The following is a 57,413-nucleotide window of genomic DNA, read 5'->3' on the forward strand; positions in this document are numbered from 1 at the left end:
ATAGGAATCACCTATTCTTCCATTATAAAGGATTTTTTTGTCTAGAAACCATATTAATTTTGAACATTCATAGTATTATGAATGGTTTGAATAAAATAGTGAAACGCTAGTATTACCGGATTAGCGAACATCAAATGAAAGTGTACCCAAGTGATGATCAAAGGTGGCAACATAATGGCCTTTGCTCAGTTTCTTTGGCAGGCAGAATGTACCTGTTGATACAGTCATGCCTTTTGTCAGTTTCTTACCTTCCTGCGCTAATTTCTGAACAAGCCACTGTAATGCGTTGAGCGGATTACCAAGTACCTCGGAAGAAACTCCTGAAGTCAACGCTTCCCCGTCACGCGTCACTTGCGCATGCACGTCTGCCATCTCTTCAATCGTCGGTTTATCAGCCGGTTGGCCAACGACAACTCTGCCGCAGACCGCGCTGTCGGAAATCACCAGTTCAAGAGGCAATGAAGGAAACCAGTCTTTGAACCGAGAATCCGGAACCTCGACACCCGGCGCGACTTCTGTTTTCGAAAGCAAATCCTGCAAATCATCTTCCGGCAGCAAATCGTCGGTCACAGTAAATTCCAATTCCAGTTCCAACAGCGGCTCATTCATTTCAGAATAGTTGATGATCGCGCCGTCCTTTAGTAGCTTTGAGGCAACAATCTGTCCGTATAACGGCGAGTCCGAATGAAAAAGATCTTGTGTTTGCTTGCTCGTTAAACTTATCTTGTACCCCTTCACCGGTTCCCCTTTTGCGCGATTGAAAGCATGTTGTACGTCGTACGCGTCGACTAAATTCAGAGCCTTAAAGTCGGCTTCTTTCCAGGAAATCGGTTGATTGTCGCGATACGCGGCATACAGCTTTTCTGACAATTTGTCCTTTGTAAACATCATCCTTAAATGCCTTCTTTTCTATATATTTGAAAGATTCAATAATTATTATAGTACAGCTGTCCTGACTGTCAATTGAAAAACGCTCACACATTGCCTGTTCTGTCAGAAAGTTAATATTAAATTTATACAGAGCTTATTTAAAAACAAAATACACCCCCGAAGATAAGAAATTCTCTTTCTCATCTCGGGGGTGTATGGTCTAGTCTATTATTAAATGTTCAATCCGTAAAAGCAAATCTGTTATGCGCGCATCTGTTCTTTTTCTTCCTCAGATGCCAATCTGATTGTCTGTTGGTGTTCCTCAGACGCTGCAATTCGAGCAAGCTGATCATGATGATAGCCAACAACAAGGTTCTTGCCATCGGTAAGAATTGGTCTTTTTAATAACTTCGGTTCATCAGCGAGGAGCTTCAACGCACTGCTTAGCGGTAAAGATTCAATATCGATCGAAAGCTTCTTGAATTCTCTGCTGCGTTTTGCCAGCAATTCCTCGACACCGGATTTAGACAGCTTCAAAATTTCCATTAACTCGCTAGTATTCGGATGATCACGGAATAAATGTCTTTCCTCGTAACGAATCTCATGACGGGTGAGCCAGCCTTTTGTTTTTCGGCAGGACGTGCAGCTTGGATACGTATAAAATACGAGTTTTGCCATTTCTTCTCATCCTCTCACTGGTTTGTTCTTTTTATACCCGCAAAAAGAAGAAAAAAAACACGATTTAAGGAAAAAATTTATAAATTCAAGCGAAAATTCTCAGTATTTGTCGGTTAATGAATATAGTCCATCGGATTGACAGCGCCATTGTGCGGCGGTGCTGTCCAGTAACCCTGATAAATTTCAAAATGAAGATGTGTCCCAAAAGCTTCTCCGGTTGCACCCATCGTCCCGATTTGCTGACCTTGACTGACGGATTGACCTGTCTGAACTGAATAAGCGGACATATGCGCATAGACTGTCGTATAAATCTGTCCACGAATCATGTGTGAAATCATCACGCAATTGCCATAGCTTGTCGATTGATAAGCGCGGAAAACAATGCCACTTGCCGCCGCTACAATCGGAGTACCGGCACTGTTTGCAATATCGATTCCCGGATGAAATTCATGATCAAATGTACGATAGCCGAAACCAGAAGAAATCGACCCAGCAGCTGGTTTTATAAAATCAGTTTGAGCTGTCTCTTTATTAGCTGGTACTGGTGATGCGGCTTCTGCACGTGACGGAGCAGTTGAGCCCGATGATAGATTTTGAACTTTTTCTGTTGCTTGACTTCCACCAGACTGATTTGTTGGCTTATCCGTTGAAATAGTTGCACTGCTTGTTGCCGCATGTTTATCTATTGAGGAAGACGGTTTAGGGGCTTTGCGTTCCGCCATGGCCAGCTGTTCTTTTACGACAGCTTCCTGAGCTTTAAGAATGCCTGCTTGCTCCTGTTTGCTCATCAGAACATCTTCAAGTTCATTTTCATGTTTTTTCAATTGTCCAATCACAAGTTGCTGTTGTTTCTTTTCTTCTTCCAACGTGTTCTTCAGTGATTGCAAATTGGCTAAGTTCTGTTCAGTCGCAGTCACTGTCTGACGTATTTCTTGTTTTTTCTGATTAACAAGTGCCTGATCACGTTTTTCGGCATTAATCATTTGGACATCCTGGTTTGCAATTGCCCGCAAAGCGAGCAGACGGCTGATAAAATTTTCAAAGCTTCGAGAACCCATCAACACGTCCAAATAGGTCGATGATCCGCCATTTATGTATACTGCCCGAATGCGTTGTTTTAACAATTGTTTTCTATAATTCAGCCGCTCGGTCACTTGTCGGAGTTCGATTTTCGAGTCTTGCAGATCCGAACGGTTTTGTGTTAATGCTTCTGATGTATTGGTAATTTGCAAATTGGTTATTCCTATTTTCTTCTGTGATTTCTCTAAAGACTTGAGAAGTCCCGCTTTTTTTTGCCTATTTTCCTTCAACGCTGCGGTCGATGATGTTTGTTGTTGCTGATTTTCTGACTGACTCTGACGGATCTGCTGCAATTTATTATTTAGCGCAGCCTTTGAAACGGCGAATACCGGAACCGTCTCGAGAGGAAATATAAGCAGGCTACACAAAACAGCAGAAACGATCCATTTTAAACTTTTTTTCACCCTGGCACGAACTCCTCTCCTCCGCTGCACCTTCCGCACAGTTCTTTAGTCGCATATTCCGACATAATCTATCAAACTCCGACTCTATCACTATTATAGCAAGTTATCATTTTTCATATCGGTTCTTTTGATAATTTTCTGTAATTATTTTTGTTTCGTAATTGATGCTCAAATTATTGCATGCATTTCTCTGTTCTTCCCGCAGGCGCCAGCAGACCTCCGCTGCATTTTTCGCGCAAATCCTTATACATTCTCACCTTCGCACAAAAAAATCGTCAAAAGTGACGATTTGATTATTTGCTATCAGTTTTTTAGCTCTGTTTCATTAATTTTGCTTCTCTAATTGACACTCGTCCTGCTCTATCCACAGGATGAGTGTCCTATGAAACTAGGTTTATCTCGAAGTAAACAAACGACAATGAAATTCATCCCTGCCGATGCCGCTAAAATTCCTGTCGCGTTTGACCATCCTCCGGATCAATAACCGAGTTTCCGATTGACTATATTTTGCAAATGCTGTCCTTCTTTAAAGCGCTGCAAATTGTCCGCGAGCAAACTCAATTGTTTCTCTGCTTTTTCTGGACTCAGCCCGAGCGAATGCGAGGTGATCAACACATTCTCGCAATCCCAAAGCGGATGGTCCGCAGGCAGTGGCTCCGGAACCGTCACATCCAGTCCCGCCCCGCTCAATTGTCCGCTTTGCAAAGCGACAATCAGATCATCTTGCACAACAGATTGCCCGCGACCGGCATTGATAAAAACTGCCCCTTTTTTGCATTGAGAGAAAAATTTACGATCAAAGAAATTTTCCGTTTCTTCAGTGAGTGGCAGGACGTTAACAACAAAATCACTTTGTGAAACAGCCTCGCTAATTGCATCGACAGTGAAGATTTCATGCACATAAGGCGGACAGGCGCTTTTTGTTCGTTTCACACCAAGAACCTGCGCACCGAATGCTGCAAGACGTATCGCGGTTGCCTTGCCGATATTTCCTAGCCCGACGATCGTGACTGTCGATCCCTCAATTTGTCGTGGAACGTCTAGACAGCGCCATTGATGCTTCGCAGTCTGTCTGGCGTATTCAGGGATTCGGCGCGTTAATGCAAGCATCAACGCGAGAATATGTTCCGCACCAGCCGTATTATAAACACCTGTGGCGTTGGTGATGACGACATCGCTCGAAATTTCTGGATTGTTCGCAAAATGATTGGCTCCGGCACTTGGTAATTGCAGCCAGCACAATCCATGCATTTGCCGCAAAGTTTTTGAATCAGGCCATCCGACAAATACCTCAGCCTGTTCAAGCATTTCTTGGGGACAATCATTTAATGGATAAAACTGATAGTCATTCTTAAACTGTTCTTTAAGTTGCATCCACTTCTCATTCGGGAGCGAGAAATCCGCTCTAAATCCAAATATTACTGTTTTCATTGACCGAGACCGCCTTTCTAAAGTCTATTCCTTTTCCCTACATCTTGTTTCAGTATAATACAGCTATTGTATTTTTCGTAGGAATAGCATTCTATTAAAAAAGGATGTCTGAAAAGTCTTACGACCTTGAGGCATCCCTGTGAACTGTCTTCCTATCAATTTTTTATCGATTCATTTAAACTTCTTCAATCTTCCAGCGTTGACAAATCACCAACAGGAAGATTGAGTTCCCACGCTTTCAAAACTCGCCGCATGATCTTTCCGCTCCGTGTTTTCGGTAATTTTTCCTTAAAATCTATCTGTCTCGGCGCTGCATGCGCCGCAAGGCCGTTTTTCACGAATTGATAAATCTCGTGTTTCAATGCCTCTGTTGCTTCAAATCCTTCACGAAGCGATATGAACGCTTTAATAATTTTACCGCGAATTGGATCGGAAATCCCAATGACACCTGCTTCTGACACAGCTGGATGCTCCACTAATTTGCTCTCCACTTCAAATGGACCAATGCGCTCGCCACTCGTCATGATCACGTCATCGACTCGCCCTTGGAACCAAAAATAACCGTCTTCGTCCATATATGCCGAATCTCCAGATACATACCAGTCATTCAACGTAAAATAGGCGTTATATTTTTCCGGATTATTCCAAATGGCACGCATCATTGATGGCCACCCTTTTTTTATTGCTAAGTTTCCCATTGTGTTTGGCGGCAGTTCCTGTCCGTCGTCATCGACAATTGCTGCTGTGATTCCTGGCAGCGGTTTACCCATCGATCCTGCCTTAATTTCCATCGTAGGTATATTGCAAATCATCTGCGCCCCGGTTTCGGTCATCCACCAAGTATCGTGAATCCGCTTCTGAAAGACTTCCCATCCCCATTTAATAACTTCTGGATTTAACGGTTCGCCAACACTTAATACATGGCGCAATGTCGACAAGTTATACTTTGCAGGCAGTGCATTTCCGGCACTCAGCAGCATTCGAAATGCGGTCGGCGCACTGTACCAAATGGTCACTTTATTCTTCTCAATCGTTTGATACCAATCTTCAGCGCTGAACCGGCCGCCGCGTACAACGATTGTCACCCCGTTCAGCCAAGGCGCAAACACGCCGTAGGAAGTACCGGTAACCCAGCCTGGATCCGCCGTGCACCAATAGATATCATCCTCTTGAAAATCAAGCACCCAGCGGCCCGTTTGAGCATGTTGAATCATCGCTTGATGGACATGAAGCACGCCTTTTGGTTTTCCAGTTGAACCAGAAGTATAATGCAAAATCATTCCGTCTTCCCGTGCCATCCACTCAATTGGGAAATCGGCATTTGCTTCTTGCATCGCCTGCTTATAATCAATATAAAAGCCGTTCGTACCAACCGTGTCGCCGATCAGAATAATATGTTTCAGGTGAGGCAGTTCGTCAACCGGTACACGGCTGAGAAGCTCAGGTGTCGTGCATAAAACCTTCGCCTCACTATCGGACAACCGATCGCGAACCGCGTCTTCCATAAACGCTTCAAAGAGCGGGCCGACAATCGCACCAGCCTTGATAGCGCCTAGGAATAGAATATACAGTTCTGGAGTGCGCGGCATAAATATAAACACCCGATCACCTTTGACAACCTCGGCCTGGTTCCTTAATAAATGAGCGGCTTTTCCCGATAAATGCATTAAATCGGCAAAACTATACTGTTCATCACGCGTCGCGTCCGAATAACGCAACGCAATTTTATTGCCCTTTCCCTCTGCAACATGACGATCAATCATCTCATATGCTGCGTTGATTTTGCCGGTTTGAAACCAGCTAAATCCTGTCTCTGCCTGCTTCCAATCAAAGTCTGAGCGCGTTTTTGCATAATCTTCAAGGACATGGGTTCCGTGATCGGCCGGTAAACGAAAACTTTTCAGCATAGGTAAACCTCCAGTCGATAAAATGTCACAGAATTGTCAATTTAAGCGCTTTCATTATTATAATATCTATGTATGGAATTGACAAACGTTATGTACTGATTGCCACGGGCGGACCCAAGATTTGATTATATTTCAGTGCAAAATGCTTCATTGACAGAAAAAGGGATAGCTCATTACCCATTTAACGGCTTTGAGGCATCCCTTATCATCTATCTTATTATTTAAAACTTTTCGGAAAAAAATAATTTTTTCTCTTAATTTTTCTGTTTTTCAGAATCGGCAGCGAGTGGAAACCAGCCTGTTGGCTGTGTGATGATTTTCCATAGCCGTTCGGGAACAACCAGGTTCTGCCGCGCCTCTTCGTCGACTGGCAACGTGACGCGAATTGTATCCAGACGATCCGCTTTAACTTTTTGCGTCCAATCCGGATCAATGATCGCTTCTCTGCCAATCGCGATTACATCCGCCCCATCACTAAGACCATTCACAGCTTGCTGCGGCTGCTGAATCCCACCTGCGGCAAGCAGCGGCACGCGATGGTTGATATGCTCTGACAGCAAATGAACATTGGATGCATCGCTTGCTTCATGGCCGTAAGGGAGCGTTGTGATATCCGTTTGCGACACATGCAGATAATCTACCCCAATGTTTATTAATCCGTCAATCAAATAAAATGAATCTTTTAAAGAATAGCCAACATATCGGTGCATTTCTTCTGGGGAAAAGCGGTAACCAACGATAAAAGTGGGGTCCGCATACTTTTGGACCACTCGCCGGACTTCTTCAAGAACAGCAAAAGGAAAACGCAATCGTTTGTCCAGGCTGCCGCCCCAATCATCTTGACGCCTGTTAAAATGAGCGGATACAAACTGCTGAATCAAATAGTGGTTGGCGCCGTGAATTTCCACGCCGTCAAAGCCTGCACGTATCGCCTGACGCGTAGCCACACCGTATTCTTTGATAATCACGCCGATTTCCTCTTCCGTTAAGGCTGCTGGCATATGCTCCGGATTGGAAAAAGAGGGAACAGCACTGGCGCTGACGGTTCGCCCATAAAGGGTTAATTGCGGTAACGCCTCACTTCCACCATGGTGGATTTGTAAAATGGCCCTGCTCCCTTGTGCCTTCATTGCTGATGCCATTTTTTTCAAGCGAGGCAATACGGTATCATTATAGGCAGTAAATTGATGGTCAAATGTCAGTCCCGTCGGAGAGACGGCAATACATGCGGAAATAAAAAGTCCCGCGAAGCTGCTCCGTCGTTTGTAATACGCCAGTTCTTGATCAGACACGGTGCCGTTATCATTCGCTGACCACGTTGTCATTGGTGCAATCGCGATTCGGTTATCAAGTATGACGCCGTTCGGTAATTCAATAGGATCAAACAAAGAATCATAGTTTACCATCCACATTCCTTCTTTCTTTTCGCCAATAGAAAACGTGCTTCTTCCTACAGTATAGTAGTTTGACACGTCGATGAATAATAAAAGCGCCCGTCAGACCATTCAAAGATCGATAACGAGTTCAATCGGGCAGTGATCGGAGCCCATGACTTCATGACGAATAGCCGCTTTTACAATGGCAGCGTTCAAGCGTTTTGAAAGAACAAAATAGTCAATACGCCAGCCGATATTCCGTTCTCGGGCATTTAAGCGATAAGACCACCACGTATACGCACCTTCAGACTGAGGATGCAGGGAGCGGAAACTATCAGCAAAACCCGCTGAAAGTAATTCAGAAAAGTCATGACGTTCCTCAACCGTAAATCCAGAATTTTTCTCGTTATTTTTTGGATAACGCAAATCAATGGCTTGATGGGCCACATTCAAATCGCCACAAAAAATGACTGGCTTTTCTAAATCCAACGATTTTATATAGCGTGTAAAAGCGCTCCCCCAGCCGAGACGAAAATCAAGCCGGGCGAGGTCTCTTTGAGAATTCGGCGTGTAACAGGTCACAAGAAAATAATCGGGGTACTCCAGAGTAATCAAACGACCCTCCTGATCATATTCTTCAATGCCCATGCCATACTTTACGTTTTCAGGCTTTCTTTTTACAAAAATAGCTGTACCTGAATAACCCTTTCTCACCGCGTGATTCCAATATTGAAAATAATCAGGTGTATCAAAAGCAATTTGATCGGCTTGGAGTTTGGTCTCCTGAATCATGAAGGCATCAAGCTCTTGCTGCAGCATCCATTGATAAACATCCATTTTCCGCTGTAAGGCACGGAATCCATTGACATTCCACGATACGAGTTTCAAAACCGATCCACCTCTCGCCAATTCTTTCTTTATCTATGTTTAGAAAAACTAGGTTTCGCAAAGTATTTTTGTGACAATTTTTTTCGGCTACTCGCTTGCTGCGGGCGCTCGTGCAGATCTGCCACGCTTTACAGATACAATCATATCACTTCTTTACTGTCAAAAAAGCAGGCATGATGGACTTAATGCCTCACCATACCTGCCCGTTTTTCAAGCTCGAACGACTTATTTTTCACTAAATTGTTCCGCGTAGCTGTTCAAAAGCTCATACTTTGAATCCCATACTTTCTGCGATAAGTCGACATAATAGTTATGCGGATTTTCAAAACGAAGAACTTCTTCCCATTGGCGTTCCAGCTGACGTTTGCCGAAATCGCGTATCTCCAGAACTTTAGGACTTTTATAACATAATCGTCCGTTTTCAAATATTTGACGACGGAGAGGTTCAACTTTATAGCGCTTGAGCGTTTTCTTCTTCCAGGTGAAAACTGGATCAAAAAGCGTCAGTGGACGGCTTGTATCAATCGTTTCATCAAAATTACAAATTAAATCAGCGATTGCTTTATCGGCATCTTGTTCGTATACGCGGTAAATTTTCTTGAATCCCGGATTGGTGATCTTCTCCTGATTCTCGCTGATTTTAATCCGCGGAACAACCTGTCCATCCTTCTCAACAGCAACCAGTTTATACACGCCGCCGAAAACGGGTTCAGATTTGGCGGTTATCAACCGCTCGCCAACGCCGAAAGCATTGATTTGCGCGCCTTCTGCCAAAACATCTTTGATAATATGTTCGTCTAAGGCATTTGAAATGACGATTGACGTATTCGGGAAGCCTGCTTCATCCAAAGCTTGACGAACGCGCCGCGTTAAGTACGTGATATCGCCAGAATCAATACGGATACCTAATGGCTCATGTCCCCGCTCACGTAATTCTTTGAAAACCTTGATTGCGTTAGGAAGGCCGGATTTGAGCACGTTATATGTATCAATCAATACGAGACAATTATCCGGATAAGCTCTTGCCCAAGCTCTGAATGCTTCCAATTCGCTGTCAAAGAGCTGTACCCAACTGTGTGCCATTGTTCCGGAGACTGGGATATCGAACATCATTCCTGCCAATGTGTTTGCAGTTGCCGCACAACCGCCGATGATTGCAGCCCGAGCGCCGTAAATCGCTCCGTCATAGCCTTGCGCACGTCGCGAACCGAATTCCATCACCGGGCGCTTCCCTGCCACACGGCAGATCCTGCTCGCTTTTGTCGCAATCAGCGTCTGGTGATTGATTGTGACAAGGATCATCGTCTCCAGAAGTTGTGCCTGGATCGCCGGACCACGCACTGTAACCAGTGGCTCGTTTGGAAAAACAGGATAGCCTTCTGGAATAGCCCAAACATCACAGGAAAACGTAAAATCAGATAAATAGTTGAGAAACCTATCTGAGAACGTATTCAAGGAGCGAAGGTAGTCGATATCATCTGGAGTAAAACCTAGGTTCTCCAAATATTCAATCAGCTGATCAACGCCGGCCATCACGCAGTAACCACCACCGTCTGGCACACGCCTGAAATACATATCAAAATAGACAATCTGATCCCCAACACCTTCTTCAAGGTAGCTGTTTCCCATTGTGAGTTCATAGAAATCAACGAGCATCGTCAGATCTCTTTCGTTTCTCACATCAAATCTTGATTCCATTCACGCTTCCTCCAATTGACAATCGATAACGAGCAATTGATTCAAAAATGAGTATACTCTAGCTTATATAACTTGTAAACTTTACATTCCGGCGAACAAATGCCATGCATTTGGATGACTTGAAATGAATAATCCATTGATCGATCGTTCTAATTTATTCCCTCTAAATTAACCGCAACAAACCAGATTATGAATACTCTTGGCGTCCTGACACTTATTCTGTTTGAGTTGATTATATCATGCGCCAAACCATGCGTCTCTATCATGTGCTACTTAAGATTCGCACGATTCTGTAAAAAGTTCCCCTTCCCAAAATCTATCGTTTTTATTTACCATTTCATATATAATATAAGTTCAAGAAACAAATGCGGTTTGGAGTCGTATGAAGCCATGAAAAAAATTCTTGTGCTTGCAACAGGCGGAACAATTGCTTCGACTGCACAGGCGAACGGTCTTGCACCTGGATTGAGCTTAGCGCAACTATCCGGCTACTTTAATCATTTTAATCATAATATGTTGATTGATTTTCGCGTGCTGATGAATAAAGACAGCACCAATATGCAACCAGAAGACTGGTTGACGATTGCAACGGAAATCAGAAATAACCAATTGAAGTATGACAGTTTTATTATCACCCACGGAACAGATACAATGGGTTTTACAGCAGCGGGACTCTCATATCTACTTCACGATATTGATAAAACGATTGTCATCACTGGCTCTCAAGTTCCTGTCAGTTTTCATAAAACGGATGCTAAGAAAAATATTCGTGATGCGCTGACATTCGCTCAGAAAGCAGGTCTTCCTGGCGTCTTCGTTGTTTTCGACGGTGTCGCTATTATAGGGACACGCGCGGTTAAAATGCGAACCAAAAGCTATGATGCCTTTAAAAGCATAAATTATCCCTATATAGCAACAATTCATGAGGATACGCTCACGCTTTCCCAACCATTCCAGAGAGAGGTCCCCTCTTTTTTGAAGACGAGCATGGCAATATGCCCGGATGTGTTTTTGATGCGTATTTTCCCCGGACTCTCGCCGATGTTTTTCGATTTTCTCAAAGGACATACCCGCGGCGTGATTATTGAAAGCTTTGGCAATGGCGGTCTGCCGTTTGAAAAGAGAGATTTGGTGACAAAAATACGTGAATTGACTGCGCACGGTGTGCCGGTTATTATCACAACCCAATGCCTTGAAGAAGGGCAAAATATGGATATTTACGAGGTCGGTAAACGAGCCGCTGAAGCTGGGGGAATTACTGCCGGAGACATGAACACAGAAGCTATAGTTGCCAAACTAATGTGGATTCTAGGACAAACAAACAAGCTCAACGAAATTAAGCGATTGATTCAAACACCTATCGCTCATGACCTAACCTATATTTAATGTACAAACCATTTCGAGCAGCGACAAAATGGCGCGTTCGCAAACAACCTTTTTACTCAGTATCGAATTTCCCTGGGTATTGGTCAATTGTTACTCAGCTTTTCCCAATACAAAGCAGATCGATTGATGAGCGGCTGCAATACATCTGGCAACTGCCTTATCAAAGTATTAGCCACTTTTTTGACCTGTCCCTTTTCAAATACATGAAGCGGTTCAGGTAGCTCGTCTTCGTCAAGCAGGTAATGCCTTCCATCCGGCAATGCCAGCAGATCAAGAATCAAATCTTGATACGAAATCAGTTGTTCCCCGATTTGCGTGTGTTTGGAGAAATTGATATAGGAGCCGATATATTCCCCGTTTTTTGTCCGCCATTGATAAACATTGTATGGGCAATCCGTCCAGAAAAACGCGAATGTAGTGCTTCCAGCAGGTATTGTTAATAATTCCTTCTGGCCAAAATAGAGTGAGCGGTTAGCATCTATTCGATAACTGACTGCAGCCTGAACTGTATTCGCTTCAAGTAGCAGACACGGATACTCCTTAATACGCCCATCATAATACACTTTTTTTTCCACGATCGTACGGCCAAATGACTGATCCAATCCGCTTGACATGGTCACAACTCCTGACGTAAAAATTATCCCTTAATTGTACCAGAAGATGGAAAAATCAGCTGAATCGTTGTACCAACATTTTCTTTACTGAATAGTTTAACGGTGCCGTGAAAAGTTTCGACAATTCGTTTACTGACACTGAAACCAAGTCCGGTTCCATTCTCTTTTGTTGTGAAAAACAGGTTACCAATCTTTGAGAGAAATTCTTTTGGAACACCTACACCCTGATCTGTAAATGTCACAGACAACTGTCTACCAGGCAACTGTTTACAGACAATCGTCAGTATTCCTCCCTTGGGCATCGCCTCGATCGCATTTTTAATATAATTAATAAAAGCTTGTTTCATCTGACTCCGATCACAGTCAACAAAGAAGATTTCTGTAGGCGCATCAAAAACAATACGGACATTAGCGATGCGTGCCTGAGGTTCGAGAAAAAGGATTACTTCATTTAGCAAACTAATGAGGTTTTCTGCTTTTTGTGTGCTGAATTTAGGTTCGGAGAAGGAAAGCAATTCTCGGAGAATTCTCACCACTCGGTCAATTTCTGAATTAATGACCGCAAAATAACCGCTATTTGTTTGATCTTCCCGTTCAAGCAGCTGTGCAAAACCCTTAATCGACGTGATTGGCTGAAGAAGCTCACGCGCAATCCCTTCTGCCAAATCACCGGCTGTCGAGAGCTGCTCCGTCTTCAGAAAAGCCGCGATCGCGTTGTTTTTCTCTGTTGTATCTCGAAGGATTACTGCTCGACCGTTTATCCGTCGGTACATATTCATAAGAGGAAAACTGGTCAGTGTGACGTCAACAAGTCGAGCATCCCTTTTTCTCAATCGTTGCGTTTGATAAGCTTGTACCGACTGACCAATTAGTGTAAAACTCCGATCCCGACGTATTTCAAATCGTCGTTCTTCCGGTATACATGGCAACTTCGAGTACGGAAGCCCAAGCAATTCGTCCTTCGGCCAATGCAGTAAACGGGTATAGGCGTCATTCACCAAAATGACCTTATCTTCTTCATCAAGAATTTTAATGGGATCCACATAATTATTAATTAACGATTCAAGATTGCGTCTGGTGAGATTTAGTTTTTTTTCAATGCGCTGATTTGATTTATCAATAATAAAATAGGGTTTCTGTTCAGGTATCCGATATAGATTTGAGCGGACAAAATCGTTATCGTTCATAAAAAAATTAAAGATTTTCTTGAGGCGATTCTGATGTAACGCTGTTATACTTTTCCCTGGAAAAGCATAAACCGACCACCCATAACTCATCATCAGTCGACTGAAATCCTCTTTCAAGGTTAATTTTGCCAGATTATTAACGCGTTCAGAATCTTCAGTCGCACATGAGATCCATAACCTGAACTCTGTTTGCTCCGTAAATAGTTCATCTATCAAATGGTAATACAAATTAAGGATTTTACGATCGTTCATTTCCTGAATCAGGTCATCTGATTCGATGAATTCAAACTGTTTCAGCTTATCAGCGTCTATTTTACCTTCAATAGCGGCTAACATTGTTTTATAATGCGCTCGTGTATCGAAGAGTACAAACTTGTACTGTGCATCAAGACTTATCGTGACTGCATCGACTAGCTGATCCAAATAGTTTTTTTCTTCGTCATAAACATAAAGGATTCGCGCATGTATCAGATTGGGATCCAATTGATTTAATTGGGAAAGTTCTCGTCTCATAATTGACCTCGCTATCCAGGAGCTGGCAGCAAGCAGCTTCAATCTTGTGTTACAATGCCTGCCATTTGCGGCAAATGGATTTCTACAGTTGTACCTCGAGTGACTTTGCTTGAAATAGCGACTGTCCCTTGGTGACTTTTTACAATTTCATTGCTTACCATCATGCCAAGGCCTGTGCCTTGTTCCTTGGTCGTGAAGAACGGTGTCCCGATATGTTCTAATATATTTTTAGACATGCCTTTCCCCTGATCCGAGAAAACAATAATGGCTTCGCCTGGTCGACTTTTCACGTGAATGCGCACTTTTCCATCTTTCGGCATAGCTTCAATGGCATTTTTAATAAAGTTAACACAGACCTGCTTGAGTTGATTTTTATCGCAAAATATGAAGAGCGGTCTCTTATCGAATGTTGTAATCAAGTCGACTTGGGCTAAACTCGCCTGCGGATGAAGCAAAGTCACCGCGTCCTCAATGATTTCGATCAAGTTATTCCTGCAAAAGCGAGTGGCTTTAGGTTTGGCAAGCAGAAGTAACTCATTGAGAATGGACTCAATCCGCCTGATCTCTGCCGCCATTATCGGCAAATAGTCATTATCCTCTTTCTTTTCGAGCCGTGCGAGCTGCAGAAACCCTTTGATGGCGGTTATCGGATTTCGTATCTCATGAGCGAGACCGGCAGCCATCTCGCCGTAGAGCGAAAGTTTCTCGGCCTGAAAATGCAGGAGTTGTGCCTGTTTTGTTGCGGTAATATCCTGAACGGTCATGACCCGTCCATTGTATTCACCGTTCTCATCGACAAGCGGATAGCCGGTGATAGAAACATTAATTAAGCGACCAAATTTTGTTTTCCGAATCGATTCATAGGCTGTAATTTGATTCTGTAATTTAATCCTATCTCGATCACGCCCGACCTCGAACGCACGTTTCGGGTCTATTTCAGGCAATTTATCTGCAGGCAACCCGACAACATCTCTTTCTGTCCAACCAAGCAGATTGGAAAATGCCTGGTTAATAAAGAGCGACTGGTCATTTTTGTCTAATATCATGATCGGGTCGATATTCTGTCCAATAAAGGATTCAAGACGCTCGCGTGTGGCTTGTAATTGCAAACGTGTTTTTTTCTCACTTTGCTGAACGGATAACTGTTTAAACGGTGTGAGATTCTTGTCAATTAGATTTGACAGAACAATTGTGTCATCAGTCATAAAATATTCATGGCATTTTCTCAATACATTTTCTGTCTGTGCTGAAATTTTATTTCCATCAAAAGCAGCAACAAACATAAATTGGAGCTTCATCAGAAAGGATTTTGAAAAATGCTGAATCCTCTCCGGTACTGACTCCGTCGTATCTGCACGAATCCATAGACGCAGCGGATGATACCTGTTCTGATAATCATGAAGACCTACTCCAATTGAACTTAAGAGCGATTCATCCGTCTGCTCGTTCTGAAAATATGAAACAAGACAAGCATTGCTTGCAAAATGTACGGTTGTTAGTTGCTGCGGTGTTTTTTTTCGGGAAAGATGCTGCAAGGCAGTGTCAAAGAGGCACGCATCATCGATGAGTAGAACGTGTTCCTCCTGCTCAATCGCGGATTCGATAAAAGTAAGAACATTTTTTAAATAACAGTCCCTTTTATCATACACATAGATGATTTGCGCAGATTCCGCTATAGGGATTCTATCTGTTATCAAAGCGGTTCGCACTGCCATTTTATGCCCTCATTTAAAATAGAATAATTTTCTAATTTTGTATATCTTCATTATAGTTGATAAGTTTCTAATTTAGTAGAAAAAAGTCTAGAAAATCTACCATATCTCTATTAAAATTGACAAACTGCGACAATATTCATTGCATTTTGTTTACACTTTGTCTTTATTAAGTGAAAGAGATCTGATCGTCACACGCCACAGCTACTCGCTTGCCGCGAACGCATCACGACTCTCCCCGAACAAACAAATAGTTGACGATCCGTTCGGCATGCTATTTTCACAAGACACCGGCAAACTGCTCAACATATTTCGAAAAAAGTCATATTCTTTACTTATTAGAAAGAGGCGGATTCATGCCGCTTATCCGCATGAATCCGCCTCTTCTATTTCTTCTATCCAGTAATTCTTCCCACTTCACACAAGGAACCCGCATGTAAATAAACAGGTACCCACTTTTTCATCACGGATGTTCAAAACACGACAATTAATAAACAATAACGGGTTCATTCTGTTCCAATAGTTGATAAACATTCACCATGGCACTCGGCGGTGTATTGACGCAGCCCCCTGAGCCTTGCGTCAGATAAGCGTTTTTCGCCCAATTATGACGCCACGGCGCGTCATGGAAGCCACAGCCGCTAAGCGTAAACGGCGCCCAGTATTTGACTTTCACTTTATAATGCGGATTACCGGCTTCACTGCCTTCCAAGACGGACGGCGATTGTTTGTATTCAATATACCAAACACCCTTTGGCGTATCTTCATGCGTGTCATGGCGACCGGTGACGACTTGAGTGGTCAGAACCATCTTGCCGTTTTTATACAGCCAAATCCGTTGTTCGCTAATCGAGACTTCTGCATAGGTACTGCCAATGCCATTATTGCCCCGCACTTTGTAACCGACACCGTATGTGCTGAATCCGACGCCGTATACATTATAGGCTTTGATCGTTTTCTTTCCATCAACCAGCGCTTTCGCAATCCGATTTGCCTCAGCTGGAACATGCAATGCCCAACCAAACGACTGTCCTTTGACAGAAATGACCGACCCTGTATGCGTTTTGAACGCGTATTTTTTATTTAAGGTTGACGTTTTCTGATTAATCAATGCCAGCTTTTTCTTAATTTCGCCCGTATCCACTGTAATTTTCATCGTTTTTGAAACCGATGCATTTTTAATCAGGTTCGCAGCCTGCATGGAATAACTATTATCCTGCAATTGATAGTCTGTCGTTCGTCGAAGTAGTGCCCGGAGTTTCTGTTTTTCATTTGAAACCGTGTGGCTGTCCGCCTGAATCGGCTGAAGTCGAATCGCGTCCAAATCGATTTTTTTGTCGTATTGGCGACGATCGTAGGCTTTCAACATTTTCGTAATATCATATTGTTCGCCGTTCTTACTTTTACTGACTGTAATTTTTCCATTTGATAAAATTGCTTTCGCATCAATCGGCGCCTTCAGTTTCTTATTCATTTGATGCAGCTTAACCGCCACTTCTTTTTTCAGCACGCGATTGCGATAGTCATCTGCTTTTTCGGGAATCAAAGAATAATTTGCGGCCTTTGCGGATGGCAACAACGTAAATTGACTCTTCAATACTTTTTTTACAGCGCTCAAATCGTTGTTTGTGAAATTGGATTGCGTGTCCTTCCCCTTGATAATCCGTCGACCGTTAAGATAGACATCATTTTTCAATGTCATTGACTTGAAGTGCTTTAACGCCTGTTCTGCTGTCAATCCGCCAACCTTCACACCGTTAATTGTAAAATTCCGATTAAAGTGTGTGGACTGATAATAAATGAATCCGGCTGTCACAGCGAGTAAGACACCCATAAAACTTGTTAGAATAATCCAGTATAATTTTCGAATAACCGCTCACCTCTAGACTTTATAAGCTGACCGAACGCATTAAATAACTGAGTGATAGAATAGCAGGATTTTCAGCTCTTGATATTATTAATACCTTAAATGAAATGGAAATGTTTCTCAAGCCATTTTGCTCGGCTCGGCACGACTGAATATTTATATGCGCGCTTCCTCTGCTTATGAGCAGAGAAAGAACAAAGATGCCCGCGTCACGGATTCAGCCTTTCTACTACCCGCATCAATCACATAATTCATAAGTCTTTAACAATCATACCACTATCGTTTCCCTTGAAGTTAAAAAATTTAATCTAAATTTAATATTATTTTATAAGCTTTTTGTGCTAGAATTAATGTTTTTTAAATCCACCAATTTCTGACTTTTCTAATTAAAAGACATTCATCCAAAGCCATTTACTAACAAAGATCAATGCGATTCTATAAAAAAAAGGACTTTTCACGATTTGTCCACGAAAGTCATTTCATTTATAAAAGACTTATCAGCAATACATTTGCGAAAAAAAGGAGATGACGTGACGAAGAAGTCCATCCGATAAGCTGCTTTATAATAGTGAAAAAACAAGGAGGGAAATATGATGTGTCAATTTTTTCAAAAGTTAATAAGGGGTTGCGATCGTGGTTTCACTTTGATCGAAATGATGATTGTCCTAATGATTATCTCCATTCTCCTGCTTATTGCCGTACCCAATATGATTAAATCGCAAAGCGTCGTTCGCGGAAAGAGCACAGACGCAACGGTGAAACTGGTTCAAAGCCAGGTTGGTGCCTATCAGATGGATCACAATGGCACGCTACCTAGTTCATTGGAAGATTTGGTCACTGATGGTTACGTAGATAGTATCAAGAGTCCGGATGGAGGAACACTTCAGATGGACGCTGAAGGAACTGTTAGCGCACCATAAAAAATATCCGTATTACTAATTACTCCAAATGACTGTTTGTGAGCAAGGAGGTTTATTTGATGCGTTTTTCACGAAGCAAATTGATGGCTGCGCAAGGTTTTACATTGATAGAAATGATTATCGTCCTGTCAATTGCCTGTATTATCGCGCCTCTTTCTTTCATGACACTTTCCCATACTTCTGATGAAGAGAAAATGAAGCAATTTATTGAGGAAGTCGCGGACACAATACGTGATGCTCAAATGGATGCGATTAGCAAATCAACCATGGTAAAAATTTTATTCGATACGTCCAATCATTACTATTCAATCACAGAAGCAAATGATGTACAAAAAAAGCCGATGGATCCACGCATACAATTTCATGGGAACATCAACAACCAATATATTATGATTACAAGAGACGGTGCCTTTTCAAATCCCGGCACTTACTCATTCCAATGTGGCAGTATTTGGTATTACCTTGTGTTACAAATTGGTCAAGGAAGGTTTTATTTTGAAAAATCCTCCGTATAAACTTCGCACTATCCAATCACGAATGCGCAAAATCCTATTATCAATCGATAATCGTCGTGGCTTTTTCCTCTCTGAAGCTGTTTTTTCAGTGGCGATACTCACACTGATGCTGCTTGCCACAGTACCATTACTTTTCCGTATCAACCATCAAACAATTGTGTTCCATCAAAAAGTTGAAGCAATCAGCCTACTGCGTATGCAGCTGTTGCGATGGAAAACAGATGATCAGCCTTTTCCAGATATGAAAGTCAATACACCCTTTCAGCTCACATGGGAAGTAAATGACACGAATCGCGCTGTCCTCTCCATTAATTGGCGCAGTTTCGAAAAAAGTTATGTCGTCAGAAGCGAGGCGAGGCGATGAAGCACCCCGAAGGTTTTACTTTACTTTCGATGATGCTAGCACTTTGCCTCATGTCCGTCTCGCTTCTTCTTGTCGTTTCTCTAAGTAAAGTTCTTGTCAGCCGATCCATCCATCCTGAAAATACAGCAAAAGACTGCTTTCTGTTTTTTTCCCAGACGGGTAGCGAAATTCATAGTGCTGAATCAGTCAGCGCCTCTGCTTCTGGAAAACAGCTGACCGTTAAAAAGGATGGAAATAATATCACCTATAAATGGCTCAGCAATCATCGCGTGATTCGCCAAGTGAACGGTCTTGGTTACGAAATTGTATTGATGCATGTTTCTAATATTCTTTTTCAGACACATAACAATGAGCTATGGATCGAGGTGACTGATGATCAAACAAACAATTATTACTGGGAAGACGAAAGTTATCTGCAGATTAATTGAACCGTGTGCACGTTCTGAAAATGGATTTATTTTGCCGATAACGATGATGATTAGTTGTCTTTTTCTTCTTTTCATCCTCCACGCGATAGTGATGCTCGACAATCAGCAGCGATTCTATCACGCATACGAAGACAAAGTTCAATTGACTACACTCCGAGAGAATGTATTAACGCAGGTCAATCAGAAGATACAGGAGCAAAGTTTAGACGCTCATGGTCACTTTGATGATGTAGGGGGAACAGCAGACTACTCATGCACCGCAAACAATGGGCTACTTCATGTGACACTCTCTCTTCATTCCGGTCGGGCACAAGAAACAGATGAAATGGATTACCTGGAGGCGAACGGGCAACCGAGCAACTGGGTCGAAAGAACAAGTCCATAAACACCAAAATAGAAGATGCGATGTATGGTTTACGAGCAATCTGGAAATGAATGAAATAAAAGTGAAAGGCGGTTCGAAGATGAAATCAGAGGACTATGTCAGGTATTTGACCGAACAATTTGTCCGCTATCTCGAGACACCGCGTGAAGAACGGAAGAAAGCCAGACTGGAACATAAAGAAGATCGCCCGCCAATACGCGCGCAGCTTTTCGGTCAAATTCCTGATGCAATTGAAAGCTATGCCGCACAAATCAAGAAAAAAATTAAAAAACGAAGCCATTAATCGACCATCGCTCCGGCCACGTACGAGCGCCCGTTATGGCGCGCAGAGAAAAAGCTGGGGAAAGCAGTCCCAGCTTTTTTTGACAATACGTTCACAAGCTAAGCTGATTACTTAATCGCTCGATAAATTCGGTAAGAGAGCACATCTTGGTATGTCTGCATCGTCATCAGATGTGCCAACCAAATATCAATCGCGTCCCGATCCAACGCACCATCTATTTGAAAGGCAGGGCCGACTGGCGCGACTGCTTCTGTCTCAAATTCTTTATCCGTAAAGGCTTCTACGGTTGAAAAACCGGCTTTTTTCAAAAGAGTCAACCAGTCCTGTTCTGTATAGAGACCTGAAACCCCATATAAATCGCAGATAAATCGAGCGTCCTCTTCTGGAAGCACATGCTCTATGGTCATCTCAATCGCGATTAATTTTCCACCTGTACGTAAGACTCGGTAATATTCGGGTATCGATTGAGCGATTTGAGTAAATGCCGTTACCGATTCAGAGATGACCCAATCAAACGATTCCATCTCAAAAGGAATTTTCTCAGCAGAGCCCTGCAGCACAGTAAAACTCGCTTTGGCATTTTTCGCTCGCTCGGATGCCTGCTTCACCATCTTCGGATGGAAATCAAGGCCTGTGACTTGTGTGCTTGTGTTCTCGGCTAAATAACATGCTGTGGCACCCGTTCCGCAACCAACATCCAGTACACGTTCTCCTGGCTCCAAATGTGACGCGGCAATCACTTTTTCCGTTAAATCGTGACCGCCTGGGTGGGCATTGTCTATTGATAATTTAGCCAGAAAGTCAATGTATCGCTGATTCACTGCTTCACGCCCCTTCTGTCTGCACATCTTTCAGCATATGACAACAAGGGACATTCGGTGCTGGTTTACCCGCCTACTATATATGGGTTATTTTCTGCTTCCTCGCCAATGGTCGTCATCTGACCATGGCCAGGACAGACAATCGTCTCACGATCAAGGGTCATTAAATTTTTCTCAATACTATCGAGCAGCACCTCTGTGTCACCACCGTAGCTGTCTGATCGACCAATGTTTCCCTTAAAAAGTGTATCGCCGCTGAAAACAACTTTTTCATCTGCAAAATAATAGGAAACACCGCCAGGCGAATGACCAGGCGTTTCAAAGACGTGAATGTGAAACGGACCAAGCGTGAGTGTTTGTGGCGCAGACAGCAGTTTATCCGCTGGATGGGCTTTGATATCCGCGACAAACGAAAAGAAGGATGATCCATTCTTTTTCGGATTACTGAGCCAGTCAGCTTCCCGCTCATGCAGATAGACAGGGATGTTCCAATGGTTTCTTGATTTCTCCAAAGCACCGATGTGATCAAAATGCGCGTGCGTCAATAACAATGCAATCGGTGTTATTGCTTGTTCATTCACTGCTCGCTGAATGACTTCGAATGCCTCACCTGGATCAATAATCAATGCTTGATGCGTCTGTTCCTCCCAAATCAGATAACAGTTTTCATGTAATGGACCGACCCGACGAACCAGCCATTTCAAAAAAATCCCGCCTTTCTATGTGCCATTAACTTGGTTTAGCCAAGTCTTTTTTTAACCATTGCGCTCCGGCTCTCGCTTGCCGCGGGCGCCGCGCGTCTCCTCAAACAGGCAAAAGTCTGCGGGATCTCACTTGGCTCGCTTTTCCCGCAAGGCGCCAGAGCGCCTTCGCTGCACTTTTCGCACGAATTTTTTTATCTTGTGAAAAAGGGATCGCCGTGACGCGCGATCCCTCCAAATGCGAGTAGCAAAGAGTTAGCCGTTCTTGATTTTTGTTTTCGCTAGCCAGGCACCGCCAATCACACCAGCATCGTTGCCTAGTTTCGCAATATCAATGGTACATGCCTGATAAATCCGAGGTAATGAATAAAGCTGGAAGTATTTTGTCAGTGGTTTAAGCAACGTATCACCCGCATGAGAGACACCGCCACCAATTACAATCATCTCTGGATTGATTACCATGGAGATAGCACCAAGCGCATAGCCAAGATAATAGGCCGCTTTTTCAGTCACTGCCTCCGAAAGCGGATCTTTTTGCGCGGAACAATTAAAGACATCCTCCGCAGTAATATCACCTTTCCGATCAAATATCTCTCTTAAAGTGCTTTCTGAATCATTATAATCCAGAGCATCAAGAGCCATTCTGCGGATCCCGGTCGCTGATGAAACCGTTTCAAGACAACCCTTTTTGCCACAATTGCATGGATCGCCATCCTTCGGCACAACGGTGATGTGGCCAATTTCCCCAGCCATGCCACTCACACCGTGAATAATGTCGCCATCAACAATGATCCCGCCGCCAACACCTGTACCAAGCGTCACGCAGATCAGATTCTTCGCCCCTTGACCAGCGCCCAGCCACATTTCGCCTAAAGCTGCCATATTCGCGTCATTCTCAATGATAACCGGAAGCCCAATCGCCTGTTCAAGCGCTTCTTTCAATGGATAATTTTCCCAGCCAATATTAACCGCCTGATAAACGAATCCAGTGTCCATATCAATAAAACCTGGTGCACCCATTCCAATTCCACGAATGTCCGCGTGATTCAAATTGATCTGCTCAATTTTCTTTAAAACACTTGCGCTGATGTCTGCCGCAATGTGGCTGCCATTATCTATGGTATTGGTCGCAATTGCCCATTTATCAAGCATTTTACCGGTATCATCGATAATTGCCATTTTTATTGTTGTCCCACCTAAATCGACACCGATGTTAATTTTATCTCCCATCATCCATCGCCTGCTTTCTACTTCACTCTGTCTCTATTTTCACCTAAAAAAAATGATTTGCCAATAAAAAAAGGCGAATTCATCTAAAAAAAATAATGAAAATCATCCTATTGGCATACCTTTGAGAGACAAGTCTGTTTTGGGGGCAGAATACGATGAAACAGCGACAAGCTGTATCTTCAATAATCCTTTTCTTTTTTCTTTTCTCTGTTCTTCTCGTGTCATACCATCTGACCGGTGATCATCCGGCAATCACTTATTTCCCGGAAAACGAACCCATCGTGTTTAAAGATTACGGGACAACTTTACAATTAACAGATGGCGGAACAAGCCTTGATTGGTTTATTCACAGCTCCTTATATCAAACCGCCTATTTGATGCAAAATTTTTCCTTACTCTACAAAAACAACAGACTGATCGAAATCAACAATCAATGGAAAAAAGACACAAACAGAATTGCAGACCGAAGAAGCGTACACGCTAATTTTGGGTACTATCAAAGTGTGACCGTTCATCAGGCTGAGGTGCACCGAGGGGAGACGATAAGCGGCAAAGAAGTTAGTTCTTATGCACAACTGTTCGTCGCATCTTTAAATGGAAGACGAGCGGGCTTTCAACAAGGTCGAACTGAAGCGGAAAAACAAATAGAGCGAAAGATAGTGACAACCTATAATCGCCAACAAAAGGAGCTTCTCATGCGTGCAGCCAAACAATATGGCTTTCAACCCGAGGCATATAAAATAATAAGTTTGGCAGATCTCGCGAGTACAGCACCAAAAACACTCTTTCCTTCCAGGCCGGATACTGCAAGTCGGATCACCGGACAATTATGGGAGGGCATTTATAAAATAATTTTAAGTGGCTTTCAAATGGGTGAGAATCAGTATGAACCAGTCATCGGTAGTTCGCTGCCCCTTCTTTTAATCGGAAAGGACCATATGCTGGTCCTAACTGAATCGGCAGGTGGCCGTATTGTTCTATTGAAGCAGCTTTTTTGAATAATTACTGGCTATTCATCGATCTCGGCATCAAGTCTATCCATTCGCTCGATGAGCCATTTTCCGCCAATCAGCATCAACGCGATCTCCAAAAGTGCCCAACGACGTCTAAAGAGATAGACAAGAAGCATCATAAAAATCAATAAAGGCCATTGACTAATCCGACGCAACTGCGCCACTTCCTTTCTTTATCCGTTAAAGATGAATTAAGTATAAGAAAAACTCAGGATTCGCCCTTGTTCACAGGACTTGACTAAGCCCTGTTTAATGTTCCTTAGTCTGCACGTTCACCTTTGTTTCCATACGCATGCCCCGCAAATCCTCCCGTATCAATTCTGTCTTTTTCGGTCAAAAGCACCTGCACTTTCTTGTCATGCGCCTCTGCTGGTATCTGGTCGATGAACTGATCGGATAACAGTAAAGACAGGGTTGGCCCTTGATAAATAGACAGCAAACGATCATAATATCCGCCGCCGTAACCAATTCTAAATCCCCTTCGATCAAAAACAACACCGGGGACAATCACAAGTTCTAAATCAGCTGGATCAATCCGCCCGGTTTTCGAAACATCCGGCTCCATCAATCCTAGATGCCCGGGCTTCAGGCTGCTGAATGAATCAATCGGACAGAACATTAACGTTTTTGTTTTCGGTTCACATTGAGGCACCGCAACTTTTTTCCCTGATGCCCATGCTGATTCAATCAGCGACCGTGTTTCAACCTCGCGTGCCATCGAAATCGTTACCGCAACAACTCGCGCGCTTTGCCAAAGCGGATCCATGATTAATCGTGCGCTGATCTGCGCGCATTTCTTCTTGAATTGCGTCTCTTCAATTGTGCGCAAATAGTGCAGCATATTCTGACGTAATTCGGCTTTTTGTTCGCGCATCCACTCATCCCCTTTTCAAGTAGCAATGTTTTTTTAATGCATCAAGCAGGCGAGCGAAACCCTTCCAGCCCTTATTCTGCACTAATTTTGCTTCGGTCGCTCGTTTGCCGCTTGCGGACCGCAAACCTCAGACAAGCGAGAATTTGCGGGGTCTCTCCTGGCTCGTTTTTCCCGCAAGGCGCCAACGCACGTCACTGCATTTTTGTGCGAGAAACTTTATGCTTTCTTATCGCTTAAGAAAAAAAAATAAAGCTGAGGAATGCTTGATTCAGTCATTCCCCAACTTTATCTTTCTTTATATTGCCACAATCGAAGCACATAAGTGCAAAGACTTATTTTGTTTCGCGGTATGTGACGTACCTTCTCAGTTTCGGGCTGTACTTCTTTAATTCAAGACGTTCCGGATTCTTTTGCTTGTTCTTTGTCGTAATATAGTCACGATCGCCAGTTTCCGTATTTTCAAGAATAACTTTTACGCGCATCATTATCCCTCCAATGCATTAATTTCCAAACAGTCAGTTAAACATACACTTTATATTAACAAATATGTGCACATGCTTCAACCCCTTTTGATGATCATCCAAGAAGAATGATGAGGAAGAAATTGTTAGTTTGATTACAAACTTCTTTCTTTTTCTACATAATTCTTCCGCAAGCAGAAAAGTTATGTTATAAATGATTTGTGCAGGCTGTTTTTGCGCAAGAATCATGCTTTCCCGGAAACCTCCCTGCACAAAATGAGACGATTAATGTGTCATGGCAAATCGTGATAATTAGGGGGGAAAAAATGATGGGTCTTGTCATATTAATTCTAATCATCGTCGGGCTAGTTGCGCTGATCCTGTCTTATACAAAACAGGACAGTATCAAACAGATCGAGAGCCAATTGGAAGAAAACTCCATAACGATGATGCAAGAATTGTATAAAGTGAAGAAAAAAATCCGTGTTCTCGAAGAGGAAATGATGATCGGAGACCGGGATAAATTTAAAGGGTGAGATGAATTTGACGAAAAACGGACTACGCGGATTCGCTGCTGGAATTTTGGTTGCCACTGCCGTTTTCGCTTTCTTCTACTTTCTGATCTTCAATGGCTCCGAACAACCAGCTAAAAAGGTTGTCCATCAAAAACCGCTAACTGAGGCTGCTGTCACCCAGTATCTGACCAGCCATCATCGTAAGGCTATTGATATTGATGCGTATAATCAATGGCAGGCGCAGAACAAGCTGTCCAAGCAGCCTGCTTCAAAGACTCAGAATGCAAAAGCAGAAAAAAAATCGAAACCGGCAACAAAAACGACGACCTACCACTTACATATTAAAAGCGGCATGACTCCTGGCGATATATCCAGCGAATTGGTTAGCGCGAAAATATTGAAAGGTAGTCAAAAAACAAAATTTGATTCCTATTTACACAAGAATCATTTAGAAAAATACGTCCAGCTTGGCACATTCAAGGTATCGAGCGATATGGATATTCAGAAATTAGCACAAGTCATCACCAAGAATCACAGTAATTAAAGAATCGGGAGGCAATACGCCTTCCGATTTTTTTTTGCTTGAATTTATTGGAAAGGAAAGAAAAGCGTGCGAAGCGCATTTCGTACATAATAGACTGAACCGTTTTTTGCCCACTTTTTTTCACAAAAAAATGTAGAAAAGGATGCCTCAAAACGAGGCATCCTTTTCTACTTGATAAATCAATTCTTGCTTGTGTAATGATAAAGCTTGTCATACGCCTGATAAATACTAAGAGCAATCTGATGGTTTTGATGCCCTGTTTCAACCCGTGGGACAATGTCAACAACAACAATCTGTGGATTATCGTAAGGCGCGTAAGAAATCAGCGTTTCGTTATAGAGATTCAAGTTATTCGGATCAATCTGCGCCGTGCCTGTTTTAGCAGCGATTTTGTATTTCACATTGCTGCCATGGCCCAAATCATAACCCGTTGATAATCTGTTCGAACCATGAGTCACTAAGTATAATCCTTTTTGAACCCGTTTAATTTCTTGCTGCGTATTCTCCACCGTATTCAGGATATGTGTTTTTTGCGTATAAATTGTTCGCCCGAGCGTTTCCGGATTGTTGCTCGGCGCATGAATCGACTGAAGCAGATGTGCCTGAACCCGATAACCACCGTTCGCGATTGTTGACATATACTGCGCCATCTCAAGCGGTGTGTACGTGTCAAACTGCCCGATGGCAAATTGCTGAATCAGACCGGAATTCGTTGGCATCCCGCCGTTATAGCCTGTTCCTTCGCTTGGAAGATCGATTCCGGTTTTCACGCCGAGACCCACCTGCGCATAACCGTTTCTCATCTCATGAATCGCCTTGATAAAGCGCGGACTATTTGGCGAAGGAAAGGAGCCAATATATTCCCCACCAGCAGGAGTCAAGGTAATACCAGCCATATTAGAAACAATTTTCGCCATAAAGACGTTCGAAGAGAACTGAAGCGCCTGTTCAGGAGTCAGACTCCCCAAACCGCCAACTTCCCAGGATTGGAAATATTTAGCTTTTTGTCCAGAACCTGTCGGCAATTTAATTCGCATATCACGGAACTGTGCAGGCATCGCATGATAGCGGTAGCCTGTCAATTCGGTTGCACCTTTGACCGCAGATCCCATCGCAAACTGTGAATTGACCGCTTCACTCGCCGCGTCAATAAACTTACCATTTTGATAAATTTTGCCGCCAATGGCCAGAATCGCTCCTGTCTTGGGATTCATGACAACAGCATAAGCACTGTTATTCTGTCCATTTCCGGCCATCGACCGAGCAGAGAGAATATTGGCTTCCAATATTTTATCAACCTGTTGCTGAAGTCTTTCGTCAATTGTCAGCTGAATATCATCACCACGTTGGCCATCTTTGACTCTGGGATTGCCGACAGGAATACCCTTCTTAGTCTGGTAAAGCAATTTCATCGGTACCCCGCGCAGATAAGATTCGTAGACATCTTCAACATTGCTTGTTCCAACAAGCGCATTGCGGCTATAACCTTTTGCTAAGTAATTATTAATCTCATCAGCAGGGATCTCACCGACTTTGCCAACATAAAATGGCTTATTCTTAATATATTTGCGTGAAGACACATCCGCAGTCTGTATCGCGCCATTAAACTCGTTCAAATGATCAACAACATCGACATATTCTTTGTCGTTGACGTGGAGTCCACGCTTGATGATGTGTGGATTCAGATTGGATGCCTGATTGAATTGATGCATGATTGCCATAATCTGCTTATCATTTCTTGAAAATGCGTGAAGCGCACTGTCCGGCACGCGACTAAGCAGCAGCTTGTATTCAGCTGCCTGCTTGTTTTGCAAATTTGTTTGTTCTTTTTTCGTCAAAAAATTGTTATAGGCTGCAGTCAACGTCTTAAAATGACTAAGCACATAGTATTCTCGTTCATCACGATTTGAAATTTGACCCAAGGACTGTTTGTCCATTGTTATCAAATCAGCGAGTTGACGGGCAATTTTTAAGTTCTTCGCACCGTCAAGACTCGCGTTGCGAATATAAACAACCGCGAGTTCCGCATTATTATCCGCAAGCGTGGTGCCGTTGACGTCAACAATTTTCCCACGCGCCGAATCAATACTGGCTGTTTGATAATTATTGGCACGCATGACTTTTTTGTAATGCGCTCCGTTTACGATCTGCACGTAGCCTAGCCGCATGATTAAGCCGGCAAAAGCGAGAAAAACAACAAGAAAAAGTATATTCAGCCGTAATGGAAGATTAGTCTTCGCTGCTTTATTTTTCACTGGTTCTTTGCCCAACTGCATTCCTCCCTGATGATGGCAGACAAGTATTCACCTTGTATTTATTCGTATCTGCCGGAACTTTAAGCAGGTTGTTATCCGAATTTATTCATGAATCGAGTTGCCTTATTTATTTTACAGTTGCCCAAAGTTCCTGTCAAAAAGCTTTTTACACTCACGTTTCAAACGGAATGACTTAAGAAAAGATAAGAAAACACCCGGAAGTGCTTCATTGAGCGACTCCCGGGTGCTTAGTTATAGGTATTGCTTATGTATACCAGCGGAGGAAGAGGGATTCGAACCCCCGCGAGCCGTGAAGCCCCTGTCGGTTTTCAAGACCGATCCCTTCAGCCAAACTTGGGTATTCCTCCATTAAATGGTGGACCCTGTAGGACTCGAACCTACGACCGGACGGTTATGGGCCGTCTGCTCTAACCAACTGAGCTAAGGGTCCAACGGGCGGTTAGTGGGGATCGAACCCACGCATGCCGGAACCACAATCCGGTGTGTTAACCACTTCACCATAACCGCCATTGGGTTATATAAGAACAAAAAAATAGCGGCGGGGGGGATCGAACCCTCGACCTTACGGGTATGAACCGTACGCTCTAGCCAGCTGAGCTACACCGCCATGGCTCCACAGGTAGGGTTCGAACCTACGACCGATCGGTTAACAGCCGATTGCTCTGCCGCTGAGCTACTGTGGAATAATTCAGAACAAGAATTAATTTATCACAACTTGATGAAGCTTGTCAACCACTTTTTTCAAGCTGTCTTACTGTCTTAACGACAAGAAATAATATATCATAACTGTAAAATTTGGGCAATAGTTTTTTTAAACTTTTTACATTTACTTTTCTTTGTGTATCGTCTTCGTTGTCATTTTTTCCCTGGGTTAGATTTTTAATATTAGGCTATCCTTATTTATAAGCCATTTTGTTTCGGCTGCTCGCTTGCCACAGCAAAAGGCCGTTACTCGGCTTTTTGCTCTTCCTTATCAATAACAATCCGTGTTCCGTCCACTGATACAACGCGTACCGGGCATTTACTGTCCAAAAACAAGCCATCAGTCACAGCACTGTAATTGTGCCCGTCAATTTTAACCGTGCCTACAGGATGAAATGGTGTGACCGTGAATCCTGTTTTACCAACCAATCGTTGATAATCCGAATTAATTGAATTATACCCCTTCTCGCTTGTCAATTGCTCGTGCAAAGTTAGTTTTTCGAGATATTCTCTTTTGGGTAGAAAACGGCGAAAGAAAAGTGATCCCAACGTTCCGATAACAAAAGCGATGCCGACGAGCATGCCATAGAGCAATGATGGCGCTGGCAATGCGCAGCCAAGTATCATCAGCACAAATCCGATCACGCCAATAATACCCGTTGTGAACAATTTGCCGTCAATGATAATTAAAAGCAAACCACCGATGAGTAACCCAACAATCCAAGGAGATGCCTGATCGGTTAGAAAATAATTAAAATAAAGGATAAATAAGCCGCAGCCCATCAGACCTGAGAGTCCCTTTGCTTTGAAAAGCAACTCAGCAAAAAGCAGACAAGAGGCAAGCAGAACAACCACAAAACCGCCCGCGGGATAGGATAAAAAAGACATCAGGTCAGTCGCCTCCCAATGGTCAATGAATGTGATAAAATTCGCAACACTTTAATTAAACCATACGCAGTAGCATCTTGGAAGTTTCCCTCTAAAAAATAATTATAAATAATCGGAATAAATTACCTTTGGCGTGCATATAGATGAAAGCGGGGACATTTCATCTATTCGATGCTTTTTTTTGCACATATACCTATACCGTTTAAATTATCCTAGTATTCCATTCAGGAGATGTAATCTATAATGAGGAAAAAGCACTTTTTTATCGCGATTGCAATCGTTGCCTGCTGGACAACCTATTCCGATCTGAATTCAGGATCACTGCCCGCATCAGCAACCAACCAAGCATCGATTCAAGTTACTGGGACTGAACATGCAGCCATTCCCCACAAACGGATCAAGGTCAATCCTGGTGACACCTTGCTTTCAATCAGTGAACGGCTTAATAAGGACGAGCCCTCAATCGAGCAACTGCTTAAAGATTTCGCTCTGCTTAACCCTTCTGCGGATCCGAATCACCTAGAGATTGGCAAGGACTATGCTTTTCCCCTCTATTACAAGTCAGAGGGAAAGTAATTTCGCGTGATTCATCTCAATCTCAAGAGTACTCCATGCAACATCTTTCGCTCGTTCATGGTATACTTGGGATGTTTGAATGTCTTATAGAGCATGCAGATCGATCGGAAAAAGGAGCGAATGGTTCGTGTCTGGAATTACGCACCGTACAAAAACAAGAAAAGTTAGGGTTGGCAATCTGACCATCGGTGGATCCAACCAAGTCATTATACAGAGTATGACAACCACAAAGACCCGTGATGTTGCGGAAACTGTGGCCCAAATCAAACGACTTGAAGAAGCTGGCTGTCAAATGGTTCGCGTCGCTTGTCCAACAATGGAGGACGCTCTGGCGATTCCAGAAATTAAGAAAAGAATTTCGATTCCGCTTGTCGTCGATATCCATTTCAATTATAAATTAGCCCTGAAGGCGATCGAAGGCGGTGCGGATAAAATCCGCATTAATCCCGGCAATATCGGCAAGCGTGAAAATGTTGAGGCAGTGGTTAAAGCCGCAAAAGAGAAACATGTGCCCATTCGAATCGGTGTCAACGCAGGATCATTGGAGAAACATATTCTAGATAAATATGGTTACCCGACCGCGGATGGCATGGTCGAAAGTGCCCTCCACCATATTAAGATTCTTGAGGATTTGGATTTTCACGATATTATCGTTTCTCTGAAAGCGTCAAATATTAATCTTGCTGTTGAAGCTTACGAAAAAGCAGCCGCGGCATTCGATTATCCGCTCCATCTTGGGATCACCGAATCTGGAACCCTGTTTTCAGGGAGTGTTAAAAGTGCTGCTGGATTGGGTATTTTGCTTCATGAGGGGATCGGCAATACGATCCGTATCTCCCTTTCTGCCGATCCAGTTGAAGAGATCAAGGTCTGCCGCGAATTGCTGAAAACATTCGGCCTCGCGAATGCAGCAACCCTGATTTCCTGTCCGACATGTGGCCGGATCCAGATTAACCTGATAAAAATTGCAAATGAAGTGGAACAATACATTTCTAAAATCAATGTTCCGATTAAGGTCTCTGTACTCGGCTGCGCCGTCAATGGACCCGGTGAGGCACGGGAAGCGGATATTGGCATTGCAGGCGGTCGTGGCGAAGGTCTGCTATTCAAACACGGTGAAGTCATTCGAAAAGTTCCTGAAGATCGCATGGTCGAGGAGCTGAAAATCGAGATCGACAAAATCGTTGCTGAGTATAAAGTAAACGAGGAAAAGCAAAAAGTAGAGAACTGAAAGGAAAGATACAAAAAACGGACAAGAGCTTGGCACTTGTCCGTTTTTTGTATCTTTAGATTGTATAAGATTTAAAAGGAATGAAGCAGAAAGACTAAGCTTTCGCCATCGTTCAGAGATTTTGGGCGCCCAAGAGTTTTTCTAATTATTCGTTTACCCAAGTCGTAATCTGATCTACAGTTTTGCGGTCAGGTATGGTTGTTTTTTGATTGGGATCAGGATAGCCGATATAAATAAATCCTAAAATCAGCGACCGGTCCGATTCACCAAATTCACTTTTCATTTCCGCTGTATAGGTTGGTGCGCCAGTTCGCCACATAGCACCGAGTCCGAGGCTATGTGCTGCCAGCAGCATATTTTCCACAGCAGCTGCCGTTGCTGCTATTTCTTCAATTTCGAACGCTTTCGGATTATCCGACGGCTCTACCGTAACAACGATAACAACCGGTGCGCGCTTCGCTTTTGCAATGCCGCTGGCTAACACGTCATTCAGCATTGTTTCGCTGGCGTCTTTTAACTTTTGTTGATTCAGTCTGCCGAGTACGTTGCCGAGTCGATTTCGTCCTTCACCTGTTAGAACAGTAAAACGCCACGGTTCCGTGTTCATATGATTTGGTGCTTTTCGAGCAGCATCGAGAATTTTCTCAATAAGTGCACGATCCGGTTCTTTGTCCAGCACTTTGCGGATTGAACGCCTTGTTTGAATTGCGTCTATGGTTTCCATGAGACATATGCTCCCTTATTTATCTTTTCCATTTGATTGTAACATATGTCACTGATAATTAACGACAGTTATGCTTCGTGCTCTTTTTAAATTCGAACGAGCCAAGTCCTTTTTTTTAAAAATTACGCTTCGGCCGTTCGTTTGCCACGGGCAGGATGGGAACCTTCTCAAGCTAGTTTATCTGGGGATTGCCTCGAATTCCTCGCAGATTTACGCTTTACGCAAAAGGAAAGACGTCTTTTGACAGACGTCTTTCCTTCGCTTGCTACACGAAAAGTGGAGACAATAATTGAATGAGCATGGCAACAAGACCGATGCCTATCGCCCATCCCCCCAGTGTCCGGGCCCCTTGTCTTAGCGCAAGGAAGCCGATAATGATACCGGCAATTCCCAAAACAATTGGGAGAAAAAACAACGCCGCAACAGAGAGAACAAGTGCTAGCCAACCAATTCCTTTACCGTGCGCTCTTTCCCTGTTTTCAGAACGTTGCGGATAGTCATGATCAATGACCCTTCCCCGTGCCTCCCGATTATATTGATCGGCGCTCAATTCCCTTGCGTATTCCTCATTATGAAAAGCTTGTTGCTTGTCATATAATGAGTCATCTTCAAAATGATCCTTGTCAACCACAGCGACCCCTCGCTTTCTTTTTAGGATCGCTTATAGTTTGACTCAAGTGATTGCATTTCAATAATGCACATTATGGAAATTGTCACAAAAGCGTCAGCGCTTCGTCTCAAACGGAAGCGTAAAGCTCACTGTTGTGCCTTGTCCAGGAATGCTGCTCAGACAAAATGAGCCATTGTGATCCGAAATGATTTTTTTACATACAGATAGACCAATTCCTGTCCCTTTTGCTTTCGTTGTGTAAAACAAGTCGCCTAAATGTTTCAGCACTTCTGTGTCAATGCCGCAACCGCTGTCTGTCAGTGAAAAGCGATAGCTACCGTCTTCAACGGTACCGCGAAGAAAGATTTTCTTTTTGTTTCCATTTTGATTTTCGAGTGCTTCTAAGGCATTTCGCAGCAAATTAATAATAACTTGTTTCATTTTATCAATATCTACACGGCACGTATGGGCAGAATAAGCAATATCATAATCAAAGTCAATTGCATTTAGCGCGCATTCCGAACTGAGATAGGCGATCAATTCGTGAGCGAGCCTATCAGGGAGCAGGCTCTTCATCTGCGCTTTCTCATTCGCATAAGATAAAAAATTTTCCAAAATTGCATACATTCGATCAATTTCAGATACAATAGCAGTGTGATATTTATCAAATTCCTGAGTAAGCGTTGACAATTGAACAAAGCCCTTAATCACAGTCAGCGGGTTTCTCAGTTCATGGACAACTTCTGCCGTTATTCGCGACAAAAAACGCGGGTGGTAGCCGACCATATGAACCTTTCCTTTTTTATACAGGCCGTTGAAAAGCATACCTGCCCCCGAGGTATCTAGCCGATCACGCAATACGATCGTACGAACATCACTGCACGCGACAATTTTTTCTAGAAATTCAGCAGCATCATTGACGGATGATCCCAAGAAAAAATTCAAGAAGGACTTTCCATAACGTTTAACCATGACATCCCCATTCCTGTTGCTGTTCAAAATAATGCCCTTGGGTGTCATTGTGAAACGCATCTCCAGTGACAATTTATTCTCGAAAATGTCCTCATTAATTTCGGATAGAAATGTGTCATGATATATTATGGCAATCACTCCTCTTTCATTTTCGCCTGGTAAAATACGTCGAATACGCCAATAATCGTCCAAACTAAGAACAATTTCTATTATACTGTAAAGTTAATGATTGATATAGACAGAACACTTGACTTTCGTTAGACAAATTCCGACTTAAGTTTATTTTCTGTCTATTTCAGAGTGAAAAGTTCTTTTTTAACAATCCCCTCATACAATAATTCTCGTATGGATTTTGATCGAAAACGGAGTGTGAAGCAATCTTGAATCCCTTTATTCAGCAGATTGTCAATCAGCGAGTGAATCAAGTGACTGCCGCCGAACTCTATGAACAGGCCAAACAATTAAATCTTCCCTTGCAACTTGAGCAAGCGGAACGGCTTGCCGAACAGGTGCATGGAAAAAATATTGACCTGTTTCATCCCGAAGGGCAAAACGAGATGATCGCGATACTCAGCAGTGAAGTAGGCGCAGAAACAGCCCATGCTTTATTTCAGCGCTTCAAAGATATTATTGATAAGTTTCAGTAATTGATGTGCATGTTTCGTTTATTGATAGAGGATGATCGATTTTTTCATGCCCGCTTTTCCAAAAGGTTCATCCGCATCAGAATGAAACATAATTAAAACCGGCATAGAAGCCATTTGCGACCTCTTTGCCGGTTTTTTTTTATGATTGATGCATGATGTCTTCGAGCAGATTGGGGTTGTCTGTCTGCTCGCGGAACATGGCAATCTCAAATTTATAGGGTGGCTTCTTATTTTTCTTGTCCTCACCGACATATGGCGTTTCAAGAATTTTTGGCACGGTTTCAAACGACGGATAATGAACGATAGCATTTAAAGCGTCAAAGCCAATTGTCCCGCAACCAATATTGGCATGGCGATCCTTTCGCGCTCCTTGAGCGTTTTTGCTGTCGTTAATGTGTAGGACTTTCAGTCGATCAAGACCAATGATATGGTCAAAGTTATCCATAACACCATCAAAGTCATGAACAATATCGTAACCAGCATCATTTGTATGACACGTATCGAAGCAAATAGAGAGCTTATCGTTTCTTTTAACACCATCAATAATGGCAGCTAATTGTTCGAATTGATAGCCACATTCGCTCCCTTTTCCCGCCATTGTCTCAAGAGCGATTTGTACCGTGTCTGATTCATCAAGCACTTCATTGAGACCCTCGATGATCTTCGCCAATCCCTGATCCATCCCTGCGCCGACATGACTTCCAGGGTGCAAGACAATTTGCCTAGCGCCGATCGCCTGCGCGCGATCCATTTCCTTGCGTAGAAAATCAACGGCAAGCGCGAACGTTTCAGGTTTCACTGTATTCGCCAGGTTGATGATATAGGGTGCGTGAACCACGACTTCCTCAATTTGATGAGCATCCATATAGGCCTTTCCGGCATCAATATTCAATTTATCGATGGGTTTGCGAACGGTATTCTGCGGCGCGCCCGTATAAATCATCATCACTGAAGATTCGTAGGATACTGCTTCTTCTGCTGCGCCAAGCAGCATTTTCGCGCCTGACATATGGACATGCGATCCGATTTTCAGCATTTCGTTCTCTCCTTCGCTGCTGTTCTTTCTAAACTATGCGTTTGTCACAGTTTCTCTATTTTATCATAAACTAAGTAGCAGCGAATAACACGAAAGAAGGGACTCCTCATGCAGCACAATTGGCACGAAACACCGCAGCCCCGTCCCTATTATCAGCCGAGAACGCCTTCTGCCTATTCCAGACAACGGAGGCCAGGCTACCCTCCGTTATTTCCGAGCGCGCTGCCGCCAACGCCTCCTGCTCGATTACCTGTTATGCAGACAAATGAGACGCGCGGAGGAATGGGTTCCGTTCTTTCTTCTCTGGTTGGGCAAGCAGGAGCTTCTGGCGGCGGCATAGCCTCATCAGGACTGAATTTTACGAGTATGTTGGTAAATGCCCAAAAAGCGATTCAAACCGCGCAAACGGTGTTACCGATGATTCAGCAATTCGGCCCGCTTGTTAAAAATGCGCCATCACTGCTAAATAGCCTGAAGGGTTTCCAAGAAACAGCGGAAACGAAAAAGAAAGATGATGAAACGAATTTGAAAGGCGAGGAATTGAACGAGGAAAAGAAACAAGACATGGATAATGGCGATAATTCCGCTGTAGCTCAAACGGAAATTCCTGATAAGTCATCAAGAACAGTCACCAGTGGTACGCATCGTTCAGACAGTGACGAACACAAGCAAAAATTGGTTGTTTCAGAGCCGAAGGCTGAAGAAAAAGACGTACCTGCAAATCAAAAGAAAAAATTGAGCGTTCACCATGACGCTGAAGCAGCACCAGTGACCCGGCCTTCCATGCCTCGTTTATATATTTGATACAAATAAACCTGAATTGTTTTATATGCCCCTCTCCTATATAATTAACAATGATTTATGCTTAATTACAGAGAAAACCATCAAACAGGGATAGAGGTGTGCCACTTATGGAAGTTTTCAAAGTCTCTCCACGCGGTTATTGTTATGGTGTGGTTGACGCACTTGTCATAGCCAGAAAAGCGGCAATGAATCCTGATTTGCCACGTCCGATATATATTCTTGGCATGATTGTCCACAATCTTCATGTCACGGAAGCTTTCAAGGAAGATGGCATCATCACATTAGATGCCAAAGGCAAGACGCGAATTGATTTGCTCAAAGAAATTGATCATGGAACGGTTATTTTCACCGCGCACGGTGTTTCCCCTGAGGTTTGGCGAATCGCCAAGAAAAAAGGGCTTACAGCCATTGATGCAACCTGCCCGGATGTAACCAAAACGCATCAGTTGATTGAAGAGAAAGCCAGTCAAGGCTATCATGTTATCTACATTGGAAAAAAAGGACACCCCGAACCAGAAGGCGCAATTGGTGTTTCACCCGACAATGTGCATTTGGTTGAGACTGAGGCAGACGTCGACCTTCTGCAACTTAATGCCGAAAAAATTATTGTAACCAATCAGACTACAATGAGCCAATGGGATGTCCAAGATGTGATGACCCATATCAAGCAAAAATATCCGAAAGCAGAGTTCTGCAATGAAATCTGTCTGGCTACCCAGACACGTCAAGAAGCCGTTGCGGAGCAGGCTAAAGAAGCCGACCTGCTGATCGTTGTTGGCGACCCGCGCAGCAACAATTCGAATCGACTCGCACAAGTATCCGAAGAAATCGCACACACACCGGCACATCGGATTGCCGATCTTTCTGAATTGCAGCTTAGCTGGCTTGAGCATGTAAAGAGGGTCGCCGTCACTGCCGGTGCTTCCACACCAACTCAGCTCACAAAAGAAGTCATCCTGTTTCTCGATCAATATGATCCAAATGATCCAGAGACTTGGTCCACTGAAAGCAAAGTAGCGAAAAATAAGAATATCCTTCCGAAGGTAAAAATGACGTATAATCGCTAAAGAATACGAAAAGGGATGCCTCAACGCCGATTGGATTCGGCTCAGAGACATCCCTTTTTTGTATCGACCCTTTCCATCTCGTGGCCTTCTAATACTCCATCAGGTTTGCTCTCCTACCTAGCGCTTACACGATGAAATGAAAAGGATTTGTCGGTGCTTCGGATTGTATGACTTCTGTACGACAGCCTTCCTCTGCGATTACAGATTGTAAAAAATGTTGAACACCGGTTTTCATCACCGATTCAATGTGATGACCGGCATCTATCAACTTCAAGCCGCAAAGCAAGGCGTCGTGCGCCGTATGGTAATAAATATCTCCTGTTATCAATACATCCGCGCCGTGAAAGCGGGCAAACGGTATCAAACTATTACCATCGCCTCCAGAGACTGCGACCGTCTGCACTTTTCCATTCATATCACCCGTCGCCCGTAATCCGTCGATACCAAGGCGATCTTTAACCATTCGGCAATAATCGCTGAATGCGATTGGTTCTGGCAGCCGGCCGATACGGCCGAGTCCGTACGCCTTTCCTTCATTCTGCAACGGATAAACATCATACGCTGGTTCCTCATAAGGGTGCACCTTGAGCATTTTACGAATGACGGATTTCAGCAAATGCTCGGGTACAATTGTTTCAATCTTGATTTCCGCCGTTTTCTCAAGACGTCCTTCTGCACCAATAAAAGGATGCGCACCCTGTTGCGGCTGAAAGGCCCCTTCCCCATCGCTGGAAAAACTGCATTGTTTATAGCGACCAATTGTGCCCGCTCCAGCAGCACCAAGCACGCCTCGAACACTATCCGCATGGTTTTCAGGCACAAATACCGCTAATTTATAGAGTGGTTCGCGATACGTCTCCTTCAGGATTGTTACGTCTTCCAACTCGAGCTTTGCTGCTAACATATCATTGACACCGCCATCGGCAATATCTAGATTGGTATGCGCCGCGTAAACTGAAATCCCATTTTTAATACATTTCGTCACAATTTTTCCTTGCCCTTCATCTGCACGTACCTGCGCAAGCGGGTGGAATATAACCGGATGATGGGCCACGATCAAATCTACTTTTTTTGAGATGGCCTCGTCAGCGACATTCTCAAGCACATCTAGAGTGACCATCACCCGCTTCACGGGCTGACTCAAACTGCCAATCAGCAGGCCAATTTTATCTTTGGGGAACGCTAATTTCTTTGGCGCAAATTCTTCTTCAAAACGGTTAATCAGCTGCTGACCGGTTATCCAATCTTTCACAACTGTTCACTCCCTTGTTTCTACTTGTTCGCTGAATCCAAGTGATGACTCAATCAGGCGGATTTGATGGAGACAATCCCGGCTTCGTTCACGAATCATCTCTGAATCCGCAGTTTGTTGGAGTGCTGCCAGTATTTCATTTAATTTTTTCTTACGCCTCAACCACTTTTTTCGAAAGGTCGCACTCTTTTGCTTCCGCAGTACTGGCCCCATTAACAAGTCGGATTCATCACAATCTTGCGCACGTGCGTCGCCTATCTTAATCGCCCGGATGATTTCATAAAAATGGGGAGCCTCTTCAACGATCGCTTCATCATCGATTTCCCAGCCATTCGTAAGAAGCCATGATCGGACATGAGATTCGCGAATATTCGGCTGAAGGATCAATATTGTCCCGTGTGCGAGTTTGCTTCGTCCACGCGTCAAAATATCCGTAATCAATTCACCGCCCATTCCGGCGAGTACTATCGCGTTTGCCTCCCCAGGCTGAAGGACATCCAGTCCATTACCGAGACGGACATCGACTTGTGCTTCAAGGCCATACGCGCGTACATTTTCAATCGATTGTGTATAAGGGCCTTCCCGCACCTCACCAGCAATCGCAGATGGAACGAGCTTATCGCTGACCGCACGACAAGGCAGATGGGCGTGATCGGATCCGATATCTGCTAAACGTGCCCCCTTCGGAATAAAAGAAAGTACGGTTTGTAATCTCTTGGTTAAGTGAATCGTTTGCATTTTTTTGACCCTCAAAAGATTAATTTTTATTTAATCATAACAAATTAAAGGCCAGACTTAAATGTCTGACACATTCGATTCCGTTGAAAGCCGAATGTGTCCTTTGTTGATATCGCTTACAAATTTCAGTACAATAGAACTGTTGGGACGTAGTGAATAAGGGCTTCCCCAAAAAAGTGAATTTGCAAATCGATTGAAAAGTCAGTAAAATATAAATATGCACCGGATAAACCGGCCTGTTGAAAGAATTGACAATGCCAGTTTTGGTTGATGATCTCGCGCGGACGCGTCTTAAGATAAATTTTTGGAAAGCCAATTGAGTTGTAGCAAATACGTGGTCACTCACTTGGCTGAAAAGCCGCGTGTCACTTCAGACAAGTCGGAATTCGCGGGACTTCACTTGTTTTGCTTTCCCGTAGGCGCCAGATTTTACGCACAAAGTCAACTATTTTCTTGTAAAAAAAAACCCGCCCAGTCATGAGCGAGTCCTGTCGATTAATCTAAGAAATCTTTCAGCTGTTTGCTTCTGCTCGGATGACGTAATTTACGAAGCGCCTTTGCTTCAATCTGCCGAATACGCTCGCGTGTCACACCGAAAACCTTGCCTACTTCTTCCAAAGTTCTTGTTCTGCCGTCGTCCAGTCCGAAACGCAGGCGCAATACGTTTTCTTCCCTATCCGTCAAAGTATCCAGAACATCTTCAAGCTGTTCTTTCAACAATTCATATGCAGCGGCATCGGAAGGTGCTTTGGCATCCTGATCTTCGATAAAATCGCCTAAATGCGAATCGTCCTCTTCGCCAATCGGCGTTTCTAGGGATACAGGTTCCTGAGCGATTTTCAGAATCTCGCGCACTTTTTCAGGGGAAAGCTCCATTTCTTTGCCGATTTCTTCTGGTGTTGGTTCACGCCCTAAATCCTGCAGCTGCTGACGCTGCACACGAATGAGTTTATTGATCGTCTCAACCATGTGCACCGGTATACGTATGGTTCGTGCTTGATCGGCGATTGCTCGAGTAATTGCCTGACGAATCCACCATGTCGCATAGGTACTGAATTTAAAGCCTTTTGTATAATCGAATTTCTCGACAGCTTTTATCAAGCCCATATTGCCTTCCTGGATTAGATCAAGAAAGAGCATGCCACGACCTACATAGCGTTTGGCAATGCTGACAACGAGTCGAAGATTCGCTTCAGCCAGTCGTCTTTTTGCTTCTTCGTCACCATTATTAATGCGCTTGGCCAGATTGATTTCTTCATCTGCGGAAAGCAAATCCACACGGCCGATTTCTTTTAAATACATTCGAACCGGATCGTTAATTTTAACACCCGGCGGAACGCTCAAATCATTCAAATCGAATTCTTCTTCTTTGACTTTATCGCCGGAATCCGGACCTTCCGATTCGTCCGTTACGTCAATGCCTTGGTCAGCCAGCATTTCGTAGAACTCATCCATCTGTTCGGGTTCCTGATCAAATGGTGCCAGATGCGCCGAAATTTCCTGATAGGTCAGAGAACCCCGTTTTTTGCCGATTTCCAAAAGTTGTTCTTTTTCCTGATCTACAGTCAATTCTGGCTCTGTCTTACTTGCTTTGCCAGCCATCTGACCTCCTCCTTCCGAATAAACACGTTCTTCATTGCCTTATTTACCTAATGCTTTCTTCATCTCGATAATTTCGGATAAGAGCATGGCCGAGAGTTCAAAACGGCCGCTTTCTTCGGCCTGCTTTCTTTCTCTTTCCTTTTCCTCAATCATCAAAACCTCTGAATGCTTTAATACTTGAGAAACGCAGTCCCCAATTTCCTGTTCATCAATTTGAGGACTCACCGGCATCAGACTGATCTGTGCCGCGATTCTCTGAAGAGAAATATCTTCTAATCCTTGAATAAACAGACCCTCATCCGGCTCATGACCTTCTTCGTAAAACGCATAAAGGAACGCTGCCAAAGCCTGATGCACATCTACTGAGAAATTGCCACCAATTGCTTCCTGAACGCGGGCCGTGACCTCTCTGCTTCGCATCATTTGTGCGAGCAACATTCGCTCTGCCATTTCAAATGCAGGAGGTAACTGTTTTTTCTGTGCGATCTGCACCGCTTCCCGCTGCTGCTTACGCTCACTTTTGCGTTGCAGCTGTTTCTGCAATTGTTTCGCCTGTACTTTAAGCGCATCAAGTGAGATCGAAAATTCATCCGCCAGAAGCCGTAAATAATGGTCGCGCGCAACGGCCTGCTTGAGCATGCTCACTTCTCTCAATACATCTTCGATATAGAGCAGCCGATCTCCTTCATCACTTAAATTTCTCTTTCTGCGAAAATAATCCATCTTGAACGACATTAAGGTTTGGCTGGCCCCTATTACATCACTTTTAAACTGTTCACCGCCAAATTTAATCATGTAGTCATCGGGGTCTAATCCCTCAGGCATCCTGGCAATCCGTATAAGATTGCTGCCGCCCGAGAGCATGCCTGCCGCTCGAAAAGCCGCTTCAATGCCGGCGCTATCAGAATCATAGCAAACAACAATGGTTTCCGCCGATCGTTTTAGTATCGAAGCCTGTTTCTCTGTCAAGGATGTGCCCATTGAAGCAACACTCCATGTGATCCCGAATTGGTGGGCACGAATGACGTCCACATAACCTTCAAGTAAAACAACCTGATTTCTCTTACGGATTTCCGGACGGGCAAGATGATAGCCGTAAAGAATATCGCCTTTATGGAAAATCGGTGATTCCGGCGTATTCAGATACTTTGGTTTTTCATCACCTAAAGTTCTTCCTGCAAAAGCAATGGCCTTACCACGTAGATTAAAAATAGGAAATATAATTCGGTTCCGGTATTTGTCAAAATATTTTTGATCGAAACCGCGAGATGCAACCAATCCCAACTTCGCCATTTGACTCAGATCAACGTGACGCCTTTGCAAAAGCGAAGAAGCAGCATTCCAGCTATTTACGGCATATCCGATTTGAAACCGTTCAATGATTTCCTGGCTGAATGCGCGTTTCTCCAAATAGGCCATGCCAACTGAGCCATACTTTGCAGTGGTCAATAAATAATGGTAAAATTTCGTTAACAGTTCAAAAGCCGCTAGATGTTTCTTGTTCTGATCGGACGGGGCAGAGCGACCTGACGCAGTAGATGAAAAATGACCCAAATCAATTTTGGCTCGATCCGCAAGCCGATCAGCCGCTTCGGCAAAAGACATGCCCTCGATCTCCATAAGAAATGTGAAAATATTTCCGCCTGCTCCACAACCAAAACAGTGATAAAGCTGTTTTTCAGGATTGACAGAAAAGGATGGCGACTTTTCACTGTGAAACGGGCACAGTCCGACAAATTCCTTTCCCTGCTTACTCAATTGGACATAATCACCAATAACATCGACAATATCCAGTGATTTTCGAATTTCTTCAATTTTTTGCTGCTGCACCTGCAAAATGTCATGCACCACCAACATTACTTCTTATTTATATCCTAATGATCCAAATGGCATAACAATTTTGTCAATGCTGCAGAAAATTTTTTCCGTTCCTCATCTGTGAATGGTTTCGGCCCCTTTAATTTTTTTCCTGCTGCCAAGGATTTGTAGGACAAATAGCGCCGATGCAGAATTTCTGATATGTCACGTTCATAAATGATGCTGCCTCGATTGGTTAGAACAAAGACGCCTCGTCCGGTAAGCAAACCGGCAAGACCCATATCTTGTGTAATCACGAAATCCCCGGGAATGGCATGATTCACAATATAAAGATCGGCTTCCTCCTTTTTTTGATCAACAAAAACCCAATCTGCCTCGCGATCGGCTGAGTAGCTCGCATAGGAAGCGACAAATACAAGCCGAAATTCAGATCTGCCCGCGATCTCCATGATTTCTTCCTTTACAGGACATGCATCCGCATCGACATATATCGTGTTTTTTTTCATCAATATATAGGATTCTCTATCTAGGCCAAAAATCCTTCTGTAGAATTAATTTTTCTTATGAAAAATTACACACGAGCCGAAGCCATCAATGAAACTTTTACAAAATATTATTATAGACTAATAGGTTTCGTGCATGCAAATACTTTTCATCAAAATTCTCTTCATTTTCAACACATTTCGACATTTATCTACATCAATCATGTGTTAAGCAGTTTAATGATTTCATTCGCTGTTTCCTCAACCGCTTTAAACGAGACATCGATAACACGGCAACCGACGCGATCAACCAACTGATTAAAATACGATAATTCACCATCAACGCGCTTTAGATTTGCGTAATTGGCTCCACCACTCAATCCCAATTGTGCCAATCGCTCCCCTCGTATCGAGACCAATCGATCCGTGTCGATTTTCAGACCAATAATCTTCTTTGGATTGATGCGAAAGAGTTCTTCAGGCGGATCCACTTCGGGAACGACAGGTACATTGGCTACCTTGTATTTTTTCACCGCCAGGAACTGAGATAAAGGCGTTTTCGAAGTCCGGGAAACCCCAAGTAGCACAATATCCGCCCACATTATGCCGCGTGGATCCTTGCAGTCATCATAGCGAACGGCAAACTCAATGGCTTCCATTTTTTTGAAGTAATCTTTATCGAGCAAATGTGTTAAGCCGGGTTTTCCCATTGGCTTTTTGGCAAAAAATTGACTCAGACCGTCAACCATTTTACTCATTAAATCAATATGAGGGATACCAACAGCAATGGCCTTTTTCTTGAAATAATTACTTAATTCAGGCATAACGAGTGTAAAAACAACAAACGCTTTATTTTTTACAGCCAAATTGATAATTTCATCCACTTTTTCCTGCTCCCGAACAAACGAAAACTGTTCCACTTCCGTATCCGTCTCGCCAAACTGACTGGCAGCAGCCCACACCACTGATTCTGCCGTTTCACCAAGTGAATCCGACACAATATAAATCAAATGATTGTCCATAAAAGTGTCTCCCATCTGTTCTTTTCTTTTAGCCCTATTTTAAGATTCATCGGGTATCCCTTCAACAAGTTCAACAAAAGCTTTCGTGATATTCGTTTTCGTCATTCGTCCGACAACCTCAAGTCCATCCGCTGCATCCCGCACAACAGGCATCGAATCGATTTCTCGCGCCATTAGCATTTCTGCGACCTCGATGACCATATCATCACTCCGGCAATAAGTTATCGGCATACGCGACATGATCATGCCAACCGGCACTTGATTCATATCCTGGGTTCCAATCGCGGTTCGTAGCAAATCTTTACGCGAAACAACACCAACTAAATGATTTTTTTCATCGATAACAAATAGCGAACCGACATCTTCCAAGAACATATCACAAACAGCCTCATAGGCGGATGCGGATTCTTTAATAACCGCAGGAAACGATAAGTAATCGCGAACCTTCATTTTTTGTATCTGTTCTGCGAATAAGGAATCGAGCGTCTGCCCCGTGTAAAAATAACCCACTCGAGGCCGTGCGTCCAAAAAACCGGCCATCGTTAAAATTGCCAAGTCCGGCCGGAGCGTCGCCCGAGTGACATTCAATTTCTCAGCAATCTGCTCGCCAGTAATCGGTGCCGCTGCTTTGACAATTTCAATTATTTTTTCCTGTCTTGCATTCAGCTCCATTCCATTCCCCTCTTTCTATCAGGATGTCTTGAGAAAAACTTGGCATAGCCTAGTCCTATTTCAACAATTGCGCTTCGGTTGCTCGCTTTTCCCGCAAGGCGCCAGCGACCTCGCTGCATTTTTGTGCGAAAAACTTTCTTTCTTATCTCTGTAGAAAACAGGCTGCGCCTGATCCTTATTTGCAACAAATCTGCTTTGGCTGTCCACTTGCCGCATGGGCTAAGGCACATTTGTACAGAATATTTAATTGGTTTATTCATCTTAAACTTCTGCTTCAGCCATTTAAAGTCTACATGCCACCTATTTTTTGTCTGGCGTGCGAAAATGATCCATCTGTTCGATAAATCGTCTCGCACGCAATTTAATACCCGCATTCTGTTCATAACAAGCATTAATAATTTGTTCAATCGCGTGTATCGTCTCTTTTTTCAAATCGACATTGCCGATTCGATCCAGCGGTATTTGTTTGAAAAGAAGAAGCAGCCGTGCGATTGTCTGGCTAATAGGCAACGCATGTGGATCTTTCGCTGCACAGGATGCGCAGAGAAGCCCGCCTCCAGATACGGAAAAAGAAAACGGTGCTGATCGGCCACCGCAGTGAATACACCTGTCTAAACGTGGATCAATACCTGCCATCGGTAACATTTTGACCGAAAAAAGTGCTGCCAGGAAAGCAGGATCAATACCTCTTTCCATATCGAGCAGACAACCGCGAAGTAATTGATAGATTTGGCTTGATGGTTGTCCGTCAGCGCAAAGGCGTTCCGTCAATTCAACAATTAGCGCCGCATAGCCCATCTTATCGATATCGGTACGAATCGAAGTGAACGCGTTTAATGATTCCGCTTGGTAGAACGTACCGAGGCCTCTACCCTTATTAAAAAGGCAGAGGCCGTAAAAAAGCACATGACTGACCGATGCCAATGGGTTTCTTGGCTTTTTCGCACCTCTTGCCATCAGTCCGATCTTACCATATTCAGCTGTGTAAAGTGTGATTATTTTATTGGATTCTCCGTAGTCCGTGGCGCGAAGAATGATTCCTTCCGCTTTACGCATCAAAGGCTGTCCATTCCCCTCAAAAACGTCTTAGCTTGTCTGCTCGCGAATCGATGGTTCCTCTTGTTCCAATTCTTTTGGCAGTTGTTTGTCTTGATCCATTTCAATCTCTTTCATCAGAAGATAAGAATCGATGTTCCCTGTCATGCAAAAAACTTTCCAAGTAAAGTCTAACATATGTTCTCATCCTTCCCATTTTTTCTCCTCGTCTATAGCTTGAACGAAAAGGGAAGAAAAATAAGAAGAAATGATTGCTAATTGTCGCTGGATTTACTCCTCACGGTCGATATAGCCGAAATTCTTTAGTTCCTCTTCTTTATCACGCCAGTTCTGATCGACCTTGACCCAAAGTTCTAGGAAAACTTTTGATCCGATCAGCGCTTCGATTTCCTTACGGGCAAGTGTGCCAACTTTCTTTAACATCTGCCCGCCTTTTCCTATAATGATTCCCTTTTGCGACGGGCGCTCAACCATGATTGTGGCTTGAATATCACAAAGATGCCCATGCTCGTTTTGTTTCATCTTGTCAATGACAACAGCGATCGAATGCGGCACCTCATCTCGCGTCAGCTGCAGGATTTTCTCCCGAATCAACTCAGATACGATAAACCGTTCGGGATGATCGGTCACCTGATCTTCTGGATAATATTTCGGTCCTTCAGGCAGATAAATATGGATTTGTTGCATCAGCCGCGACACGTTCTGACCCTGTAATGCAGACAGCGGAATGATTTCCTTAAATGGATAAAGCGACCGATACTTGTCAATCAGAGGCAGCAAGTCATCCGGATGAACTTTATCGATTTTGTTAACAAGAAGGAAAACCGGTGAATCCACTTTTGCCAAAAAATCAATAATATACTGATCCCCTTTGCCATAGCCTTGCTCCGCGTCGATTAAAAAAAGCACAAGATCGACTTCATTAAGCGTGGCCAGAGCCATAGCCGTCATCACTTCACCTAGCCGATGTTTCGGTTTGTGGATGCCAGGTGTATCGATAAACACAACCTGTTCCTGATCTGTTGTATAGATGCCGTGAATTTTATTGCGCGTTGTCTGGGCCTTATCGCTCATGATCGCAATCTTTTGGCCGAGTACCCGGTTGAGTAATGTTGATTTGCCAACGTTCGGCCGTCCAATTAATGCTGCAAATCCTGATTTGAATGGTTCACTCATTGTTTCATATCCTCCGAAAGAAATGCACCAGGTAGCAATTCGGCAACTGTCGTATGCTGAATCGCTCCATCCGTGTTGGCAAGAATAACCGGCATATTTGGCGAACACAATTCGCTCATCACTTGCCGGCAAGCACCACAAGGCGCGCAAGGACGCGGGCTGTCGGCAATAACGGCGAGAGCTGCGTATTCCTTTTCTCCTTCTGAGAACGCTTTGAAGAGCGCCGTTCGTTCCGCACAATTTCCAAGAGAATACGCTGCGTTCTCAATATTGCAGCCGCTAATAATCTGTCCAGACTTTGTCAAAAGAGCCGCACCAACCTGAAAATGTGAATAAGGGACATAAGCCCGCTCCATCGCCCGTCGCGCTGCTTCAATTAATTTCTGCTCGTCCATTTTCTCCCTCTTATTCCTTAAAGTATTGTGTCTGTGAGTATAATAATATAGACAACCACTGCAATCACGGAAAACCACCAGACAGCAGCTGCTGCCGCATCTTTAGCCGCTTTCGCCATCGGATGGCGTTCCTGTGTCACAAGATCGACCACACGTTCCACAGACGTATTTACCAGTTCAAGACTAATCACGCCGCCAATCAAAATCAGTTCAATCATTAGGTTCTGACGCGACACGCGCAAAAAAATTGATAAAATAAGTACAAACAAACCAGCGAAGAGCTGTATGTGAATATTTCGTTCCTGGCAAAAAGCGAGCCAAAAGCCAGCAAGCGCATCTTGAAAACTCCGTGCCAAACTTTTGTGACGGCGTTGCTCGATTTTATGGCGACCCATCAGCTCAAGACCTGCTTAGACCGTACGAGGATAGTATCTCTTCCTGCAGGCCAAACATTTTCTTTTCGTCTTCTTCGTTCATATGGTCGTAGCCGAGCAGGTGTAATAAACCATGGATAACGAGAAAGCCTAATTCCCGCTCAAAGGAATGTCCGTAGCTTTCCGCTTGCTCCTTTGTTTTTTCAATCGAGACGATGATATCACCGAGTACGCGAGGTTCGTCATCTTCTGGTACAATCGCAACCTCGTCTTCGCCCATTTCTTCCAGTGCAAATGAGATAACATCAGTCGGTCGATCAATATGTCGATAGTCACGATTGATCTCGTGAATCCTGGCATTCGTGACGAAGGTCAGCGATAATTCAATTTCGCCAGCCAAGCCTAGAAATGCGGCGGCATGATCAATCAGCTGAATCACATCTTGTTGCTGTGCCTCTGTGACTTGGTTTGTTTCATCATTCATATCAATGGTCATTGTCATTTTTCATTCACCTTATTCATCTTCATTTTTATTTCATTTGGGTATTCGATCCGTGAGTGGTAGACCCCACGCAGTGTTTCGTCAATCGACTTAACAACTAATTTCAACTCTTTAAGCGTGATGTCGCATTCATCAAATTGCCCGTCGCTCAGTCGGTCACTGAATATGCTGTGAATTAAATTCTGTACCTTACCGGGTGTCGGCTTTTTCATCGACCGTACTGCAGCTTCGACACTGTCTGCCAATTCGACAACGGCTGCTTCCCGCGTCTGCACCTTGGGGCCGGGATAACGAAATTCACTCTCCGGAACCGATTGCGTTGCCATTTCGCAGGCCTTTGCGTAAAAATAACGAATTAAGGTTGTCCCATGATGCTGTTCGGCAATAGCGACAATCTCTTTTGGCATGCCCGCAGCTCTTAAAAGATCCGCACCATCATAAGGGTGAGCCGCAATAATTGTCCGGCTGAGCTGCGGCGAAATTTTCTCATGCGGATTCACACCATCCAATTGATTTTCAACAAAAAATTTTGGCCGTTTTGTCTTGCCAATATCGTGATAATAGGCGGCAACACGTGCCAAAAGGCCATTTGCACCAATCACTTCACAAGCCCTTTCGGCAAGATTAGCCACCATTACACTGTGATGGTAGGTGCCGGGTGCTTCCAATAAAATTTTACGCAGAAGCGGCTGATTCGGGTTGGAAAGCTCAATGAGACGAATCGGCGTCAGAATGCTGAAGCCAGTCTCAAATAACGGCAGCACACCATTGGCAAGAATGACCGCCAAAAATCCCGAAAGCGCTGAAAAGCCAAGATTCATACCGAACGATGTTGCTGTAAATGGTGTATTTTGAAACATAAGTAACGCCAAAACACAGGTTGCGTTAACAAGAGCGACAATACTGCCCGTCTGGAAAATTTTGGGCCGATAGCTATTACCCCTGAATACAATTGCCCCGGATAATGCAGAAAAGAGCAAGTAGATTGCCATCGGCGCATCAAAGATGGCCACCTTTGTGCTGATGCCGAAAATAACGCTACCAATCAAAGACAGAAGAACGGCGGAAACAATAGCTGCCTGCTCACTTAATAGCGAACGCAGAAGCAATGGCGCGACAGCGATAGGAACGATATAGCTCAAGCCAGTAATCTCGGTAAGCCTGAGATAGCTACAGATTTTAATAAGCGCTGCCGCACAGAGAAAAATGATTGTAAAAATATAGAGATATTTAATCGAGTGATTTTTTCTATCTTTATTGAAACGATAGTATTCATACCAGAAAACCGTAGTTATAAAAGCAGTGAACAGGAACAAACCGATAAACGGGATGATATTGAAATGATTGTCCAGCAAACCGACAAGTTTCAGTTGGCGAATCATGTCATTTGTTACAAGTTCACCTTTATGAACAATGACTTCGCCTTGATGAATGACAATATTGTCGACACTACTGGCCGCCTCTTGTTTATTTCGTTTTGTTGCAGTCGCATCAAACGTATAGTTCGCAGTTATATAATCCCGTAAGACTTCGGTCAGCGCGGTCCGCATCTGGTCATTGAGCACAGACGATGGAAGATTGGCTGCAGCTTTACTTTGTGCTTTTTCAAGATCATTCCAGCCGACTTTCGCATTCATGGCCTCATAAATACTTGTGCTCGTTATGTCTTCAGCGACCTGCAAATCATGATCCGAAGCTATTACAAGTGTACGCAACGTCCGATCAGACAGCCCCTGATCCTGTGACGTGTCCGTACCGTCAGCTATTTTTTGGATTGCGGCACTAACATTGGTAGGCGAGGTATCCACGTTTATATTCATGTCTTTCTTTACGGATGCTATTGTATCGAATAAATCGCCAACTTTCTCAACCTGCATCAAGCCCTTATTCTTATCATAAGTATAAGCAGACGGTGTCGAGACGATCGCTTCCTGCTTTTTTGCTTCTGTCGCCTGTGTATCAATCGCGTCGATTGGCGATTGAATGTCCGCCGTCGCAATTTCATGCAGATGCACATCAGGATTCTTGGGAAGGACACTGCCGAGCATTAGTGAATAAAGGACAAGGCCGGTAACGACAAAAGCCCCCCAGCCGGCGATATAATTCATGACAAGATTCTTCAGTTTTTTGTCGTTATCTGCAATTAAGTCCTTCATTTGACTGCCTCCAGGGGCCATCTAAACTCATACTCTCCCTAAGGCCCGAATAGTTGGCCCTTCACTCGAAGCCATTCTGTTTAATCGTTATAGGCCTCGATGATCCGCTGCACGAGCGGGTGACGGACAACGTCAATACTTTTTAAATCGATAAAGGAGATCCCTGGAATCGCCCCGAGCAATTCGCGAGCTGCCCGTAATCCGGATTGCTTTCCTTTCGGCAAATCGACCTGTGTAACGTCACCGGTTATAATCATTTTTGATCCAAACCCAAGCCGCGTCAGGAACATCTTCATTTGTTCCTGCGTCGTATTCTGGGCTTCATCCAAAATAACATAGGCGTCTTCCAACGTACGGCCACGCATATAGGCAAGTGGCGCAATTTCAATCGTTCCACGTTCGATCAGGCGCAGCGTATGTTCCACGCCGAGCACATCATGCAAGGCATCATAAAGTGGCCGCAGATACGGATCAACTTTCTCCTTGAGATCGCCTGGAAGAAAACCGAGGTTTTCTCCCGCTTCGACCGCGGGACGAGTGAGAATCAGCCGCTTAATCGTGCCCGCTTTCAAGGCAGTAACCGCCATAACGACCGCCAAATAGGTTTTCCCGGTGCCAGCTGGTCCGATCGCAAAGACCATATCATTCGCTTTCATCGCCTGCACGTATTGACGCTGCCCCGGTGTTTTGGCACGAATCGGTTTCCCTTTTGCATTGGTCGCTATTTCTGTTTCATAGAGGCTGCCAAACACACCCAGCTGCCCAGACTCCGCCATCTTCAGCGCATAGACGACATCTCGCTGTGAGACGGCAATCCCGCGACGAATCAACTGCAACAATGCCTTCAATACGTCGTCGATGATCCCGACATCCGATTCCTTCTCTGTGGAAATGCTGATTGAGCCGCCGCGGGTTACAATCGAGACATTCAATGTCTTCTCGATGATCTTAAGATGGGCATCACCCGGTCCGAACAAAGTCAGCGCTTCATTTGCATGCTCCCAATTCATGGTCAAAGTATATAAGTGGCGTTCTGGCAAGCTTTGTGTATCCTCCTCAAATTCAGTTCACTTTTTAACTCATTTTACCATAGGTTACCCTTTTAATACCAATTTGTATCCGAATCAGGCGATCCTGCTCTTCAATTTCTTTGATTTTCTACTTTTTTCTTTAATTTTGCTTTCTCCGAACGGCTATCGAAGTTTTGATAGCGACCGATGTTTTCATAGACCACCTGATGACTGGATATGAATAAAACGCGGTGACGCACTGTTTTTTTGTCAATCACTGTTGAAACGATCTCTGCATTAGGGCCAAGCTGCCCGAGTAATTTCTGATCTGCCGCTTCTCCTGCCTCGTCCAATGCCTCTTGCAACGACAAACGCCGCGTGATTTGTTTTTTTTCTCTGAATGTGATCGTCTGCCAGTCAATCGGCATCTTCCAAAATAAAAAGCGGATGGCCCGGTTTTCCGTTTCTTTATCAGCGTTTGGGAACGGGTGATTGCTAAATCCCCAGATTGGCATCGGAAAATTCCAGAACTTCAGACGATATTGTGTCTTGCTTTTACCGGTGTAAAGGGTGTAACGGCCGGAGAGCGGGATCTGAACTTGTGTCTCGTACCATGTTTCGCCAATCACCTGGCCTTGGGCAGCAACGAATCGGTATGATTTTTCATCACCGATTCGCCCTAAAACAAGCAACTGGCCAGGCTTGACAAATTGATTACTCTCAACAACAGGCTGTCCCTTTTCAACGTAAAGTTTTTGAATAATTGCCTGCTTGGTGGCAACAATATTTCTCGGACCGGCACCTTTGCCCTTGCGTGGGTATTTCTTCTGAACAACATCGACGCGATAGGTGGTTCCATCACGTGAGACACCGATCCATGTGACCTTAGACAGCTTGGCGGATAATTGCGTTTCAATCTGTTTCGTGTTCGGCACAAAGAAATCGAGCGACCCAGGATAGAGATGCTGCTTACTCAATAGTGTACGGATCTGTGCCTCAAGTCTCGGATCTGCGCCTTTCACCTGCACCGACCAGACCATATTAGACAAGACAAGGAGAATCCCGAGAAAAAAAAGCAGACCGATAACAATGCCCATTCGTCCTTGTACTCTTTTGACGAAGAAGGGCAGGCCTTTCTTCTCCAGTATCCGGATTCTACATCCAGAACGCGTCAAAGCTTCCCTCAACCATTCTGGATCAGGCTGTTTCATGGAACAAATGATGGTTGTCTCATTTTTTCGCTGAATTGACCAAAGTGGGATACCTTGCTGCACGCACTCCCTGAGAAATGCTTCCGGTGCCCGACCGCTGACTTCTGCTTTTATTGAACCCCCGATCGGGGAAATCCGCTTTTCCACGCCCGCACGCTCCTCTTAGTGTTCAACGAACTGAACTGATTTGACTAAACCTTCGAGCAAGATTTCCTTTTCAAGAATGACTTCCAGAACAAAATGCTCGCCGCCAATATGTAGTTCGCCTTTTTCCAAGGCAAGAATAAGCTGATTGTCTGAAAAATGAACGACGCTTTGATAGTTTTCGATGGAAAGATGGGATTGACCGACTAGCGTGACTTTCGGCAGATCCATAATGATATCTGCGGGAATATCCGAGATTTCGGAAAACCACTTCTTCATTTGACGGGTCCACTTTTTCTTCATCTCTTTCCACCTCTTTAAACTCTATGATGCATCACGCACATGTAGCACTTGAAACATGACATTGATAATGGATCGTTAAAAACATTAGAAAAACTTGACGAAGCCAAATCCTTGAACAACAGCTGAATCTTAGTTTTTCTTATACTTAATTCCTCTGAAACCTCATTCATTCTTAACGTATTAGAAAAACTTGACGAAACCAAATCCTTGAACAACGGCTGAATCTTAGTTTTTCTTATACTTAATTCCTCTGAAACCTTATACGTTCTTAACGTATTAGAAAAACTCGGTGTAGCCAAATCTGTTTTGTAACATTACGCTCCGGATGCTCGCTTGCCGCGGGCGCACCGCGAGCCTTCTTGAACAGGCAATAGTCTGCGGGGTCTCGCTGGCACGCTGTTCCCGCAGGCGTCTCGCGCCTTCGCTCCATGTTTTTCACAAATTCTTATATAAATTCTTAAGCCGTAAAAAAAGAATGCCCCAAGGTGTTTCCCCTTGAGGCATTCTTTTTCTCGTATTGGTTTATAATATTTCATCATTTTTTAGAAAAACTTGACAAGCCAAGTCTTTTGAACAATGGCGAAGCCTTAGTTTTTCTTATACTTAATTCCTTTGAAATCTTTATACTTTCTTAACGTCATGAGATAAACCAGGCTATGTTTGGTCTCTTTTCGAGGTTATACATTCTCATCGTTTAAAAAAGCGATGGGGTTCAACGGCACGTGGCTTGCCGATACACGCTGCAAATAGAAAAGCGTGACGAACTGCCTGGCGATCGGACAGCCATTCCGGTCGACTTCCAGTTCTGTGACTCGGCGTAAGCGGAGGCTTTGCAACCGACGCTTTATCCGCTTTCTGTATCTTCTCCTGTGCTTCCTGAGAACGACTCCGGAGCTGACTGCTCAGCGTCTCTAAAGGAAGCGCCATTTTCTCGCGTTTCAGATCAGACGAATGCGGACGCGCCACTTGAGTCGGCGCTTTTGCTAAACGTTTTCGCCTTTCTTCTCGACGCTTTTGTTCAGCGGCATTCTGCTTTTCAACTTGTTTTGCCACATAAATAAAAATAGAAATAGCAAAAAAAATGATGGTAATCACACTCATCAGGAAGTCAACTCCTACCAAGCATCATGCTGGCTTTATTTGTATTCGTCGCCTGAAGAACTATCCGCTTCGCTGCTATTATTGCCGAACGAGTGGCGCATTTCCGTATCTGCCTTGATATTATTGTAATTCATATAATCCATCACGCCGAGTTTTCCTTCTTTTAATGCGCTGGCCATGGCAAGCGGCACTTCAGACTCAGCTTCAACGACTTTCGCACGCATCTCTTCAACTCGGGCACGCATTTCTTGCTCTTTGGCGACCGCCATCGCGCGTCGTTCCTCAGCCTTAGCCTGAGCAATATTCTTATCAGCTTCCGCTTGTTCCGTCTGCAAAAACGCCCCGATATTTTTGCCAACATCGACATCGGCAATATCAATCGATAGAATTTCAAATGCGGTGCCGGCATCTAGCCCTTTCTCAAGTACAGTTTTGGAAATGGTATCTGGATTTTTTAGTACGTCCTTATGGGTATGGGACGCGCCAATTGTGCTGACCACGCCTTCACCGACGCGGGCAACAACTGTTTCTTCGCCTGCGCCGCCGACAAGTCGATCAATATTGGCACGTACAGTAATTCGCGCCTTTACTTTGACTTCAATCCCATTGATAGCCACGCCGGCAATATACGGTGTCTCGATGACCTTCGGGTTTACACTCATTTGAACCGCTTCAAGCACATTGCGGCCTGCCAAATCAATTGCTGCCGCCCGTTCGAAAGTCAGCGCAATATTGGCGCGATGCGCAGCAATCAATGCATTGACTACGCGATCGACATTGCCTCCGGCCAAATAGTGACTTTCAAGCTGATTGGTATGCAGATCAAGACCGGCTTTAATCGCTTTGATCAGTGGGTCTATCACACGTCTTGGAATGACCCTTCTGAGGCGCATACCGATTAATGTAAAAATACTGATTCGTACGCCAGAGGATAGGGCTGAGATCCAAAGCATAACCGGCACAAAGGTGAAAAGCACAGCGATTGCGATGATGATCAACGCGGCAATAATAAGAATCATCACTGTAGAGGTACTCATCATAGAACCATCTCCTTCATTAGCGGGAACTGTCCATCAGTTCCTTCGCTGCAGTTCAATGCTGCAAAAACTATTCTTATTAATTATAGCAAGCATTCATTCAAGAAGCCTATTATTTTTGTGAATTTTGAATATTTGGCGAAAGATACCTTTGGGACGATGAATGAAATTCGATAAACTTTCAACGATTGCTAGTGATGGAGAGTAGGGGCCTAGCGCCGGGGATTAAATGCAACACAAAAAAATGATCAGCTTCAGGAGCGAACGCAGCCAATAAGAAATCCCTGTTTGCCGGAGCAGACAGGGATTTCATGTCGTTCATGAATGGATTAATTTAGTTTACCGCGCACAAGACGATTTATCAGACTTCCATCGGCGCGCCCTTTAACTTTCGGCATGATTGCTTTCATCACTTTGCCGATATCCGCTTTGGAAACAGCGCCGACTTCTGAAATTGTTTCATCGACAATAGACTGCACATCGTCTTCCGATAACTGTTCAGGTAAATAGGATTGAACAATAGCAATTTCAAAGCTGACTTCGTCAACCAGGTCATGTCGGCCTGCATTTTCAAACTCTTGGAGGGAGTCTTTCCTCTGCTTAAGTTCACGGGTCAGAACCGCCAGCGCCTCTTCATCCGATAACTGATTACCCGTCTTGATCGACTCGTTATGCAGCGATGTTTTAAGCATACGAATAACGGAAAGCCGAGCTTTCTCTCGTGCTTTCATCGCTTCTTTCATATCGTTAGTCAAGCGATCAATTAGGTTCATCTAGCAAAACTCCTTCTCAGAACTTGCGACGTTTTTTGCGTGCAGCCTCAGATTTTTTCTTGCGCTTAACGCTTGGTTTCTCGTAGTTTCTCCGCTTCTTGACTTCCGCTAAAGTGCCGGATTTCGAAACCGACCTTTTAAACCGTCTCAGAGCGTCTTCAATCGATTCATTCTTGCGAACCTTTGTCTCGACCATCTATGTTTCCCTCCCTCCAAAAAAACGAAAGCAACTTAAATGACATCTTTTATGTCACTTGACATTATATACGATAGTCCAAAATTTATCAAATGCCCACATAAATCTCTGTACATTAATCATTGATCAGAAAAGCAGAAACAAAGAGATTCTATTGCGGCAAAATCATAAGGGGCAATGATTTTGTCATTGTTC

General features: G+C 43.9%; 61 protein-coding genes and 5 tRNA genes. 15 read left to right on the plus strand and 51 right to left on the minus strand.

Going from position 1 to position 57,413, the window contains the following annotated elements; translation table 11 throughout:
- Positions 1 to 120: 120 nt before the first annotated feature.
- The 8 genes from JOC27_RS03535 to JOC27_RS03570 form a co-directional block, all read right to left on the minus strand.
- Positions 121 to 891, minus strand: a complete 771-nt coding sequence (locus tag JOC27_RS03535; RefSeq protein WP_205005636.1) for a 2-keto-4-pentenoate hydratase — start codon at positions 889 to 891, stop codon at positions 121 to 123.
- Between the two features lie 240 nt (positions 892 to 1,131).
- Positions 1,132 to 1,548, minus strand: coding sequence for a Spx/MgsR family RNA polymerase-binding regulatory protein (locus tag JOC27_RS03540; protein WP_205005637.1), 417 nt, complete (start codon positions 1,546 to 1,548; stop codon positions 1,132 to 1,134).
- A gap of 113 nt (positions 1,549 to 1,661) precedes the next feature.
- Positions 1,662 to 3,032 carry a peptidoglycan DD-metalloendopeptidase family protein gene (locus tag JOC27_RS13580; RefSeq protein ID WP_205005638.1) on the minus strand — a complete coding sequence of 457 codons (1,371 nt, stop codon included), beginning with the start codon at positions 3,030 to 3,032 and terminating at the stop codon, positions 1,662 to 1,664.
- Positions 3,033 to 3,509: 477 nt separating this feature from the next.
- Entirely contained in the window at positions 3,510 to 4,463 is a 954-nt protein-coding gene (locus JOC27_RS03550) for a D-2-hydroxyacid dehydrogenase (protein ID WP_205005639.1), read from the minus strand.
- A 185-nt stretch (positions 4,464 to 4,648) separates the two neighbouring features.
- The gene (acsA, locus tag JOC27_RS03555) at positions 4,649 to 6,370 is read right to left on the minus strand and encodes an acetate--CoA ligase (protein ID WP_205005640.1); all 1,722 of its coding nucleotides are present in this window, start codon (positions 6,368 to 6,370) and stop codon (positions 4,649 to 4,651) included.
- 254 nt (positions 6,371 to 6,624) lie between these two features.
- Positions 6,625 to 7,776, minus strand: coding sequence for an NADH-dependent flavin oxidoreductase (locus JOC27_RS03560; RefSeq protein ID WP_205005641.1), 1,152 nt, complete (start codon positions 7,774 to 7,776; stop codon positions 6,625 to 6,627).
- Positions 7,777 to 7,875: 99 nt separating this feature from the next.
- On the minus strand, positions 7,876 to 8,634 hold the full coding sequence (locus JOC27_RS03565) for an exodeoxyribonuclease III (RefSeq protein WP_205005642.1): 759 nt from the start codon (positions 8,632 to 8,634) through the stop codon (positions 7,876 to 7,878).
- A 225-nt stretch (positions 8,635 to 8,859) separates the two neighbouring features.
- A complete protein-coding gene (locus JOC27_RS03570; RefSeq protein WP_205005643.1) occupies positions 8,860 to 10,332 on the minus strand; it encodes a nicotinate phosphoribosyltransferase in 1,473 nt (490 codons plus the stop codon).
- 390 nt (positions 10,333 to 10,722) lie between these two features.
- Here JOC27_RS03570 and JOC27_RS03575 point away from each other — a divergent pair, with 390 nt between their 5' ends.
- Positions 10,723 to 11,718 carry an asparaginase gene (locus JOC27_RS03575; RefSeq protein ID WP_205005644.1) on the plus strand — a complete coding sequence of 332 codons (996 nt, stop codon included), beginning with the start codon at positions 10,723 to 10,725 and terminating at the stop codon, positions 11,716 to 11,718.
- An 83-nt stretch (positions 11,719 to 11,801) separates the two neighbouring features.
- Here the strand turns inward: JOC27_RS03575 and JOC27_RS03580 are convergent, their stop codons facing one another.
- From JOC27_RS03580 to JOC27_RS03595, 4 genes are all read right to left on the minus strand, one after another.
- Positions 11,802 to 12,332 carry a ribonuclease FAU-1 family protein gene (locus JOC27_RS03580; protein WP_205005645.1) on the minus strand — a complete coding sequence of 177 codons (531 nt, stop codon included), beginning with the start codon at positions 12,330 to 12,332 and terminating at the stop codon, positions 11,802 to 11,804.
- A 23-nt stretch (positions 12,333 to 12,355) separates the two neighbouring features.
- On the minus strand, positions 12,356 to 14,032 hold the full coding sequence (locus JOC27_RS03585) for an ATP-binding protein (protein WP_205005646.1): 1,677 nt from the start codon (positions 14,030 to 14,032) through the stop codon (positions 12,356 to 12,358).
- Positions 14,033 to 14,070: 38 nt separating this feature from the next.
- The gene (locus tag JOC27_RS03590; RefSeq protein WP_205005647.1) at positions 14,071 to 15,747 is read right to left on the minus strand and encodes an ATP-binding protein; all 1,677 of its coding nucleotides are present in this window, start codon (positions 15,745 to 15,747) and stop codon (positions 14,071 to 14,073) included.
- A gap of 484 nt (positions 15,748 to 16,231) precedes the next feature.
- Entirely contained in the window at positions 16,232 to 17,560 is a 1,329-nt protein-coding gene (locus tag JOC27_RS03595; protein ID WP_338062764.1) for a L,D-transpeptidase family protein, read from the minus strand.
- Between the two features lie 644 nt (positions 17,561 to 18,204).
- On the opposite strand from JOC27_RS03595, the gene comGC reads away from it, so the two are divergent.
- From comGC to JOC27_RS03625, 6 genes are all read left to right on the plus strand, one after another.
- A complete protein-coding gene (gene comGC, locus JOC27_RS03600) occupies positions 18,205 to 18,531 on the plus strand; it encodes a competence type IV pilus major pilin ComGC (protein ID WP_205005648.1) in 327 nt (108 codons plus the stop codon).
- A gap of 59 nt (positions 18,532 to 18,590) precedes the next feature.
- Positions 18,591 to 19,046 (plus strand): competence type IV pilus minor pilin ComGD, encoded by a 456-nt coding sequence (gene comGD, locus JOC27_RS03605; RefSeq protein WP_205005649.1) that lies wholly within the window; start codon positions 18,591 to 18,593, stop codon positions 19,044 to 19,046.
- Positions 19,027 to 19,410, plus strand: a complete 384-nt coding sequence (locus tag JOC27_RS03610) for a type II secretion system protein (RefSeq protein ID WP_205005650.1) — start codon at positions 19,027 to 19,029, stop codon at positions 19,408 to 19,410. The genes comGD and JOC27_RS03610 overlap by 20 nt, the downstream gene beginning before the upstream one ends.
- The gene (gene comGF, locus JOC27_RS03615; RefSeq protein WP_205005651.1) at positions 19,407 to 19,838 is read left to right on the plus strand and encodes a competence type IV pilus minor pilin ComGF; all 432 of its coding nucleotides are present in this window, start codon (positions 19,407 to 19,409) and stop codon (positions 19,836 to 19,838) included. Before JOC27_RS03610 ends, comGF begins: the two co-directional genes overlap by 4 nt.
- A complete protein-coding gene (locus JOC27_RS03620; protein ID WP_205005652.1) occupies positions 19,783 to 20,223 on the plus strand; it encodes a hypothetical protein in 441 nt (146 codons plus the stop codon). Before comGF ends, JOC27_RS03620 begins: the two co-directional genes overlap by 56 nt.
- A gap of 79 nt (positions 20,224 to 20,302) precedes the next feature.
- Positions 20,303 to 20,506: a YqzE family protein gene (locus tag JOC27_RS03625; RefSeq protein ID WP_205005797.1), complete on the plus strand. Its 204-nt coding sequence runs from the start codon at positions 20,303 to 20,305 to the stop codon at positions 20,504 to 20,506.
- Positions 20,507 to 20,613: 107 nt separating this feature from the next.
- On the opposite strand, the gene JOC27_RS03630 is transcribed toward JOC27_RS03625, so the two are convergent.
- The 3 genes from JOC27_RS03630 to JOC27_RS03640 form a co-directional block, all read right to left on the minus strand.
- A complete protein-coding gene (locus JOC27_RS03630; protein WP_205005653.1) occupies positions 20,614 to 21,327 on the minus strand; it encodes a methyltransferase domain-containing protein in 714 nt (237 codons plus the stop codon).
- A gap of 65 nt (positions 21,328 to 21,392) precedes the next feature.
- A complete protein-coding gene (locus tag JOC27_RS03635; RefSeq protein WP_205005654.1) occupies positions 21,393 to 22,031 on the minus strand; it encodes an MBL fold metallo-hydrolase in 639 nt (212 codons plus the stop codon).
- A gap of 252 nt (positions 22,032 to 22,283) precedes the next feature.
- Complete coding sequence (locus JOC27_RS03640) at positions 22,284 to 23,258, minus strand: ROK family glucokinase (protein ID WP_205005655.1); 975 nt, start codon at positions 23,256 to 23,258, stop codon at positions 22,284 to 22,286.
- Between the two features lie 155 nt (positions 23,259 to 23,413).
- Between JOC27_RS03640 and JOC27_RS03645 the strand changes: the two genes are divergently transcribed.
- The gene (locus tag JOC27_RS03645) at positions 23,414 to 24,256 is read left to right on the plus strand and encodes a hypothetical protein (RefSeq protein WP_205005656.1); all 843 of its coding nucleotides are present in this window, start codon (positions 23,414 to 23,416) and stop codon (positions 24,254 to 24,256) included.
- Between the two features lie 11 nt (positions 24,257 to 24,267).
- Here JOC27_RS03645 and JOC27_RS03650 read toward each other — a convergent pair whose 3' ends face one another.
- The 3 genes from JOC27_RS03650 to rpmG all read right to left on the minus strand — a co-directional run bounded on the left by JOC27_RS03650 (position 24,268) and on the right by rpmG (position 25,627).
- A complete protein-coding gene (locus tag JOC27_RS03650) occupies positions 24,268 to 24,426 on the minus strand; it encodes a hypothetical protein (protein WP_205005657.1) in 159 nt (52 codons plus the stop codon).
- A gap of 104 nt (positions 24,427 to 24,530) precedes the next feature.
- A complete protein-coding gene (locus tag JOC27_RS03655) occupies positions 24,531 to 25,145 on the minus strand; it encodes a 5-formyltetrahydrofolate cyclo-ligase (RefSeq protein WP_205005658.1) in 615 nt (204 codons plus the stop codon).
- A gap of 332 nt (positions 25,146 to 25,477) precedes the next feature.
- Entirely contained in the window at positions 25,478 to 25,627 is a 150-nt protein-coding gene (gene rpmG / locus JOC27_RS03660) for a 50S ribosomal protein L33 (RefSeq protein WP_205005659.1), read from the minus strand.
- A 308-nt stretch (positions 25,628 to 25,935) separates the two neighbouring features.
- On the opposite strand from rpmG, the gene JOC27_RS03665 reads away from it, so the two are divergent.
- A complete protein-coding gene (locus JOC27_RS03665; protein WP_205005660.1) occupies positions 25,936 to 26,142 on the plus strand; it encodes a hypothetical protein in 207 nt (68 codons plus the stop codon).
- A 7-nt stretch (positions 26,143 to 26,149) separates the two neighbouring features.
- Positions 26,150 to 26,665 carry a hypothetical protein gene (locus JOC27_RS03670; protein WP_205005661.1) on the plus strand — a complete coding sequence of 172 codons (516 nt, stop codon included), beginning with the start codon at positions 26,150 to 26,152 and terminating at the stop codon, positions 26,663 to 26,665.
- Between the two features lie 179 nt (positions 26,666 to 26,844).
- On the opposite strand, the gene JOC27_RS03675 is transcribed toward JOC27_RS03670, so the two are convergent.
- From JOC27_RS03675 to JOC27_RS03705, 7 genes are all read right to left on the minus strand, one after another.
- Complete coding sequence (locus JOC27_RS03675; RefSeq protein WP_239529556.1) at positions 26,845 to 28,935, minus strand: peptidoglycan D,D-transpeptidase FtsI family protein; 2,091 nt, start codon at positions 28,933 to 28,935, stop codon at positions 26,845 to 26,847.
- A gap of 263 nt (positions 28,936 to 29,198) precedes the next feature.
- Positions 29,199 to 29,288 (minus strand) — tRNA-Ser (locus tag JOC27_RS03680).
- A gap of 6 nt (positions 29,289 to 29,294) precedes the next feature.
- A tRNA-Ile gene (locus JOC27_RS03685) sits at positions 29,295 to 29,371 on the minus strand.
- A gap of 4 nt (positions 29,372 to 29,375) precedes the next feature.
- Positions 29,376 to 29,448 (minus strand) — tRNA-His (locus JOC27_RS03690).
- 26 nt (positions 29,449 to 29,474) lie between these two features.
- Positions 29,475 to 29,548, minus strand: a tRNA-Met gene (locus tag JOC27_RS03695).
- Between the two features lies 1 nt (position 29,549).
- Positions 29,550 to 29,624 (minus strand) — tRNA-Asn (locus JOC27_RS03700).
- A 265-nt stretch (positions 29,625 to 29,889) separates the two neighbouring features.
- Positions 29,890 to 30,531, minus strand: a complete 642-nt coding sequence (locus JOC27_RS03705) for an NfeD family protein (protein ID WP_205005663.1) — start codon at positions 30,529 to 30,531, stop codon at positions 29,890 to 29,892.
- Positions 30,532 to 30,774: 243 nt separating this feature from the next.
- Here JOC27_RS03705 and JOC27_RS03710 point away from each other — a divergent pair, with 243 nt between their 5' ends.
- The gene (locus JOC27_RS03710; protein WP_205005664.1) at positions 30,775 to 31,107 is read left to right on the plus strand and encodes a LysM peptidoglycan-binding domain-containing protein; all 333 of its coding nucleotides are present in this window, start codon (positions 30,775 to 30,777) and stop codon (positions 31,105 to 31,107) included.
- Positions 31,108 to 31,234: 127 nt separating this feature from the next.
- Entirely contained in the window at positions 31,235 to 32,338 is a 1,104-nt protein-coding gene (gene ispG, locus JOC27_RS03715) for a flavodoxin-dependent (E)-4-hydroxy-3-methylbut-2-enyl-diphosphate synthase (RefSeq protein WP_338062765.1), read from the plus strand.
- A gap of 145 nt (positions 32,339 to 32,483) precedes the next feature.
- On the opposite strand, the gene JOC27_RS03720 is transcribed toward ispG, so the two are convergent.
- The 3 genes from JOC27_RS03720 to JOC27_RS03730 form a co-directional block, all read right to left on the minus strand.
- Positions 32,484 to 33,062 carry a nitroreductase family protein gene (locus JOC27_RS03720; RefSeq protein WP_205005665.1) on the minus strand — a complete coding sequence of 193 codons (579 nt, stop codon included), beginning with the start codon at positions 33,060 to 33,062 and terminating at the stop codon, positions 32,484 to 32,486.
- 265 nt (positions 33,063 to 33,327) lie between these two features.
- The gene (locus tag JOC27_RS03725) at positions 33,328 to 33,693 is read right to left on the minus strand and encodes a DUF4190 domain-containing protein (protein ID WP_205005666.1); all 366 of its coding nucleotides are present in this window, start codon (positions 33,691 to 33,693) and stop codon (positions 33,328 to 33,330) included.
- A 93-nt stretch (positions 33,694 to 33,786) separates the two neighbouring features.
- Positions 33,787 to 34,782, minus strand: coding sequence for an ATP-binding protein (locus JOC27_RS03730; RefSeq protein WP_205005667.1), 996 nt, complete (start codon positions 34,780 to 34,782; stop codon positions 33,787 to 33,789).
- Between the two features lie 242 nt (positions 34,783 to 35,024).
- Between JOC27_RS03730 and JOC27_RS03735 the strand changes: the two genes are divergently transcribed.
- Positions 35,025 to 35,291: a DUF2624 family protein gene (locus JOC27_RS03735; RefSeq protein ID WP_205005668.1), complete on the plus strand. Its 267-nt coding sequence runs from the start codon at positions 35,025 to 35,027 to the stop codon at positions 35,289 to 35,291.
- A gap of 139 nt (positions 35,292 to 35,430) precedes the next feature.
- Here JOC27_RS03735 and JOC27_RS03740 read toward each other — a convergent pair whose 3' ends face one another.
- Positions 35,431 to 36,327 (minus strand): deoxyribonuclease IV, encoded by an 897-nt coding sequence (locus JOC27_RS03740; RefSeq protein WP_205005669.1) that lies wholly within the window; start codon positions 36,325 to 36,327, stop codon positions 35,431 to 35,433.
- 108 nt (positions 36,328 to 36,435) lie between these two features.
- On the opposite strand from JOC27_RS03740, the gene vrrA reads away from it, so the two are divergent.
- Together vrrA and JOC27_RS03750 are read left to right on the plus strand one after the other, a co-directional pair.
- The gene (gene vrrA / locus JOC27_RS03745; protein ID WP_205005670.1) at positions 36,436 to 37,131 is read left to right on the plus strand and encodes a VrrA/YqfQ family protein; all 696 of its coding nucleotides are present in this window, start codon (positions 36,436 to 36,438) and stop codon (positions 37,129 to 37,131) included.
- Between the two features lie 107 nt (positions 37,132 to 37,238).
- A complete protein-coding gene (locus JOC27_RS03750; RefSeq protein ID WP_205005671.1) occupies positions 37,239 to 38,198 on the plus strand; it encodes a 4-hydroxy-3-methylbut-2-enyl diphosphate reductase in 960 nt (319 codons plus the stop codon).
- A 124-nt stretch (positions 38,199 to 38,322) separates the two neighbouring features.
- Here JOC27_RS03750 and JOC27_RS03755 read toward each other — a convergent pair whose 3' ends face one another.
- The 22 genes from JOC27_RS03755 to rpsU all read right to left on the minus strand — a co-directional run bounded on the left by JOC27_RS03755 (position 38,323) and on the right by rpsU (position 57,218).
- Entirely contained in the window at positions 38,323 to 39,450 is a 1,128-nt protein-coding gene (locus JOC27_RS03755) for a Nif3-like dinuclear metal center hexameric protein (protein ID WP_205005672.1), read from the minus strand.
- 6 nt (positions 39,451 to 39,456) lie between these two features.
- Entirely contained in the window at positions 39,457 to 40,188 is a 732-nt protein-coding gene (locus JOC27_RS03760) for a tRNA (adenine(22)-N(1))-methyltransferase (protein WP_205005673.1), read from the minus strand.
- 495 nt (positions 40,189 to 40,683) lie between these two features.
- Positions 40,684 to 41,790, minus strand: coding sequence for an RNA polymerase sigma factor RpoD (rpoD, locus tag JOC27_RS03765; RefSeq protein WP_205005674.1), 1,107 nt, complete (start codon positions 41,788 to 41,790; stop codon positions 40,684 to 40,686).
- A 39-nt stretch (positions 41,791 to 41,829) separates the two neighbouring features.
- Positions 41,830 to 43,638, minus strand: a complete 1,809-nt coding sequence (gene dnaG / locus JOC27_RS03770) for a DNA primase (protein ID WP_415641016.1) — start codon at positions 43,636 to 43,638, stop codon at positions 41,830 to 41,832.
- A gap of 26 nt (positions 43,639 to 43,664) precedes the next feature.
- Positions 43,665 to 44,114, minus strand: coding sequence for a YaiI/YqxD family protein (locus JOC27_RS03775; protein ID WP_239529628.1), 450 nt, complete (start codon positions 44,112 to 44,114; stop codon positions 43,665 to 43,667).
- A gap of 197 nt (positions 44,115 to 44,311) precedes the next feature.
- Complete coding sequence (locus JOC27_RS03780) at positions 44,312 to 45,112, minus strand: pyruvate, water dikinase regulatory protein (RefSeq protein ID WP_205005677.1); 801 nt, start codon at positions 45,110 to 45,112, stop codon at positions 44,312 to 44,314.
- 39 nt (positions 45,113 to 45,151) lie between these two features.
- Positions 45,152 to 45,784, minus strand: a complete 633-nt coding sequence (ccpN, locus tag JOC27_RS03785) for a transcriptional regulator CcpN (RefSeq protein ID WP_205005678.1) — start codon at positions 45,782 to 45,784, stop codon at positions 45,152 to 45,154.
- Positions 45,775 to 46,044 (minus strand): hypothetical protein, encoded by a 270-nt coding sequence (locus JOC27_RS03790; protein WP_205005679.1) that lies wholly within the window; start codon positions 46,042 to 46,044, stop codon positions 45,775 to 45,777. The genes ccpN and JOC27_RS03790 overlap by 10 nt, the downstream gene beginning before the upstream one ends.
- Before the next feature lie 40 nt (positions 46,045 to 46,084).
- Entirely contained in the window at positions 46,085 to 46,840 is a 756-nt protein-coding gene (recO, locus tag JOC27_RS03795) for a DNA repair protein RecO (RefSeq protein WP_205005799.1), read from the minus strand.
- 30 nt (positions 46,841 to 46,870) lie between these two features.
- Positions 46,871 to 47,017, minus strand: a complete 147-nt coding sequence (locus JOC27_RS03800) for a YqzL family protein (RefSeq protein WP_205005680.1) — start codon at positions 47,015 to 47,017, stop codon at positions 46,871 to 46,873.
- A 93-nt stretch (positions 47,018 to 47,110) separates the two neighbouring features.
- Entirely contained in the window at positions 47,111 to 48,016 is a 906-nt protein-coding gene (gene era, locus JOC27_RS03805; RefSeq protein WP_205005681.1) for a GTPase Era, read from the minus strand.
- Positions 48,013 to 48,411, minus strand: a complete 399-nt coding sequence (locus tag JOC27_RS03810) for a cytidine deaminase (protein WP_205005682.1) — start codon at positions 48,409 to 48,411, stop codon at positions 48,013 to 48,015. Before JOC27_RS03810 ends, era begins: the two co-directional genes overlap by 4 nt.
- A gap of 17 nt (positions 48,412 to 48,428) precedes the next feature.
- Entirely contained in the window at positions 48,429 to 48,806 is a 378-nt protein-coding gene (locus JOC27_RS03815) for a diacylglycerol kinase family protein (RefSeq protein ID WP_205005683.1), read from the minus strand.
- 4 nt (positions 48,807 to 48,810) lie between these two features.
- Complete coding sequence (gene ybeY, locus JOC27_RS03820; RefSeq protein WP_205005684.1) at positions 48,811 to 49,287, minus strand: rRNA maturation RNase YbeY; 477 nt, start codon at positions 49,285 to 49,287, stop codon at positions 48,811 to 48,813.
- The gene (locus JOC27_RS03825; protein ID WP_205005685.1) at positions 49,284 to 51,443 is read right to left on the minus strand and encodes an HD family phosphohydrolase; all 2,160 of its coding nucleotides are present in this window, start codon (positions 51,441 to 51,443) and stop codon (positions 49,284 to 49,286) included. The genes ybeY and JOC27_RS03825 overlap by 4 nt, the downstream gene beginning before the upstream one ends.
- An 80-nt stretch (positions 51,444 to 51,523) precedes the next feature.
- The gene (locus JOC27_RS03830; protein WP_205005800.1) at positions 51,524 to 52,453 is read right to left on the minus strand and encodes a PhoH family protein; all 930 of its coding nucleotides are present in this window, start codon (positions 52,451 to 52,453) and stop codon (positions 51,524 to 51,526) included.
- 131 nt (positions 52,454 to 52,584) lie between these two features.
- Positions 52,585 to 53,811, minus strand: a complete 1,227-nt coding sequence (yqfD, locus tag JOC27_RS03835) for a sporulation protein YqfD (protein ID WP_205005686.1) — start codon at positions 53,809 to 53,811, stop codon at positions 52,585 to 52,587.
- Positions 53,812 to 53,826: 15 nt separating this feature from the next.
- Positions 53,827 to 54,111: a sporulation protein YqfC gene (gene yqfC / locus JOC27_RS03840; RefSeq protein ID WP_205005687.1), complete on the minus strand. Its 285-nt coding sequence runs from the start codon at positions 54,109 to 54,111 to the stop codon at positions 53,827 to 53,829.
- Positions 54,112 to 54,798: 687 nt separating this feature from the next.
- Positions 54,799 to 55,212, minus strand: a complete 414-nt coding sequence (locus JOC27_RS03845) for a hypothetical protein (protein WP_205005688.1) — start codon at positions 55,210 to 55,212, stop codon at positions 54,799 to 54,801.
- Between the two features lie 35 nt (positions 55,213 to 55,247).
- Entirely contained in the window at positions 55,248 to 56,249 is a 1,002-nt protein-coding gene (gene floA, locus JOC27_RS03850; protein ID WP_205005801.1) for a flotillin-like protein FloA, read from the minus strand.
- A 329-nt stretch (positions 56,250 to 56,578) separates the two neighbouring features.
- Positions 56,579 to 57,022, minus strand: a complete 444-nt coding sequence (locus JOC27_RS03855; RefSeq protein WP_205005689.1) for a GatB/YqeY domain-containing protein — start codon at positions 57,020 to 57,022, stop codon at positions 56,579 to 56,581.
- A gap of 16 nt (positions 57,023 to 57,038) precedes the next feature.
- Positions 57,039 to 57,218, minus strand: coding sequence for a 30S ribosomal protein S21 (gene rpsU / locus JOC27_RS03860; protein ID WP_205005690.1), 180 nt, complete (start codon positions 57,216 to 57,218; stop codon positions 57,039 to 57,041).
- Between the last annotated feature and the right edge of the window lie 195 nt (positions 57,219 to 57,413).

The sequence above is a fragment of the Sporolactobacillus spathodeae genome, from assembly GCF_016908935.1.
Taxonomy (GTDB): Bacteria; Bacillota; Bacilli; order Bacillales; family Sporolactobacillaceae; genus Sporolactobacillus; species Sporolactobacillus spathodeae.

Coding starts and splice junctions, on each gene's coding strand:
- JOC27_RS03535 (WP_205005636.1), bottom strand. CDS start 891: ATGATGTTTACAAAGGACAAATTGTCAGAAAAGCTGTATGCCGCGTAT.
- JOC27_RS03540 (WP_205005637.1), bottom strand. CDS start 1,548: ATGGCAAAACTCGTATTTTATACGTATCCAAGCTGCACGTCCTGCCGA.
- JOC27_RS03550 (WP_205005639.1), bottom strand. CDS start 4,463: ATGAAAACAGTAATATTTGGATTTAGAGCGGATTTCTCGCTCCCGAAT.
- acsA (WP_205005640.1), bottom strand. CDS start 6,370: ATGCTGAAAAGTTTTCGTTTACCGGCCGATCACGGAACCCATGTCCTT.
- JOC27_RS03560 (WP_205005641.1), bottom strand. CDS start 7,776: ATGGTAAACTATGATTCTTTGTTTGATCCTATTGAATTACCGAACGGC.
- JOC27_RS03570 (WP_205005643.1), bottom strand. CDS start 10,332: ATGGAATCAAGATTTGATGTGAGAAACGAAAGAGATCTGACGATGCTC.
- JOC27_RS03575 (WP_205005644.1), top strand. CDS start 10,723: ATGAAAAAAATTCTTGTGCTTGCAACAGGCGGAACAATTGCTTCGACT.
- JOC27_RS03580 (WP_205005645.1), bottom strand. CDS start 12,332: ATGTCAAGCGGATTGGATCAGTCATTTGGCCGTACGATCGTGGAAAAA.
- JOC27_RS03585 (WP_205005646.1), bottom strand. CDS start 14,032: ATGAGACGAGAACTTTCCCAATTAAATCAATTGGATCCCAATCTGATA.
- JOC27_RS03590 (WP_205005647.1), bottom strand. CDS start 15,747: ATGGCAGTGCGAACCGCTTTGATAACAGATAGAATCCCTATAGCGGAA.
- comGC (WP_205005648.1), top strand. CDS start 18,205: ATGTGTCAATTTTTTCAAAAGTTAATAAGGGGTTGCGATCGTGGTTTC.
- comGD (WP_205005649.1), top strand. CDS start 18,591: ATGCGTTTTTCACGAAGCAAATTGATGGCTGCGCAAGGTTTTACATTG.
- comGF (WP_205005651.1), top strand. CDS start 19,407: ATGAAGCACCCCGAAGGTTTTACTTTACTTTCGATGATGCTAGCACTT.
- JOC27_RS03620 (WP_205005652.1), top strand. CDS start 19,783: ATGATCAAACAAACAATTATTACTGGGAAGACGAAAGTTATCTGCAGA.
- JOC27_RS03625 (WP_205005797.1), top strand. CDS start 20,303: ATGAAATCAGAGGACTATGTCAGGTATTTGACCGAACAATTTGTCCGC.
- JOC27_RS03640 (WP_205005655.1), bottom strand. CDS start 23,258: ATGGGAGATAAAATTAACATCGGTGTCGATTTAGGTGGGACAACAATA.
- JOC27_RS03645 (WP_205005656.1), top strand. CDS start 23,414: ATGAAACAGCGACAAGCTGTATCTTCAATAATCCTTTTCTTTTTTCTT.
- JOC27_RS03655 (WP_205005658.1), bottom strand. CDS start 25,145: ATGCGCGAACAAAAAGCCGAATTACGTCAGAATATGCTGCACTATTTG.
- rpmG (WP_205005659.1), bottom strand. CDS start 25,627: ATGCGCGTAAAAGTTATTCTTGAAAATACGGAAACTGGCGATCGTGAC.
- JOC27_RS03665 (WP_205005660.1), top strand. CDS start 25,936: ATGGGTCTTGTCATATTAATTCTAATCATCGTCGGGCTAGTTGCGCTG.
- JOC27_RS03705 (WP_205005663.1), bottom strand. CDS start 30,531: ATGTCTTTTTTATCCTATCCCGCGGGCGGTTTTGTGGTTGTTCTGCTT.
- JOC27_RS03710 (WP_205005664.1), top strand. CDS start 30,775: ATGAGGAAAAAGCACTTTTTTATCGCGATTGCAATCGTTGCCTGCTGG.
- JOC27_RS03720 (WP_205005665.1), bottom strand. CDS start 33,062: ATGGAAACCATAGACGCAATTCAAACAAGGCGTTCAATCCGCAAAGTG.
- JOC27_RS03740 (WP_205005669.1), bottom strand. CDS start 36,327: ATGCTGAAAATCGGATCGCATGTCCATATGTCAGGCGCGAAAATGCTG.
- vrrA (WP_205005670.1), top strand. CDS start 36,436: ATGCAGCACAATTGGCACGAAACACCGCAGCCCCGTCCCTATTATCAG.
- JOC27_RS03750 (WP_205005671.1), top strand. CDS start 37,239: ATGGAAGTTTTCAAAGTCTCTCCACGCGGTTATTGTTATGGTGTGGTT.
- JOC27_RS03760 (WP_205005673.1), bottom strand. CDS start 40,188: ATGCAAACGATTCACTTAACCAAGAGATTACAAACCGTACTTTCTTTT.
- rpoD (WP_205005674.1), bottom strand. CDS start 41,790: ATGGCTGGCAAAGCAAGTAAGACAGAGCCAGAATTGACTGTAGATCAG.
- JOC27_RS03775 (WP_239529628.1), bottom strand. CDS start 44,114: ATGAAAAAAAACACGATATATGTCGATGCGGATGCATGTCCTGTAAAG.
- JOC27_RS03780 (WP_205005677.1), bottom strand. CDS start 45,112: ATGGACAATCATTTGATTTATATTGTGTCGGATTCACTTGGTGAAACG.
- ccpN (WP_205005678.1), bottom strand. CDS start 45,784: ATGGAGCTGAATGCAAGACAGGAAAAAATAATTGAAATTGTCAAAGCA.
- JOC27_RS03790 (WP_205005679.1), bottom strand. CDS start 46,044: ATGAATAAACCAATTAAATATTCTGTACAAATGTGCCTTAGCCCATGC.
- recO (WP_205005799.1), bottom strand. CDS start 46,840: ATGCGTAAAGCGGAAGGAATCATTCTTCGCGCCACGGACTACGGAGAA.
- JOC27_RS03800 (WP_205005680.1), bottom strand. CDS start 47,017: ATGTTAGACTTTACTTGGAAAGTTTTTTGCATGACAGGGAACATCGAT.
- era (WP_205005681.1), bottom strand. CDS start 48,016: ATGAGTGAACCATTCAAATCAGGATTTGCAGCATTAATTGGACGGCCG.
- JOC27_RS03810 (WP_205005682.1), bottom strand. CDS start 48,411: ATGGACGAGCAGAAATTAATTGAAGCAGCGCGACGGGCGATGGAGCGG.
- JOC27_RS03815 (WP_205005683.1), bottom strand. CDS start 48,806: ATGGGTCGCCATAAAATCGAGCAACGCCGTCACAAAAGTTTGGCACGG.
- ybeY (WP_205005684.1), bottom strand. CDS start 49,287: ATGACAATGACCATTGATATGAATGATGAAACAAACCAAGTCACAGAG.
- JOC27_RS03825 (WP_205005685.1), bottom strand. CDS start 51,443: ATGAAGGACTTAATTGCAGATAACGACAAAAAACTGAAGAATCTTGTC.
- JOC27_RS03830 (WP_205005800.1), bottom strand. CDS start 52,453: ATGAATTGGGAGCATGCAAATGAAGCGCTGACTTTGTTCGGACCGGGT.
- yqfC (WP_205005687.1), bottom strand. CDS start 54,111: ATGAAGAAAAAGTGGACCCGTCAAATGAAGAAGTGGTTTTCCGAAATC.
- JOC27_RS03845 (WP_205005688.1), bottom strand. CDS start 55,212: ATGAGTGTGATTACCATCATTTTTTTTGCTATTTCTATTTTTATTTAT.
- floA (WP_205005801.1), bottom strand. CDS start 56,249: ATGAGTACCTCTACAGTGATGATTCTTATTATTGCCGCGTTGATCATC.
- JOC27_RS03855 (WP_205005689.1), bottom strand. CDS start 57,022: ATGAACCTAATTGATCGCTTGACTAACGATATGAAAGAAGCGATGAAA.
- rpsU (WP_205005690.1), bottom strand. CDS start 57,218: ATGGTCGAGACAAAGGTTCGCAAGAATGAATCGATTGAAGACGCTCTG.